The following is a 55,147-nucleotide window of genomic DNA, read 5'->3' as shown; positions in this document are numbered from 1 at the left end:
CTGGTTCTCACCGCTATTGCATTGCAGCAAAACCGTGGATAACTATCGCATTTGCCGCTTTTTTCGTCAACTTCTTTGTTGCGCTGCACAAAAGAACAATAAAATCAACCGGCTGCGTGTTTCGATCCGATAGAAGAACGAAACGCGAGGGGCAAGCTGTTCCACAGCTCACGCGCGCGTTTCAAGTTGCGATCAAGGGCGGCCATGGTGGCGGACTTGTCCGGGCTTTCATCATCGAGCCAGACCCGCAGAGTCGCCAGCCAGACTGTGGCCAGTCCACGCCGCTGCAACGCGCCGGCCACACCGCCCCTGCCCAGACCCGCCGCTTCCAGCATCCAACCCATGGAGCGATAAAGGCCCGGGGCCAAGGCCGGGGCGGCCAGGATGGCAACACCATTACGGGCAAGCACACGCAAGCCCGGTCGGAACGGTTCCAGCACATCAATCCGGCGCATCAGCACATCGAACAGCCGATCATGCGGCGGATCGGTCGGATCGGGAACCGGTTGCGCCAGCACCAGCTCATCGGCATGGCGGTCCAGGGCGGCCAGCAGATGCAGCCGGCTGGGGAACAGGCGATAGAACCGATCGAGCGGCAGTCCCGCCTGATCCGCCACCGCCTTCAAACTGGTCTCCCGCCAGCCCTCGCGGGCGATCAGCACCATCGCCGCCGCCAGGGCTGCCTGACGATCATCCCTGATTGACGCCGTCTGCGTGCTGCTCGCGGTCTCGTCCGACATGTCCCGTTCCCTTTTCCACCGCGTCATTACTCAGGGCCTAACGGCACAGGCCGCTCACCCCCAAAAATATGGAAATGGTCCTGATGCCGAGAATTGAAAGACAGCCCCAGACTGGCGGGAAAAATTTCACGCTGCACCATGCCTGGACACAGCAGTCAGCCCGTCAGACAATGCAGAAAACCCGTCGGCCTGCCCCACGCCGCACCCCGAAATGCGCCCTTGTTGCGCCGCACCCCAGCCATCGGAAACGAAAGCGGTCCTTGGCAAGGGGCAGACTGTCCTAAACTTTTGCACATGGTCATCAGGGCCCCCGCTACAGACCCTCAGCCGCAAATGTCAAGCCATTCAATTGCAGATGTGACAGCCACGTGATAGCTTGACTTCCGGATATCTATTTAAAATCAATAAGATGGTCTTATTGCCTAATTTTTGAGCAAATAGGGGAAAGCCGCAGCATCGCTAGGGTCGCACAGGTAAGCCCAGCACTTCCCCCCAGACTTATCCACAGATTCCGTGGAAGAATTCTCTGACCTGGGAAAAGCCGCAGGAAGCCGCCGCTCTCCCCTCCGTCAAGTGTGAAACGGCGCTGCCACATATCTCTTTCGGACAGTGCCGAACGGGGAGAAGCTGGCATCCATAGCAGCAAGATTGACCCGAGCAGGCTTATGCGCCACATGCTGGGCCATGAGCGAGCCATCCGACCAAAATCCGTCCGGCCCTTCCGCCGACCCCCAGCCAGCGACCAGCCGGCCGAAACGTGCTGTGGCCGATCTCAACCGGGGGGTTGAGACGATCAAGGGCTATCTGCGCACCCTGCCTGACCGGCCCGGCGTCTATCGGATGCTGAATGATCATGGCGATGCGCTTTATGTCGGCAAGGCGCGCAGCCTGAAACGGCGCGTCATCAATTATACGATGCCGGTCAAGCTGCCGATCCGGCTGCAGCGGATGATTGCCGAGACGACCCAGATGGAATTCGTCACCACCCATACGGAGGTGGAGGCGCTGCTGCTGGAATCGAATCTCATCAAGAAACTGATGCCGCGCTACAATGTGTTGCTGCGCGATGACAAGACCTTCCCGCATATCCTGATCAGGGGCGGCCACGACTTCCCGCAATTGACCAAGCATCGCGGCACGCGCAGCGATCCGGGCCAGTATTATGGCCCCTTTGCCTCCGCCGGGGCGGTGAACAGGGTGCTGACGGCCTTGCAGCGCGCCTTCCAGCTGCGCACCTGTGCCGATACGGTTTTCGCCACCCGCACCCGGCCGTGCCTGCAATATCAGATCAAGCGCTGCACCGCGCCCTGCGTGGAAAAGGTCAGCCCGCCCGAATATGCCGATCAGGTGAATGAGGCGCGCGCTTTCCTGGAGGGCAAGAGCCGGGATATTCAGGCCGAGCTGGCCCAGGCTATGCAGGCAGCGGCCGAAAATCTGGAGTTTGAGCGGGCGGCCAAGCTGCGCGACCGTATCCGGGCGCTGACCGCCATCCAGGCCCACCAGGATATCAATGTCGAGGGTGTCGATGATGCCGATATCATCGCCGCGCATCAGGATGGCGGGCTGACCTGCATCCAGGTCTTCTTCTTCCGCGGCGGGCGCAACTATGGCAACCGCGCCTATTTCCCCAGCCATGACAAGGCACAGGAAATTGACGAGGTTCTGGCCTCCTTCATCGCCCAGTTCTATGACAATAAGGCCGCCCCCGGCCTGGTGCTGGTCAGCCACGAGTTGACGGAACATGAGCTGTTGCAGGAGGCCCTGTCGGTGCGGGCGGGGCATAAGGTGGAGCTGCACCTGCCCAAGCGCGGCGACAAGAAGCGGCTGATCGACCATGCCGTCACCAATGCGCGGGAAGCGCATGGCCGCCGACTGGCCGAAAGCGGCAGCCAGACCAAGCTGCTGGCCGGGGTGGCGGAAGTGTTCGGCCTGAGCGAGCCGCCCAAGCGGATCGAGATTTACGATAACAGCCATATCCAGGGCACCAATGCCATCGGCGCCATGGTGGTGGCGGGGCCGGATGGCTTCATCAAGAACGCCTATCGCAAATTCAACATCAAGGTGCCCGGTGCCGCCGGCGACGATTACGCCATGATGCGGGAGGTGCTGACCCGCCGCTTCGAGCGCGTCATCAAGGAAGATCCCGAACGCGCCGGTGAGAACTGGCCCGATCTGGTGCTGATTGATGGTGGTGAGGGGCAATTGGCGGTGGTGGCCGAAGTGTTCGCCGAACTGGGAATCGAAGATGTCTGTCTGGCCGCCATCGCCAAGGGGCCGGACCGCGATGCCGGGCGGGAACGGTTTTTCATGCCAGGCCGCCCCCCGTTCGGCCTGGATCACAAGAGCCCCGTTCTTTATTACCTGCAGCGGCTGCGCGATGAGGCGCACCGCTTCGCCATCGGCACCCACCGGGCCCGGCGGGAGAAGGCGATCAGCGCCTCACCGCTGGATGAGGTGCCGGGAATCGGGCCCCGGCGCAAGAAGGCCCTGCTGCTGCATTTCGGTTCCGCCCGCGCCGTCTCCCGCGCCGGGCTGACAGATTTGGAGGCGGTGGAGGGCATCAACCGAACTGTCGCTAAAATCATCTATGATCATTTCCATCCCGAGGGCTAGGATGCGGCCCGCCTCCCCTGCCCGACCCGATGGCGAAGAACACCCATTGCAATGCTGACCAGCCTGCCGAATATCCTCACCCTGTCGCGCATCGCCATCATCCCCCTTGTGGTGGCCTTGTTCTTCTTCCCCGGCCCCTGGCCGGCCTGGGTGGCGGCCGGGCTGTTCGCGGCCGCCTGCATCACCGACTGGTTCGATGGCTATCTGGCCCGTGCCTGGCAGGAAGAAAGCCTGATCGGCAAGTTCCTGGACCCGATCGCTGACAAGCTGCTGGTGGCGGCCGTGCTGATCATGCTGGTGGCCAACCAACATATTGCCGGGCTGGCCGTGCTGCCGGCCGTGGTGATCCTGCTGCGCGAGGTCATGGTCTCGGGCTTGCGCGAATTCCTGGCGGGCTTGCGCGTTGGCGTGCCGGTCAGCCGGCTTGCCAAATGGAAGACCGGTATCCAGATGCTGGCCATCGGCTGGCTGATCGTCGGTGACCATGGGCCGGCGGCCTGGCCGGTGACCTTCATCGGGGAGGTCGGGCTGTGGATCGCCGCCGCCCTGACCCTAGTGACGGGGTGGGATTATCTGCGTGCGGGCCTGCGCCACATGCTGGCCCCGCAAGGGGGGAAGAGCGAATGATCAAGCTGCTGTATTTCGCCTGGCTGCGCAGCAAGATCGGGCTGGCCGAAGAGGAACTCGCCCTGCCCCCCGGCATCAGCGATGTTGCCGGCCTGATTGCCCATCTGCAGACGCGCGGTGCCGGCTATGCCGATGCCCTGTCCAATCTGGCCGTGGTCAAGGTGGCGGTGAACCAGGAATATGTGCCCTTCAGCCATCCGGTAGCGCCGGGTGACGAGGTGGCGCTGTTCCCGCCGGTGACGGGGGGCTGATGACTATCCGAGTCCAGCAGGCGGATTTCGATATCGGGGTGGAGCTGGCCGCTCTGACCCAGGGCAATCCCGGGATTGGCGGTGTCTGCTGCTTCACCGGGCTGGTGCGTGACCTGCACCCGCAAGCGGACGAACAGGCCGGCACGGTGTGCGCCCTGACCCTGGAACATTATCCCGGCATGACCGAGCGCCAGTTGGCCGCCATCGAGGCGGAGGCGCGGGCGCGTTGGCCGCTGGAAGCCTGCCTGATCATCCACCGCTATGGCCGGATGGAACCGGGGGAAAACATCGTGCTGGTCGCCTGCGCCAGCGCCCACCGGGAAGCCGCCTTCGATGCCTGCCGTTTCCTGATGGATTGGCTGAAAAGCAAGGCCCCCTTCTGGAAGCTGGAAGAGACATGCCGCGGCACCCGCTGGGTCGCCAGCCGCCACAGCGATGAGGAAGCGGCCCGCCGCTGGGACCAGCCGGCAGGTTAAACAGTCAATAAACAGTGTCGGTAATGGATAATTGTCCACCACGCGCCACCTTCACTATTTCGACCCAATATAACGCCTATTCTTACAATCAGATGAAGGGCTGAAGACGGCAACCGACGGTGTCGCCGACGCACATCCTCACGCCATAAAATCTCAAGATATTGATACTTAATGATATTTTTGAACTGACCCTTTTCCGGTCCGGCATCGTGGAAACCCACCGCCATACAACTGCCTAAAAAATGGTCAAATTGCCAAGACCCGCAGGGAACCGCCAACCAGCGGAGTTACCAGGGGTTTAATCACATACTTATCCACAGAATCTGGGGATTGGTCCCAGAACCGGCTGCATCCTGCCTGTGCGGTAACGCACTTCCACCGGACCGGTCTGTTGACTAGGTTTCTCCCCATCCGGTCGGTTCAGAGAACCGGGCTGGCATCTTCCATTCCCAGAGGGATCCGGTAATGAGCATCGAACTCCATGTCTGGCCGACGCCCAACGGCTACAAGGTTTCCATCGCCCTGGAGGAAATGGGCCTGCCCTACATTGTGCATCCGGTGAATATCGGGGCTGGCGACCAGTTCAAGCCTGACTTCCTGAAGATCGCCCCCAATAACCGGATGCCCGCCATCGTCGATCCCGACGGGCCGGGCGGCAAGCCGTTCAGCCTGTTTGAATCGGGCGCCATCCTGATCTATCTGGCGGAAAAAACCGGCCAGTTCCGCCCCAGCGACAGCGCCGAATGGTTCAGCCATCTGCAATGGCTGATGTGGCAGATGGGCGGTGTGGGGCCCATGTTCGGTCAGGCCGGACACTTCATTCTTTATGCGACAGAAAAGGTGCCCTATGGCATCGAACGGTACCGCAACGAGGCCAAGCGCCTGTTGAAAGTGGCCAATACGCGCCTGACGGAAACGCAATATCTGGGCAGCGATGCCTATGGCATTGCCGACATGGCGACCCTCCCCTGGATTCGCAATGCCCCGAAATATGATATCGATCTGGCTGAATTCCCCCAGGTGAAGCGCTGGTTTGACAGCATCGCCGCCCGCCCCGCCGTGCAGCGCGGTCTGGCCCTGCTGGCCGACAAGGTCCGCCCGGCCGGCCAGCCGATGAGCGACGAGGAGCGGGCCAATCTCTATGGCCGCAAGCCCTGAGCCGGTTTGTCTGGTTTCGTTGTAAGGAAGGCGGATTAATCCCCGGCCCCACGCGTTATCCCACCATGTCCACCGCTACGGCATCCGCCTGCCCCCGGAATGCGGCAGTGGTGGGCGGAGGAGACAGGCTCGCCGGCACGTGTCGGCAGAGGGCCTGTGACAATCCCGCCCGGATGCCCCTCCGGGCGGGAATATCCGGGGCAGCGTGAATGAAGGCGGTGGGATGAGCGGGGATGGTTTCGCCAAGGGGCTGGAAGGCCACCTGGGGTCGTTGCAGCGCTATGCGCTGCTGCTGACCCGCAACCGGGTGGAGGCCGAAGATCTGGTGCAGGATTGCCTGACCAAGGCCATCGCCTCGTCCGGACAATGGCAGCCGGGCACCGATCTGCGGGCCTGGCTGTTCCGCATCCTTTATACCTGCCATGTCAGTGACCGGCGGAAATGGCAGGTGCGCGCCCGCTATGCCGAACAGGCCACCGCAGCGGAAAGTGTCGATGCCCACCAGATGATCCAGGTGGAAACCCGGCAGGTGCTGACGGCCCTGGATGGGTTACCGGAACCACAGCGGGAAGCGATCCTGGTGATCGCCCTGGATGATGTGAAATACGAGGAAGCGGCCCGGCGGCTGGGTGTGCCGCTGGGCACCTTCATGTCGCGCCTGGCCCGTGGGCGTGAGGCGCTGCGGCGCCGGATGGAAGCGGGCGGGGAAGTTACCAAACTGCGTCTGGTGAAGGGGGGGCGCGATGCGTGACGATGGGGATGAACTGGACCTGCACGCCTTTCTGGATGGGCAGCTGGACCCGTGCCAGGAAGCCCTGGTGCTAGCCCGGCTGGACGCTGATCCCGATCTGCGGGCACGAATGCGGGCCATGGCCGAACAGGATCTGCTGGTGAAAATCGCCGCCGCAGAGGGGGCCTTGCCCATGGCCGCCATGCGGCCGATGCACCAGCGCCTATTACAGGGCGTGCGCCGCCATGCCATCTGGCGGCGCACCGGGCGGATTGCGGCAGCCATCGGCCTGTTCATCCTGGGCTGGGGTGCCCGGGATGCCAGCGACCATTGGCTGCAAACCCCCTTGCCGGGCTATGCGCGGGAAGCGCTGGCCAACCATGAGGTCTTTGCCGAGAACCGGCCGACCAGCGTTGAAGCGGCAGGTAACAGCCCGGACGATCTGCGCCGCCTGCTGGCCAGCCAGCTGGGCATGGCCATGGAACCGCCTCAGCTGCAATCCATCGGCCTACGGCTGATCGGCGCCCGGCGAGCCGTCACCGATGATGGCCCCGGCAGCCAGTTGATCTATGAAGATCGACAGGGACATAGAATCACCCTGCTGGTTGCCCCCAGTGAGGACGAGCCTGATGCCGAAACCCTCGCCTTGACGGAGGCGCAGGGCTATGTGATCGGCTTCTGGCGGGGCCAGCATTTCGGCTATGCCTTGATCGGGCGGGAACCGGAAGGCCAATTATTGCAGGTGGCCGACGCCTTGGGGGTACCACGGGAATAGAGAAGTCCCTATCCGGGGGCCGCGGCCCCCGGATAAAGCACCGATTAATAACCCATCTTCAGGGCCATCCGGAAATCGCGGCCCGGCTGGGGCAGACGATCCTTCAGGAAGGAAGTGGAAAGCCGCACTTCCTCATTGGTGATATTGCGCACTTCGAACAGCATGGTCACGTCGCGGTCAGCGATCGGGTGCCAGTCGAGCGAGGCGTTGAACAGGGTATAGCCATCGGTCGGCAGTTCAAAGGCGCTGGTCTTGTTCTGGCTGTCAGCCCAGACCATCTCCACCCGGGTGGAGAAGCTGGACTGGGCATATTCCAGCCCGGTCTTGAAGGTCAGCGGCGGAATGCGCGGCAGGTCGGTCTTGGTGGTCGTATCTTCCGCCCGCACGTAATCCAGGCCGGCATCCAGGGTCACGCGCTGATCCTGCCGGCGGAACAGGTCCGCCGCCGCTTCCAGCTCAAAGCCCCAGAAGCGGGCATCGGTGGCGCTGAAGGCCGCCACGGGCACGCCATCCCGCTGCTCACCGGTGTAGCGCTCATAGATATATTTGTCGTAATCGGTCAGGAACAGGTTGGCCGACCCGGTGACGGGGCCGCCGGTCTTTTTCAGGGTCAGCTCTCCACCCAGGCCGGTTTCCTTGCCCAGCTTGCGGTCACCCAGCTCATAGGTACCGGTGGCCAGATGTGCGCCGTCGGAAAGCAGTTCTTCGGCATTCGGCGCCCGCTCGCTGCGGGACAGGCTGACGCCCGCCAGCCAGCCATCCCCCAGCTTGTAGGAGGCACCGGCCGACAGGCTGACCATGGTGAAATCACGGTCATAATTGATGCTGTCCGCCTTGATATTCTGCTGTTCCAGCCGCAGGCCACCTTCCAGCGCCCAGGGACCGAAATCCAGCCGCTGCACGGTGAAGCCGCCCACCTGCACGGTCTTGCTGGGCGGCAGGAAGGCTTCCTCCCCGATGGCCTGGAAATCACGCTGGCTGGCCTGCACACCCACCGCCCCAGACAGGGCGCCATATTGGTGCTGCACCAGTTCCAGCCGCCCTTCCCAGCCCTTGTTCAGGAACTGCGTACCGGGGGCACCATCCTCCAGCTCCGTATGTTTGTAATCGGCCCAGCCAAAGCGGACGCGGGTAGTGTCGAACACCAGGAAAGGCTGGTTCACCTCCCCCATCAGGTCCACACGGGTCTGGCCCAGATCGATCCGGACCGGGCCTTCATCCTCGCCGCCATCGTTCGAGCCGGCATCGGGGGGAACGCCATAGTTGGATTCCAGCCGGCTGACACTGGCCCCCAGAAAGCCCCAGTCGCCCACATAGGAGAGGCCACCCGTGGCCCCCTTCTGCGTCAGGCTGCTGTTGGGAACCTTGTGGCCGTCCTGCCCCTCCGCATCGGTTTGCCCCTGGGCCAGCTCTTTTGCCTGCAGGCGGTCTGATTCCAGGGCGCCGGGGAATTTATAATTGTCGGTCTGACGCCAGAACCCGTCGACATGCACCACCAGCGGGCTATCCAGCTTGGCATCCATGCCGGCCGCCAGGGAGCGTTCATGGGCATTGCTGCCGACGCCGATGCGGGCAAACCCATCCACGCCGTCCTTGGGGGCGGCGATGGGGATACGGCCATCCAGCACATTGATGACGCCGCCCACGGCGTTGCTGCCATACATCAGCGTGGCGGGGCCGCGCACCACCTCCACCCGCTTGGCCGTGGCCAGATCCAGGGCCGGCGCATGGTCTGGGCTGGTGGTGCTGGCATCGATGCTGCCGATACCGCCGGACAGGATGCGGATACGGTCGCCACCCTGGCCACGGATGATGGGGCGCGACGCGCCCTGGCCGAAGCCGGTCTGGCTCATGCCCGGCAGCTTGGCCAGCGCGGCCCCCAGCGTGGTGGAAAGCGAGCGTTCCAGCGCCTCCCCCGACAGGACGGAGGTGCCTTGGAGCACGTCAAACTGGCGGGCACCCAGGGGAGAGGCGGTGACGACGATCTCTTCCACATCATCATGGGAATGCGGGTTGGCCGCCGCGACCTGCACATCCTGCGCCATCGCCGGCAGGGCGGACGCCATCAGCCCACCCATCAGGGCCGCCGCCAGCCAAACCTTCGCCTTTTCCTCGCGCATCACGATTCTCTCAAATTACGTTATAACGTAACTTCTGATAGGCGCGGGACGATGAACGGGTCAAGTGTTGCAAATGGGTACTCTTGTCGCAGGGTCGGCAAATGGTTGGGCAAACGCCATGATACCAAGGGTCATGGGACATGCCCTTTGGAGGCCAGCGGTCGCTGGCCTGGCACTCCCATGTGCGCGCAAGCGAAGCTGCCGGGGGTAACGCCTGCGACTGAGTGTCAGCCTGGACGGTATTCATTCATTATCAAAATCTTACTGCACCCTCACCGTCACCCCGGCCTTCGCCGGGGTGACGGTGCTAAAAAACTTAAATCGCGTAATACGTTGAAAAAAGAAAACTCTCCGGACGGACTCTGAGAAAAACGAAATGCTGGAGCGTATTTACGGTCTGCGGAAATACGCTCTAATCGTGCCGGGCCTGGGTGAAGATCGCACCTTCCAGGTCGGCCCCATCCAGCTTGGCCCCGCGCAGATCAGCGCCGGTGAAATCGGTCCCGCGCGCTACAGCACCGCGTAGATCGGCATTGCGCAGGTCGGCCTGTTGCAGGTGCGCCCCGGAAAGCCGGGCCGGCCAGCGCCGGTCAGACATTTCAGCGCTCACCAACGGGGACAGGTTGGCCCCTTGCATCTGCGCACGGTTGAGATGCGCCCGTTCCAGATTGGCGCCGCGCAGGTCGGCCTGGCTTAATTCCGCCTCCCGCAGGTCGGCGCATTCCAGATCGGCCATCACCAGAACGGCATTGGACAGCAGCGCCCGCCGCGCCAGCACGAAGCCCAACCGGGCTGCCGTCAGATTGCTGCCACGCAGGTCGTGCCCGGCCAGATCGCGCCCATTGAAATCCGCCCGCAGGCCGCTGCGGCCGGCATTGGCGATCCATTCGGCATGGCGGGCCAGCAATTGCCCCACCTGTTCCCCTTCTTCGGCGGCACCGGGCAGCAGCGCACCACCCCGTCGCAAATCCGCCAACGCGCCGCTGTCCAGAATGGCGCCGCGGAAATTGGTCCCCTCAGCCAGGGCGCCGCGCAGCAGCGCGTCCGTCAGCACGGCCCCGGCGAAATCAGCTTCCTGAAGCTTGGCGTCCTGCAGGTTGGCACCTTCCAGCAACGCGCCCTTGAAGTTCGCCCCGCGCAAATCAGCACCCCGCAGATCGACATGGCGCAGATTGGCGTCGGTAAAATCCGCCTTCAGGGTGATGGCACCATTCATCTTGGCGCCGGAAAAATCGGCGGAATTGGCAATGACAGCCGCGAGATTGGCGATGCGCCCGTCAAAGGCCTGTGGCAATGGCTTACCACCGCGATAGACCGCCAGCACCGCTTCCCGCACATCGGCGTCGCGCAGCCTGGCGCGGCTGAGATCGGCACCCCGCATAGTGACGCCGCGCAGGTCCGCCTTGCTGAGGTCAGCCTGTTGCAGGTTGCACAGACGCAGATCGGCAGCGAACAGGTTGGCCCCGGTCAGCCGCGTCTTCACCAACTGTGCCTGATCGAAGCGGGAACCGGTCAGTTCGGCCGCCCGCAGATCAGCATTGGAAAGATTGACACCACGCAGATCGCAGAGCACGAAAATGGCCCGCTGTCCGCCCAGCCTGCCTTCCATCAGCTTGGTATGGCGCCGCAGCGCCTCCATCAGCTCCTCCGGAGAGGGCCGGCGCCAAGTCACCGCCTCTGCTTTTGGCTGAGCCTCTTCTGCCATGCCGCTGCATTCTCCGGGATAGGGCCCGCCGATGCGCCGATGGCGCGGAACCAGGATGCTGAAACATCCGAAGTGAATATCATGAAAGTACGGGCTTGCCGGCCTATGGTCAACGTGACGTCTGCGTCAACTGACGAACTTCCGGGCGTTGGCCACCATCGTGGAATACATGGTGCGGATGAAGTCGGTGGGGCGCAAGCGGCCGAAAGGGATATTCTCCGATGCGTATGTTACCAGCGCATCGGGCGGGGTGATCGGCACCACCTCCAGCCCGGCCTTGCGCAGCCCGTCCACCACCGCCTTGGCCTGCTTGATATAATCTTCGTTGAAGAAGCTTTTATCCGCATTCTTGATGGATTTGGCGATGATCTCCACGATCGGTTCCGACACGCGAACGCCCCCTTTTTGGTTAACAGCCACACCCCGGCATTCAGCCGGAAATACCGGCGCGGCGCAACTCCGGCCCCAGCCTTCCGGCCAGAAACAAGAAGAACATGCGGAAATCGGCGACCAGCGACCAGAGCGGATAGGTGAAGGTGGCCGGCCGGTTGTGCTCAACAGCGGCATGGGCCGCCCAGGCAAAGGCATAGCCGGCCAGCAGCGCCGCCAGCAGCAGCCTTGGGTCGAGAAACAAGATCGCTGCCGCCAGACAGGCCAGGGCCAGGGCACTGCCGATATAATGCAGGGCCCGCGTCCGCGGCCGGCTATGCTCCCGCAGATAGAACGGCCAGAACTCGGCAAAGGTGCGATATTGGCGCTGTGCCATGGTTGCATTCCTCCCGCAACATGGGCGCACGTGTCATTTTCTTGCCATGCGGGCGCCCTTTCAATAAGTCAGAATAGCGTTTGAAGCTGTCGCAATGGCAGCTTCTTTCGTCATATCCTTTCAACACCAATCATCTGAGGACCGGGAAAATGGGTTACAAGGTCGCCGTCGTTGGCGCTACGGGCAATGTCGGCCGTGAGATGCTGCAGACGCTTGCCGACCGGAACTTCCCGGTCTCTGAAGTGGTGGCCTTGGCGTCGGAACGCTCCACCGGGCAGCAGGTCTCCTTCGGCGAGGATCATGTGCTGAAGGTGCAGGATCTGGCCAAGTTCGATTTCAGCGGCACGGATTTCGTGCTGTCCTCCCCTGGTGCCAAGGTCTCGGCCCAGTTTGCGCCCAAGGCCGCCGCCGCCGGTGCCTGCGTCATCGACAATACCAGCCATTTCCGCATGGACCCGGACGTGCCGCTGGTGGTGCCGGAGGTGAACCCGCACCATCTGGCCGGCTGGCGCAAGAAGGGCATCATCGCCAACCCCAACTGCTCCACCATCCAGATGGTGGTGGCGCTGAAGCCGCTGCATGATTTGGCCAAGATCAAGCGCGTCGTCGTGTCGACATACCAGTCGGTTTCCGGCGGCGGCAAGGAAGCGATGGACGAGCTGTTCACCCAGACCCGCGCCATCTATGTCAACGATCCGGTGGAAAAGAAGAAGTTCACCAAGCAGATCGCCTTCAACGTCATCCCGCATATCGATACGTTCATGGATGACGGCATGACGAAGGAAGAATGGAAGATGGTGGTGGAGACGAAGAAGATTCTCGACCCCTCCATCAAGGTCACCGCCACCGCCGTGCGCGTGCCGGTGTTCATCGGCCATTCGGAAGCGATCAATATCGAATTCGAAAATCCGATCACCGCTGATGAGGCCCGCCGCGCCCTGCGCGCCGCCCCCGGCATTTCCATTGTCGATCACCGCCTGGATGAAGGCTATGTCACCCCGGTGGAAGTGGCCGGTGAAGACAATGTCTTCATCAGCCGCATCCGGGAGGATTCCACAGTGGAAAATGGCCTGAACATCTGGGTTGTGGCCGACAATCTGCGGAAGGGTGCCGCCCTGAACGCCGTGCAGATTGCCGAGGTGATGATCCGCGACGGCCATATCGGCCCGGCCGACTGATCGGGCTTTTAAAGCCCACCAAAAAAGCCCCGGAGGGTTCGCTCTCCGGGGCTTTTTTGTGCCGATTGAGGGATGTTCACGCCCCGCGCTTGGGCGCCCATTCTGTCAGGAACGCCTTGATCTTGGCGCTGTCATGGCCCTTGCCCTGCTCCTTGGGCAGTTCCAGCAGGGACGTATCCTGGCTCTGCAGCAACTTGCCATTGCTGTCCAGCACATAGAGGTGCGGATATCCCGCCGCCTTGGGATAGTGCGACAGGAAGGCTTCGTTCTGGTTCACCTTCTTGTCGTAATGCACCTTCAGCACCACGAAATTGGTGTCGCGCAACTGGCGCAGCTCGGCCTCCTGCTCGAACTTGGCGTCCAGCAGCTTGCACCAGATGCACCAGTCGCCGCCGACATCGATCAGCACCCGCTTATTTTCCGCTTTGGCCGCCGCCAGCGCCTGCTTCAGGTCGGCCGCCGGGTCGCGCGCGGGATCGAAGCTGTGCGACCAGACGGGGGCCGCGCCATGGGCACCGTCCTGCGCCAGGGCGGGCGTGGTGGACAGCAGGGCGAAAGCCAGCGGGGCAGCCAGAAGAAGACGGGACAGGCGCATCATCACATCCTGGTTGAGAGCAAGATAAGGCGGAGAGAATGATCAACCCTTCAGGCTGACCGTCAGATCGCAGGTGCTGGAGCCCAGGCCCCGGTTGAAGAAACGGATCACCATGCCGCCGGCATCCCGCACCGTCAGCGTCTCCGTCTGTCCTGCCCCCAGCGACAATTGGCGGCCGGTGGCCGCCAGCGTACTTTCGGAGATGGAATATTCCAGGGTACAGCGCTTGTTGCCATCATTCTGGAAGACGACGTCGCCCGGCCCCGGAATCTTGAATTCGAAGCTTTTGCCCTTGGCGAAATCCACCTTGCCCTGGCAGGGCGTATCGCGCTGCACCTCGCACCCAAACTCCCCCTGCGGCTGGCTGTTGCGCACCGCCGCCGGCTGGGCCTGAGCGGCAAGGGGAAGCGACAGCAGCACCACGACAAGGCCGGACAGCGGCAAAGGACGGATGAAGGGCATGGAAAAACTCCTGGTCCCGCGAATGATCCCTGGAATAGACCGGCCGGCGCGGGCACGGCAAGGCCCCGTGGTGATTAACACGCAGGCCCCGAACCTTTTCAGTCTATCCGCACCGGGGTAAAATAGTCCGACGGCCGGACCAGTTCATCCTGAGCGGCGACGATCTGCAGCTCCCGCTGTCCGCTCTGCATCGTGCGCCGGAACACGGCATAGATGGCGGAGGCCGCATGGCCCAGCGCGGCGGCGCCATCGCCGCCGCTTTCCAGGAACTTGGCCAGGAACAAGGCCGCCACACAATCCCCCGCCCCGTTGGGCAGCGGGTCCAGCGCCAGCCTTGGGGTGGAGACCAGATAGGCGCCGTCCGGCCCGTCCAGCAGCATTTCAATCCGGTCGTCCGGTGCATCCAGCCGGGTCAGGCTGGTCACCATCACCCAGCGCGGCCCCAAGGCCCGCGCGGCACGGGTGGCAGCCAGCGCGGAGGCCAGATCGCCCACCTTCAGCCCCGTCAGATATTCCAGCTCAAACTGGTTGGGGGTGATGATGTCGGCCAGGGCCAGTGCCTGATCGCGGAAGAATTCCGGAATGCCGGGACGGACGAAGAAGCCCCGCCCCACATCGCCCATCACCGGATCACAGCAATAAACGGCCGCCGGGTTGCCCTGCTTCACCCGCTTGACCCCCGCCAGCACCACCTCCCCCAGCGCCGCATCGCCCAGATAACCGGTCAGGGCCGCCGCTGCCCCATCCAAGGCGCCGCGGGTTTCAATCCCCCGTAACACATCGGCGATATGCTCAGGCGGGAAGACCATGCCGGTCCAGGCACCATAGCCGGTATGATTGGAAAACTGCACCGTATTGACGGCAATGGCATCAAAGCCCAGCCGTTCCAGGGGGAAAACCGCCGCCCGGTTGCCAACATGGCCAAAGGCGACATGGGACTGGATGGTCAGAATGGTCTTCATCGGGGCATCCGGGGCCGTGGCAGCACCTATCAGCTACGCCCAACCGGCGGCCCACGGCAATCGGAAATCGCGGGACGGGGATGATGGATTGGCTGTGCTCCCAATCACTTCAAAATTTCCCGAAAAACGCAAGCAATAAGGTCTTATCTTCGTGTTATGCCGTCACATAGTCTTTCGGCTACCAACCCTTCCCCTGAGTGCCACCCCATGCGCAGCATCAAAGACGCAAAAATTAGAACGCGAGTATTGATCGGTTTCGCCACCGTCCTGGCCTTGATGACCCTGCTGACGGGCATCGGTATGAAGAAAGTGGCACTGATTGATGAGGGGCTGACCCAGATCAACGAGGTGAACGGCGTCAAGCAGCGCTATGCCATCAATTTTCGCGGCAGCGTGCATGACCGCGCCATCGCGCTGCGGGACGTGGTGCTGGTGAAGCCTGACCTGCTGGAAATCGTGGTGGCGGAAATCCGCCGTCTGGAAGGCTTCTATACGGAAGCCGCCCGCAACATGGACACGCTGTTCACCAATAACCCGGATGATATCCGGCCGGAAGAGCGCACCATCCTGGCCCGGATCAAGCAGATCGAAGCCGAGACCCTGCCCCTGATCAACAAGGTAATTGACCTGCGTAAGGCGGGAGATATCGCCGCCGCCCAGGAATTGATCCTGTCCGATATCCGGCCGCGGATGAATGATTGGTTGAAGACCATCAACCAGTTCATCGATTTCCAGGAAAAAGAAAGCAGCCTGATCGGTGCGGATACCCGCGCCCAAGCCAGCGGCTTCTCCACCCTGATGCTGATCGTTGCCGGTATCTGTCTGCTGATCGGCGGGGCCTTCGCCTGGTGGACCGTGCAGTCCATTCTGCCCTTGCGCGCCTTGACCGACTCCATGCTGCGGCTGGCCAATGGCGATCTGAAGACACAGATCCCGGTCGCCACGGCACAGAACGAGGTGGGGGAAATCACCGGCGCCGTGGAAGTGTTCAAGCGCAATGCCATTGAGGCCGACCGGCTGCGCCGCGAACGGGCGGAAAATGAGGAACAGGCCCGCAAGGCCCGCAAGGCGGAGATGGAAGCCCTGGCCCAGCGTTTTGAAAACGACGTTCAGGCCGTGGTGACCGCCGTGGGCAGTTCCGCCACCCAGATCGGGCAGGCCGCCGATGCTCTGCGCTCCAACGCCGTCGCCAATCAGAAGCGCATTGACGTCACCCAGCAATCCACCAGCCTTGCCAATGAGGAAGTGGAATCGGTGGCCACCGCCGCCGAGCAGCTGGCCGCCTCCATCCGTGAAATCAGCCGCCAGATCAGCGACAGCGGCACCCGCACCCGCCGTGCCGCTGAACAGGCCATCCTGACCAATGGTATTGTTGATGGCTTGGCGGAAAAGGCCCAGCGCATCGGGGAGGTGCTGGACCTGATCGCCGAAATTGCCAGCCAGACCAATCTGCTGGCGCTCAACGCCACCATTGAGGCGGCACGCGCCGGGGAAGCTGGCAAGGGCTTTGCCGTCGTGGCGTCAGAGGTGAAGAATCTGGCCGGTCAGACAGAGCGCGCCACCGGCGACATTGCCCAGCGCATCACCGAAATCCGCACCGCCACTGAACAGGCCGTTACCGCCATCAAGGAGATCAGCCGCACGGTGGCGGAGGTGGACGAAATCGGCGGCTCCATCGCCGTTGCCGTAGAACAGCAGAATGCCGCCACGGCGGAAATCGCCCGCAGTGCCCAGAACGCGGCAGAGGGCATGACCACCGTGTCTGAAACCGTGGCCGATGTCCGCCAGGGGGCCGTACAGGCGGGTGAAGCCGCCGCCCAGCTGACCGGTGCCTCTGGCCAATTGTCCGAACGGGCCGGCGCGCTGGCCACCCAGGTGGACCGCTTCCTGGCGTCGGTACGCAGCGCCTGATAACAAGGGGCATGTTCCATGCCCCTTGAAGGCCGGCAACTGCCGGCTTGGCACGCCCATGTGCGCGTAAGCCAAGCTGCCGGAGGCAGCGCCCGGCGCGTGAGGGAGCATACGAATCCCAGCGCTGCGCGGTTTTGCCTGAAGGGGCGGGATGGACGTTGGCGGCCAGCTTGGCTAGGCTGGCGTCCATCCCGCCCCTTCTGCTTTTCAGGACATGCGACCATGACCAGCCGTCCCCGCCGCTCCGCCCTTTATATGCCCGGCGCCAATCCCCGCGCGCTGGAAAAGGCCCGGACCTTGGGGGCGGACGTGCTGCTGCTGGATCTGGAAGACTCGGTGGCCCCCGACGCCAAGGAACAGGCCCGCGCCCAGGTGGGGACCGCCATTGCCGCCGGTGGTTACGGGCACCGGGAACTGGTGATCCGCAGCAACGGGCTGGATACGCCCTGGGGCCATACCGATCTTGTGGCCGCCGCCACCAGCGGGGCCGATGCGGTGCTGATCCCCAAGGTAGACAGTGCGGAGGGGGTGCGCATGGCCGATCGCGTGCTGCGTGCTTCCGGCGCGCCAGACAGTCTGCGCCTGTGGGTGATGATGGAAACCCCGCGCGCCATGCTGGCTGCCGCCGATATTGCTGGCGCCTGCCCCCGCCTGGAATGTCTGGTAATGGGCACCTCTGACCTGACCAAGGATCTGGGCGCGCTGAACACGCAAGACCGGCTGCCGATGATCACCAGCCTGGGCCTGACCCTGCTGGCCGCCCGCGCCTTTGGACTGGCCGTGCTGGATGGGGTGCATGTCGATCTGGAGGATGAAGCCGGCTTTGCCGCCGCCTGCCGCCAGGGCCGCGAACTGGGCTTTGACGGCAAAACCCTGATCCATCCCAAGCAGTTGGCCGCCGCCAACAGCGCCTTTGCCCCCACGGCCGACGAAATGGCCCGCGCCCGCCGTATCATCGCCGCCCATGCCGAGGCGGTGGCGGCGGGCAAGGGTGTCACCCTGGTGGATGGCAAGCTGGTGGAAGCCCTGCATGTGGAAACCGCCCGTCGCACCGTCGCCATGGGCGAGGCGGTAGCGGCGCGCGGCTAAATACCAACGGTCATAATTCATGACCGTTGGTACGGCGGCGACCGCCGCCGCGCCGCTCGGTAGCGGCGTAGCCAAGCCAGCGGATGCTGGCGCCGGCGATTCAGGATTTCATGCCGCTGGTACACCCCCTCAGCCCTTGCGGTAATAGCGATAATTATACAGCGGGGTGAAGCCCAGCCGGCGATACAGCGACAATGCCGGCTGGTTGCCGACCCCCACCTGTAGATAGGCTTCGGCGGCCCCCTGCCCCGCCGCCTCGGCATAAAGCGCGCGAATCAAGCGGCCGGCATGGCCCTGGCCGCGCGCCTGCGGCTGGGTGGCGATCTTGTAGAGCCCCACCCAGCCCCGGTCGATCACTCCAAGACCGGCGGCCACCGGCCGCCCGTCGCTCCACAGCGTCAGATAGCGGGTGGATGCGGCAATGCCGGCCAGAATAGCCCGCAGCGCCGGCATCTCCGCTTCCGCCACCGGGACCATGCTGCGATAGGCTGACAGCCATGCGTCATCAGCATTGTTCTGTATGCGAACAGAGGGGTCAGGAGCGCAGCCGGCGGGTATTTCCGCTACCATCACATGGCTTTCATCATCGGCCAAATAGCCTTTATCCACCATTGCGGCAGTAAAACCGGGTGGGCAAAGCGGGGTTTCACGGAAGGTCGGCCGCAACCCACGGCGGCGATACTCCCGTTCCACCAGGGGGATAAGATCGTTCTGAATCTCCTGCTGCGGCGCCACGGCATTGGTAGAATTGGCCCTTCCCGTATGGCCTGCGGCGAACCGCAGCACCCAGCCGGCATGGTGCAACTGTTGCGGCGCCGGCCAGGCGGAAAGGCAAAGATCTTCCAGCGATTGTATCCGGCCGATATCCATTTCCATAATAGGCGGCTTCCTTGACAGACTATTTGCGAACTATTCGCAACTTAAGCAATCATCTTACAATAAAGCTGATCAAACCTGCACCGCATCGCACCAAAATAGGGGGTGGGGAGCGTTGACGCAGGCAAGGCTTCGGCGTAATTGAACCCCCAGCATTTCTTGTGACAATTCCCGCTGCCGGTTTTCGATCCGGCGGGTGTCGTCGCCGGCAGGCGCGACACGGATGCATCCCGGTTCAGCACCTAAGGACGCCTGAGAGATGACCGATACGCCTGCGGCCAAGCGGCAACGCCCGCTGTCCCCCCACCTTCAGGTCTACCGGCTACCCCTGCCGGCGTTGACCTCCATTACCCACCGCATCACCGGCATCGGCCTGTGCGTCGGCACCTTGCTGCTGGTCTGGTGGCTGGTTGCTGCTGCCGCTGGGCCGGAAGCCTACGCCACGGCAGCAGGCTTCATTGCCTCGCCCATCGGGTTGATCCTGATGTTCGGCTGGTCGGCCGCCCTCTGGTACCATTTCTTCAATGGGCTGCGCCATCTGGCCTGGGATTTCAGCGCCAAGATGCTGTCCCTGCAACAATCCTACAGCAGCGCGAACCTGGTGATCGGCGCCTCCATCGGTGCGACGATCGTGACCTGGGTTCTGGTCTTCGCGCTCTGATCCGGGGGAAGAGAGATATGGCCAATCCCACCAATAGCTTCCGCACCCCCCTCGGCCGCGCGCGCGGTCTGGGTTCCGCCAAGCTCGGCGCCCAGCACTGGCTGGCCTACCGCGTGGCTTCCGCCGGTCTGGCTGTGCTGACCGTGCTGTTCGTCATCCTGGTCCTGAGCCTGATCGGTGCCTCTTACGAAGAAGTGGTCGCCACTTTCAAGAAGCCCTGCCCGGTCATCCTGACCATCCTGTTCCTGGGTGCGACATTCCATCATGCCGCCTACGGTTTGCAGGAAGTCTTCGAGGACTATCTCCATGGCAAGCTGAGCAAGCTGGTCGCCATCGGCCTGACCAAGGCGGCGGCGCTGGTTTTGTTCCTGCTCGCCTCTTTCGCCGTCCTCAAGATCGCTTTCGGAGCCTGATAACATGGCGACCGCCTACAAGATCATCGATCACGAATATGACGTCGTCGTCGTCGGCGCCGGTGGCGCCGGCCTGCGCGCCACTTTCGGCATGGCCGAAAAGGGCCTGAAGACGGCCTGTATCACCAAGGTGTTCCCCACCCGCTCCCACACCGTGGCAGCGCAGGGCGGCATCTCGGCAGCGCTGGGCAATATGGGCCCGGACGACTGGCGCTACCACATGTACGACACCGTGAAGGGGTCGGACTGGCTGGGCGACCAGGACGCCATCGAGTACATGGTGCGCGAGGCCATCCCCGCCATCATTGAGCTGGAGCACCAGGGCGTGCCGTTCAGCCGCACGGCGGAAGGCAAGATCTACCAGCGCGCCTTCGGCGGCATGACCACCGAATATGGCAAGGGTCAGGCTTACCGTACCTGCGCCGCCGCTGACCGTACAGGCCACGCCATGCTGCATACGCTGTATCAGCAGAGCCTGCGCCACCATGCGGAATTCTTCGTAGAATATTTCGCCCTCGACCTGATCATGGACGAGGAAGGTGCCTGCCGCGGCGTGCTGGCCTGGAACCTGGATGACGGTACGATCCACCGCTTCCGTGGTCACCAGACCGTGCTGGCCACCGGTGGCTATGGCCGCGCCTATTTCTCCGCCACCTCGGCCCATACCTGCACCGGTGACGGCGGCGGCATGGTGCTGCGTGCCGGCTTGCCCTTGCAGGATATGGAATTCGTGCAGTTCCACCCCACCGGTATCTACGGCTCCGGCTGTCTGATCACCGAGGGTGTGCGCGGTGAAGGCGGTTACCTGACCAACGCCGAAGGTGAGCGCTTCATGGAGCGCTATGCCCCCTCGGCCAAGGATCTCGCCAGCCGTGACGTGGTCAGCCGCTCCATGACCATCGAAATCCGCGAAGGCCGTGGCGTCGGTGAGCATAAGGACCACATCCACCTGCATCTGGAACATCTGGCACCGGAAGTCATCCATTCCCGCCTGCCGGGCATCGCCGAAAGTGCGCGTATCTTCGCTGGCGTGGACGTGACCAAGGAACCGATCCCGGTGCTGCCGACCGTGCATTACAATATGGGCGGCATTCCCACCAATTATCATGGTCAGGTGATCCGCCCGACCGCCGACAACCCGGACCAGACCGTGCCGGGCCTGATGGCGATCGGTGAGGCCGCCTGTGTTTCCGTGCATGGAGCCAATCGTCTCGGCTCCAACTCCTTGCTCGATCTGGTGGTGTTCGGTCGCGCTGCCGCCATCAAGGCCAGCCAGATCGTGGAAAAGGGTGCTCCGCACAAGACCCTGGCCAAGGACAATGCCGATAAGGCGCTGGACCGGCTGGACAAGGCGCGCAACGCCAAGGGTGGCACCCGCGTTGCCCATCTGCGCCTGGAAATGCAGCGGATCATGCAAAATAACTGCGCCGTCTTCCGCACCGGTGAGGTGCTGGACGAAGGCGTGGAGAAAATGAAGGCCGTGTGGGCCAAACGCCCGGACGTGGCTGTCAGCGATCGTTCGCTGGTGTGGAACAGCGATCTGGTGGAAGCGCTGGAACTGGACAATCTGATGTACCAGGCCGTCGCCACCATCAATTCCGCCGCCAACCGCACCGAATCCCGTGGCGCCCACGCCCGTGAGGATTACAGCGAACGCGATGACGTCAACTGGATGAAGCACACGACCGTGTGGGTGAACGAAACGGGCAAGCCGACCATCAGCGACCGCCCCGTCCACCTCTACACCTTGACCAATGAGGTTGAGGTGTTCCCGCCGAAGAAGCGCGTGTACTGATCCCGCGACGTTTGAGAAGGCCTTCGACCCATGGCTGAATTTTCCCTCCCCGCCAATTCCAAGGTCAAGCCCGGCAAGACGGTTCGCTCTGCCGGTCCTGACGCCAAGCGCACGCGCAAGTTCCGCATCTATCGCTACGATCCGGACTCGGGCGAGAACCCGCGTGAGGATACGTATGAGATCGATCTGGATAAGTGCGGGCCGATGATCCTGGACGCGCTGATCCACATCAAGAACGATGTGGACAGCACGTTGACCTTCCGCCGCTCCTGCCGTGAAGGCATCTGCGGTTCCTGCGCCATGAATATTGACGGGCGCAACACGCTGGCCTGCCTGAAGGCGATCGACGATGTGAAGGGCGACGTCAAGATCTACCCGCTGCCGCACCAGCCGGTGGTGAAGGATCTGGTGCCGGACCTGAACCAGAACTATGCCCAGCTCGCCTCGATCAAGCCCTGGCTGCAGACGCAGACGACGGCCCCCTCACGCGAACGGCTGCAAAGCCCGGAAGAGCGTGAGAAGCTGGATGGTCTGTATGAGTGCATCCTCTGCTTCTGCTGCACCACCTCCTGCCCCAGCTATTGGTGGAATGGCGACCGTTACCTGGGCCCGGCGGTTCTGCTGCAGGCCTATCGCTTCATCGCCGACAGCCGCGATGAAATGACCGGTGAACGTCTGGATGCGCTGGAAGACCCGTTCCGTCTCTATCGCTGCCATACGATCATGAACTGCACCCAGACCTGCCCCAAGGGCCTGAACCCCGCCAAGGCCATCGCCGAAATCAAGAAGATGATGGCCGAACGCGCCGCGTAAGGCCCAATAGCAGGTATAAATACCCAGAAGCCGCCGGGGGAATGCTCCTCCGGCGGCTTTTTTCTGTCCGGCTGATCTCAGCCCGGCCCCGCCTGGGTCAGGATGCCATCGACGATGGTACAGCGCAGCGCCCGACGCTGTGGCGCTTCGAAACTGTCCTTGCGACTGGCCATTGTGAACGGCTGATGCACTGTCTGGGTGCCGCCATTGCTGGTCAGTTCCGGCAAATCAAAGGCGATGCGATAGCGATCACCATAGGATCGGTCAACCTCCCGCCGGCAGATATCGGTCGCGGTACGGGGGTTCCGAAAATTCCCATGCTCGTTTTCCCCGTCATTTACATTAATCGAACAGCCCGCCAAAAAGCTGGTCGATGCGGCTGCCAACAAGATAACCGTAGATATCTGAACAATGCGCGCCATCTACATCCCCATCACTATATGATGGATGATTATCACCCACGATCACTGAGATAAGCAATCGCTGTTACAGACTGTGGATAAAACGAATCCACATAGAAAATATCCGTTTATTTTGTAAACCCTTCATTACTGACCCGTTTCTGTGAAGCGTAGAATGCACGCTCAGGTGCCATGCTGGATGTCGACAGCCATCGCTTACATTATCAGCAGGGGGCCATACCATATGACCTATACCCCCCATCAAAAGGCATAAGCGAAATGATCGCTATCCCTAACAATGGTTGATAAGACAACAGTTATTCGACTAAAGTGATCAAAATTTGCTGTTTGTGCAGAATCTTCATCGTTCCTCTGGCTGGGAGGGCCGGTTCATGCCAAAGCCAGGCACACCCAAGGGTGCCTCTATTTCCGCCGACGAGCGCTTTCGTCTGGTGGTGGAAGCAGCGCCGAACGCCATGGTGTTAATTGATCAAGGTGGTTTGATCTCCATGGTCAATGCCGCCACGGAACGCCTGTTCGGCTATCAACGGGCAGAGCTGTTGGGTCAACCCGTGGAGATGCTGGTCCCGGAAAGTCACCGCGGCCATCATGCCGGCCTGCGCGAAGGTTTTTTCCGAAATGCCCAGAGTTCCCGCCCCATGGGGGCGGGACGCGACCTGTTTGCACGGCATAAGGATGGCAGTCAGATTCCGGTGGAAATCGGGCTGAACCCCATCCAGACCGACAAGGGCCTGATGGTTCTTTCAGCCATTGTCGATATCTCCGACCGGGCACAGAAGCTGCAACGCCTGAACGAGACGTTACAGGCGCGCACCCAGGAACTCGAAGCTGTGAACCACGAATTGGAGGCCTTTGCCTATTCCGTATCCCACGACCTGCGGGCCCCACTCCGCAGCATGGACGGGTTCAGCCTGGCGTTGCTGGAGGATTATTCGGATCGGCTGGATGACACCGGCAAAGACTACCTGACCCGTATCCGCCGTGGGGCGGTTCGCATGGCGCAATTGATCGACGATCTGCTGAAGCTTTCACGGGTGACACGTGCGGGCATCGCGCCACAGCCGACAGACCTCTCCGCTCTGGCACAGGAAGTTGTGACCGAATTGCGACAGCTTGATCCCCGGCGTCAGGTGGCCGTGAGTATTGCCCCCCATCTGCAGGCTATTGCCGATCCGCACCTGATCCGAGTCGTTCTGGACAATCTGCTGGGCAATGCCTGGAAGTTCACGAACCGGCGCGCCGATGCCGCAATCGGCTTTCGTGCCGGCAGCATTGACAATCGCCCAGGGTTCCAGGTTTTCGACAATGGTGTTGGGTTTGACATGGCTTACGCCCATAAGTTGTTCGCACCGTTTCAGCGTCTGCACACCGCCAGCGAATTTGAAGGTACCGGCATCGGCTTAGCCACAGTCGCCCGCATCATCCGCCGCCATGGCGGCGAAATCCGTATCGATTCAATGCCCAATGGCGGCACCACCATTTCATTTACGCTGCAAGCCAGGGAGAGCACCGATGTCTGAAGGCCGGGTGTTGATCGTCGAAGACGACCCCGATGATGAGGCGCTGATCCTGCGTGCGTTGCGTTCAGCCCACCTCGCCAATCCCATCGACATTGCCCATGACGGGGTCGAAGCATTAGCCTATTGTTTAGGAGAAAATGGCAATCCCCCATCCAGGCCGTCCCCGATTGTCGTCTTGCTGGATCTGAAACTGCCGAAGATTGATGGTCTGGAGGTATTGCGACAGCTACGAGCGGCGGATCTGACGCGTTACACACCCGTGGTGATCCTCACCTCTTCCGATGAACAGGAGGACATCATCCGATCTTATGAATTGGGCGTTAGTTCCTATGTTCGCAAACCCGTGGAATTTCAGCAATTCACGGCGGCCGTGACCCAGCTCGGTCTTTATTGGACCTTGATCAACCAACCACCGCAGAGGTCAGTTCGATGACTGGACACAGTCCCGTTCGGCTCTTGCTCGTTGAAGATAACGAACTTGATGCGGCGTGGCTGATTGACAATTTGCGCCGTGGTGGCCTGGATATTGCCGTCACGCATGTTGATAACCGCATGGATATTGCCGTTGCGTTGTCCCGACAGGCTTGGGATATCGTGCTGTGCGATTACTCGATGCCATCACTGTCACCCGTTGATGTCATCGCCATGATTCACGGGCACGACCCCGACCTGCCGCTGATTGTGGTGACGGGCACCATCGGCGAAGAATCTGCTGTGGCCCTGATGCAGGCCGGTGCCGCCGATCTGGTGCTGAAAGAGCGCATTGCCCGGCTGCGCCCCGCCATCGAACGCGAACTGGCCGCATCCGCCACCCGTCGGAGGACGTATATTATTGAGGCGGCGCGCCGCCAGGCGGATAATTTACTGCGGGCCATCGCCGCCAACATCCCCGGCATGATCTTCCGGCGCTATATGTCGGTGGAAGGTACAGTGACGTACACCTTCATGCAGAAGGACATACTGGCCGATTTCATTGATACGGGCGGATTGGTGGATCCCACCAATCAGATGCTGGTCACTGCCTCCGGTGCGGCGATGCTTCGCTCGATCCATCCGCACGACCGGCAGCGCTACCGCGACGCAATGCACCGTTCAGCAACCTGCCTGGAACCCATGACCGTGGAGTTCCAGTTGATCACACCTTCCAGTCCCACAAAATGGCTGCGCTCCCAGTCGCAGCCGGAGAGGCTGGCCGATGGATCGATACAATGGGACGGGATAGCGCTCGACGTGACCGAGTTGAAGGCAGCGGAAAGCGTGCGGGACCATCTGGCCTATTTTGACCCGGTCACCGGACTGCCCAACCGCACCCAACTGACACGGCTGTTAACCGATGCCTTGGCGTCAACGCCAGAGGGACAGCGTGTGGCGCTGTTCTGCCTCAGCTTGGAATCCTTCACCGATCTTCAGGATGGCTGGGGCTTGGCCGCCACGGACACATTGTTGCGGCAGGTGGCGGAACGATTGGGTCGTCTATCGCTGCCGCAAGAGGTGCTGGCGCGGCTGGAAAGCGGTTATTTTTGTTTCCTGCTACCCAACGCCCCCGCGGACCTTACCCCCAGATTGCGTGAACTACAGGGTGCATTCGACACGCCATACACGGTGGATGGTGTGCAGTTGCGCCGCCGCGCCCTCGTTGGTGTCAGCCTCTATCCAACCGACGCCAGTGATCCGCTGGAAATGCTGCAACATGCCAGTACGGCGTTGCATCAGGTCAAGACCGGTGGGGTGCCCTTCCGGCTCTATGTCCCGGAAATGACACAGCGTGTGTTGGAACGCCAGTGGCTGCAATCTGAATTGAGCGTGGCACTGGGGCAAGGGGACATAACGCTATTCTTTCAGCCGATGGTGCATCCGGTGGACTACCGTATCATTGGTGCAGAGGCGCTGGTCCGCTGGCACCATCGTTCCCGTGGGTTAATTTCGCCGGTCGATTTTGTTCCTGCGGCAGAACAGGGGGGCCAGATCGTTGAATTGGGCTATGAGGTGCTGCGCATTGCCTTGAAACAGGCTGCCGCTTGGCGCGCTGCGGGGCTGTGCGACTTCCCCTTGTCGGTGAATGTATCAGGCATCCAACTGATGCGGCCGGACTTCAGCACCCTGGTGCTGGACCTTCTAAACCAACATTCCCTGCCGGCGGCGGCGTTGAAGCTGGAACTGACGGAAAGTACCATCATTCGTGACGAGGAGGTCGTGTTACGCAACATCACCGATCTCGCCGAACGGGGAGTATCATTCTCGCTTGATGATTTTGGCATGGAACATTCAGTGTTCAGCCGGCTATCGGAACTACCCATCGACACAGTGAAGGTCGACAAGTTCTTCATCAGCCAGATGACCCAGAACGATGCCCAGGCTGCCCTGGTTCAGGCGATCGTCGTCATGGCCCATGCCATGCGAAAGCAGGTGGTGGCGGAAGGCGTGGAGACGCAGGAGGAATTGATCTATTTGCGCGCCTATCAATGCGACGCCCTGCAAGGATACTTGTTCAGTCGTCCAGTCCCGGCGGCGGAGATGGAGGCTCTGTTACAGCAAAGGCACTTAGGGCGAGCCTCCCCATAAAGTCAAATGCCGTCCCCGACATGGCGAACAGCGCACCGTGTGTGGGGGCTTTCCCATATCCTCAAAGCCCCGCCATTTCACCCCAGCTAATGGCACCAGATTCATACAGGGATCAGGGGGCCGGCGTCTTCACATCAGAATCCTGTTTCTGGTGCTTCATGATCACCGGAACCTGCAACATGCTGAACAGGATCGAAATCGGCATGATGCCGAACACCTTGAAGTTGACCCACGTATCGGTATCGAAGCTGCGCCAGACAATCTCGTTCGCCACGGCCAGAAACAGAAAGAACCAGGCCCAGCGGACGGTCAGGATGCGCCAGCCTTCCTCTTTCAACTCCAGGGCCGCCCCAAGCACCACCTTCAACAGGTTCCGCTTCAGGAACAGACCGACGAACAGGGTAACTGATAGCAACAGATTGACCACAGTGGGTTTGATCTTGATGAACAGATCATTATCCAGCCACAGGGTCAGGCCGCCGAAAACCAGCACGAAGACGCAGCCGACCAGCGGCATCACTGGCAGCCTTCGTTCCAGCAGCCAGTTGACGATCAGCGCCACCGTGATGGCAGCCATGAAAACGCCAGTGCCGACCATCAGGCCGGCCTTGGCATTGAACAGGAAGAACAGGCCCAGCGGCCCGGCTTCCAGCAAAAGGCGAAGCAGGGGATTCATGAGGCCATGCATTTACAGGCTGCTGCGACAGCTTGCCAGCCTGCTCTTGTGCCGATGTGGAGAAAGTTCGCTTTCCCCCGGCGCGCGGGCAGGGTAAATGCGGGGTATCCCAATGACCCCAGCGGGGGAGACAGCGCATGATCCGCGCCTACCGCACGATCGACGGCCGCAATGAAGCAATGGATGGAATGCCATCCACCGAGATATTGCGTCATGCCTGCTGGGTTGACCTGAACGCGCCTGGCCCGGCCGAACGCCAGTTGGTGGAACAGACCTTCGGCATGGAGCTGCCGACGCGCGAAGAAATGCGTGAGATCGAACTGTCCAGCCGGGTTTATCGGGACGAGGGCGGCGCCTTCATGACAGCCACCGTGCTCTGCCGCGCCGACGCACCGGTGCCGGAGACGATGGATATTACCTTCGTCCTGACCGGCAATACACTGATCACCCTGCGCTTTGACGATCCCAAGCCCTTCTACGGTTTTCACCACCAGATCAGCCGGCAGGGGCTGAAGTTGGAAAACGGCCCCTCCACCCTGCTGTATCTGCTGGATGCCATTCTGGACCGCATCGCCGACGTGCTGGAAGGGGCCGGCCGTGATGTCAACGCCGTGGCACGTGAACTGCTGATTGAAGGACACCAGGGTGCCTTGGGTTCCGACATGCAGCATCAGTTGCTGAAACGGATCGCCCGCGCCCATGACCTGACGGCCAAGGCGCGGGAGAGTCTGGTGACGCTGACCCGTATCATTGCCTTTGGCGGCACGGTAAAGGAAATCGCCGCCGACAAGGGATTGCGGGCCCGGCTGAAAACACTGGGCCAGGACGCCCAGTCGCTGGCCGATTATACCGCCTTCCTGTCCAGCAATATCGCCTTTCAGCTGGATGCGTTGCTGGGCGTGGTGGGGATCGAACAGAATAACATCGTCAAGATTTTCTCAGTAGCCGCTGTGGTCTTCCTGCCGCCCACGCTGGTGGCCAGCATCTATGGCATGAACTTTCACCATATGCCGGAGCTGGATTGGCCCTATGGCTATCCGCTGGCCCTGATCTTGATGGTGGTCTCCGTCATCGTCCCCTATCTTTTCTTCAAAAGTCGCGGCTGGCTGTAGCCCCTGCCCCCCCTGACACGGTTTCTTCCAGCGCGCCGGACAGCTGTCCAGAGGGCGTATAAGAGCCTCCATTCGTCCGATCTGCAACGCAACGGCTAGACCGATCGGGCGATGGCACAAGTGGAATGGAAATCCCCGCGCAAAGCCGCAAAATGTCCTGGCTTTTTAAATGGCCTGAGCCGTTGGCTTGCCGGCCCCCTTCTGGGACGTCATCATGGACGCGCATTCCCGTCAGCTCCTCTATCACCTGCCCTATCTGCGCCGATACGCCCGGGCATTGACCGCCGACGCGGTGCGGGGGGACGATCTGGTGGCCGAAGCGCTGCCCATCGCGCTCGCCGATCCGGCGACATTCGGCCTGGAGACGCCCAGCCGGCTGAAACTCTATGGGCTGTTGAACGGGCTCTGCGACGCCGATGCGCCTCAGCCGGCCGCGCTTGACGGGCGCCACCCGATGGAAATGGCCCTGTCCGGCCTGCCGGAACTGGAACGCCGCCTGTTCCTGCTGGTCAGCCTGGAGGAGTTGACCGTGACCGAGGCGGGTGCCGTCCTGGGGCTGGATGCGGAAGCCGCGCAGGCCGCCATGACCCGCGCCCAGAGCGGGCTGGGCAGCGCGCTGACCGCCCGCATCATGATCGTGGAAGATGATGCCATCATCGCCTTTGACCTGGAGGAGACGGTGCAGCGCATGGGCCATATCGTCTGCGGCACCGCCGCCAACACCCAGATGGCCCTGACCACGGCGGCAGAACAGCAGCCGACGCTCGCCTTGATGGATCTGCGGCTGGCCGGCGGCGACAGTGGCATCACCACCGCCCAGATTCTGCGACGCCAGAGTGCCCTGCCCATCATCTTCGTCACCGCCTTTGGGGATGAGCTGAGTCGGCGGGGGCTGGACCATCTGGGTCCGGTGATCCGTAAGCCGTTCAGCCGAAATGACATTGAACGCGCCATCACCCAGGCGGTTTTCACCCCCAGCGGGGAGTTCCGCAGCAACGCCCTGGCCAGGGCAGCGGCAAAATCCGCCTGATCGCCTGGCCGCCTGTTGAGGCAGTGCAACAGAAAGGACCGACAAAGGGATGATGAACAGGTTTCTGTTGCGCAACGATTCCGAGGGGTCCAAAGATAGGCCCAGCTGGAAGGCTCGCGCAGGCGCGGGCCGGATGATGGTCTGATCGATGAATCGTCGGGATTTGCTTCGTTTTGCCCTGGCTGTGCCGGCCCTTGCCCCGTTCATCTCCGTGACCGTGCGGGCGGGTGCGGCGTCGCCGCAGGACGGCACGCGTGCACCGGGCAAGCGGCCGCGGGGGCCGCGCCTATTGATGATCGATCCCGGTCATGGCGGTCACGATCCCGGCGCCGTCGGGGTGCATGGCACCTATGAAAAGGACGTGGTGCTTGACATCGCCAAGGAGGTCACCCGGCTGGTTGGCCGCAATGGCGGCATCAATGTCAAGCTGACGCGGGAAGACGATAGTTTCATCGACCTGCGGGAGCGGATGGAACTGGGCCGTCGCGCCGGTGCCGACCTGTTCCTTTCCATCCATGCTGACAGCGCCCCTAACCGTAAGGCACGTGGCCTTTCCGCCTATACCCTGTCGGAGAAGGCCAGCGATGATTTCGCCGCCGCCATCGCCAAGCAGGAGAATTTTGCCGGCGGGCTGGGGGTGGATGTCAGCGATCTGGATAAGAACGTCGCCGCCATCCTGGTCGATCTCGCCGCCCGCCATACGCGCACGGCCGCACTGCACGCCAAGCAAACCATCGTGACCGGTGCCGGCAAGGATATCCAGCTGCTGGAAAATCCCATGCGGGCGGCGAATTTCGCCGTGCTGAAGGCGCCGGATGTGCCCTCCCTGCTGATTGAGACGGGTTTTCTGTCCAATGCCCAGGATGAAAAATTGCTGCGTGACCCGGCGGCGCGCAAACGCATTGCCGGCATCCTGGCGCGGGAACTGACCAGGGTGATGACAGCCTCACCCTTTGCATAAACCGGGTGCGACAGGACCGGTTAACCCGGCCTGCAGCCCGCGAATGACCATATTTCACCCGTAAGATGCCGACCGTGATTGACAGAAACACAAGCAACGGCCGGCAGGAGGCAGAAACAATGTTGATCGGGCGCCTGTTGGCGCAGATGGGTGGAAAGGTGGCAGACACCACCGCCCCTTCCCTTTCCCGGCGGTTCTCCCGCACCGTGGCGCTGGCAGGTCTGGCGGCAACACTGGTGCTGGCCGGCTGCGCCTCCGGCGGCGGTTCCGGCAAGACCGGCCCTGCCGACCCGGTGCTGGCCCATGCGGTGGAGGCCCAATGGGCCACCGTCAACGGCCTGAATGACCGGCTGGATGTGACGGTGCGCGATGGCCGCGCCCTGTTGACCGGCCGTGCCGCCACCGCCGATGAACGGGTGGAGGCGGTGCGTCTGGCCTGGCAGGTCAATGGCGTGAAGGAAGTGATCAACGAGATCGGCATCGGTGACGAGTCGAGCCTGTCCGACAAGGCGACCGACGCCTGGATCACCGCACAGCTGCGCACCAAGCTGCTGACCGACAGCGACATCACATCGGGTAATTACACGATCGAAACGATCAATCAGACCATTCATCTGATGGGCCGCGCCCGCTCGCAGGTGGAACTGGACCGTGTGCGTGAATATGCCCGCAATATCGCTCGGGTCCGCCAGGTGGTGAGCCATGTCGTTGTGCCTTACTGAAAGCTGGGCATTGCCGGCCCTGCGGCCGGTGACGGGCCGGGGCGGTATGCTTGCCGTCTGGTCGGCCGTGCGCGCGCCCTTCTGGCTGGTGGCACTGGCCCTGCTGTCGCTGCTGCTGTTGCTGGCCCCGGCGGCGCGGGCGCAGGCCGACCAGAATGCGGCGGCCAACCGCCAGTTCGTGCTGGCGATGCAGGCCATCCAGCACGCCGACCAGACCTATAATGCCGAGGAGCAAACCACACTGCTGCTGGAGGCGGATCGGCTGCTGACCGATATCATCACCCGCCTGCCCGAAAGTGCGCTGGCGGTGCAGCTGGTGACCAACCAGTTCATCGGTGATTTCGATTATGCCCAGTTCAAGACCAAGCTGCGCAGCCTGGTCTGCAGCGACCCGAAATCCAGCCGCTGCCTGCTGCACCGGATTGAGGGGCTGATTCCGCCGGTGGAATATCCCATCGCCACCCCGCGCTGGGACTGGCTGTCCTTCGCGGTGGCGAGTTACCACATCGGCGACAAAGAACGGGTGCGCCCCATCGTGGCACCCTTTCTCCAGGCCATGCGCAATGGCAGTGCCTCCAGCGATATCAGCCAGGATCTGTTTGTCGGCCGCACCCTGGCTTTGACGGGGGAGATCGATCTGGCCCTGCTGATCACACGGGGTTTCGCCGATTGCTCCACCCGCATCTATAACCTGTCCGACATTGTGGAATCGCTGGTCTGGGAGGGCAATATGAGCACCGCCACCCAGGTGGCGGAAGAGGCGGTGGAGTTCGCCCGTACCCAAGGTTGCGCCTGGGAACTGGGGCTGGTCGCCCAGTCCCTGTTGCGGGTGGGGCTGGAGGCGCGGGCGCGCACCCTGTTCCTGAACACAGTGGAAGAACAGTTCAGCCGTTTCAAGGACAAGCGGGGCAATTGCTGTCCGCCGGAGCTGGCGGTGGCCGCCGGCGATCTGGGCGATGCCAATCTGGCCCTGGGCCTGTTGCGCACCGTGCAGGAAGAAAGCCCCTGGGTGATCCCGCAGGTGTTGGGCAAGCTGGAGGCGCGGGGCGAAAAGGCCCTGACCCTGACCTATGCTGACCAGTTGCAGGATATGGACCTGAAGGCAGAAACCTATGTCGAACTGATCAGCGGTGCGCTGCGCGCTAAGGATCGCAGCCAGGCCGATCTGTTGTCCGCCCGGCTGGACAAGGTGGTCAATGATATGCGCAGCCCCGTGGTGCTGGTGCAGCGGGCGCGGGCCGACAAGCTGATGTATAGCGATCAGCGCTGGCGCGGCAGTTTCCAGACTGCACTCAGCGAGGCAGAGCGTGGAGCCGGGCAACGGCGCGATCTGGCCGTGCCTTTCCTGGCCGCCCTGGTGCAGATCGAAACCGGCCGACCGATGCTGGAATAATGCCAATCTGCATTGGTCGTGACCGATCCAGGCAGATTTTGCGTTCCCTCAGGCGTAAGCCAAGGGTTAAACCCCCAGCAAATTGGTATATCAGCGCCCTGCCCCCATACGGGCTTCCAACGAGGTGGGCAGCGCTCCTAATCATAAGGCGCGGGCTGGATCTTCCACCCGGTGCAGGCGCCCCATGGCCGCCAGCGCCACCCGCAGGGTCAGCACTTTGCGCCGGGCCGCCGGCAGGGGGCTGGCCACAGCTGCCCGCACAATCTCCGCCCCGAACGCATCAGCAACGATCAACCCGCATTCAGCCGGTATCAGTTCCTGCGGAAAATCCGGGGCGACGGCAAAGTAGAAATAGTCGCAGAATTCCAGATAATCCTGCCATTTATGGTCGGTCTTGAAGTCCGTCGGGCTGCTTTTCACCTCGACGATACTGACCTCCCCCTTCTCCGACAGGCACAGCACATCGGCCCGGCGACCATTGGCCAGGCAGAATTCCACCATGCCCTGAATCCCGTGATCAGCCAGGAAACGACGCACGCCCCGGGTAATCGCCGCCGCCGGGTCAGAGGCGGGGCGGGGCAGCGTCGGCGTCACCAGGGCCGCAGCCCCTGTCGGTGCAATCATGGGCGTATCATTCATGGGTACATACCATGAACAAATTCCACCCATGATGCAAGTCCCCCGCTTTCCCCGGCAGCGGATGTGCCGGGGAAAGCCAAGGAAAACCCGATCAGGCGCGAACGGTAAGGATCGACTGGCCGATGATGCTGGAGGGGCGGACGCTGGGCCGCAGCCCCGCCAGTTCCAGCAGGGAACGGACCCCTTCCACCACATCCGTCGGACGGGTCAGGGTGACACGCGGCTCCCGATGACCCAGGGCCCGGCACCGGGCCACAGCAGTCAGGATTTGTTCCGCCAACGCATCGGCCCCGTAATGCAGGGATTGTTGCGGCGGCGGTAGAGCCGTGGAAAAGTTATTTTCGAGAATATCGGTGGAGATAACGGCCGCCACCATGCCTGTTGCCGGATTGGGGGCTCCGGTAGCCACTGCGGGATACATGCAAGGTCCCTGGGTTCGAAACAGCCAACGACTTCGCCGTTAGCAGACCGAATATAAGGGCAGACCTTGTTAAAATATCGTCAATTAACCATTGCATATTTGCGCACCAAAAATGCGCTTATCGCATAGGCAAAATGCTTGGAGCGAAGGCAGAAACAGGCCGAATTTTCCGCCCGATTCCCGTCGTCCAGACCAACCGCCATGCCGGCAAAGGCTGTGACATTACGACTGCGATATAAAGTTGGCTGGGAATAGCCCCGCAACGTTATTGAACGGTTAAACCATTCCCGGCTAGGCTCCCTGTCATGAAGGGGCAGCGGCGTGCTTCTTCGGCGAACCGGTATTGTATAAGGTGGCGCGCGTGGAACTAGTGCGGTGGTGGCGGCAGCCAAAGTCGATCCCGATGGCCCTTTTGTCTGTTCTGCTGGCAGGATCGGCCCTGGCGCAAACGGCCCCCTCCCCCGCTGACAATAGTATGGCCCGCTATCTGACCGGCCGCGTGGCCCAGAATGCCGGCGATTGGGCGGCAGCGGCGCGCAATCTGGGGGCCGTCCTGCGCGATGATCCCGAAAATGCCGGCCTGTTGCGCCGGACCTTTCTGCTTAATCTGGGCGAAGGCAATTATACGGAGGCTGTCGCGCTGGCACGCCGCGCCCGTGAGCAGGAAAGCCAAAGCTACATTGCCAGCCTGATGGTCATCGCCGATGATCTGAAACAGGGCAAGGCGGCCGACGCCGCCGCCCGGCTGGAGGTGTTGCCCTCTGACGGGTTGTCGCAATTCGTCACCCCCCTGTTGGGCGCCTGGGTCGATGTGGCAAGGGGCGACAAGGAGGCGGGGCTGAAACGGCTGCGCGCCTTGAATGCCAATGATGGTTTTGCCATCATGCAGCAGCTGCAGATCGCCCTGATTGAGGATTTGCGTGACAATCGGGAAGCGGCATCCCTGCATTACACCGCCGCGACCGAGCGAGGGGCGCCGCTGCGCCTGACCCTGCTGATCGGCAATTTCCATGAACGGGCCGGAAACAAGGATGCGGCGCGCCGTATCTATCAGCGCTATCAGCGGGAAAATCCCGGCACCCTGGCGGTGGATGAAGCACTGGCCCGGCTAGACAAGGGTGGGCCGGCGCCGGCCCGGCTGGTCGCCAACGCCAGCGACGGGCTGGGCGAAGCGCTATTTGAAATGTCGGCCGCCCTCTACCAGGAAAATGCCCAGGAAATGGCCCTGCTCTATGGCCGCCTGTCACTGTTTCTGGACCCCGGCCAGCCTTTGATGCGGTTGACTCTGGGCGATACGCTGGCCGCGCGTCAGCGCTATGCCGATGCGCTGACGGAATTTGCCGCTGTGAAGGGCTCCAGCGGGCTGACCTGGGCCGCCCGCCTGCGGCAGGCCGAAATGCTGCGGCTGCTGGGTCGCCGCGATGAAACCACCAAACTGCTGAGCGCCATGGCGGCGGAGAAGCCGACCCGGGTGGATGCGCTGCTGCAATTGGGTGACATGCACCGCATGGCGCGAGAACCGAAGCCGGCGCTGGCCGCCTATGAACAGGCGGTTTCCCGCATCGCCAAACCCACTGCTGCCGACTGGGCAGTCTTCTATGCCAGGGGCATGGTGCTGGACACGCTGGGGGACTGGAAGCGGGCGGAAGCGGACCTGAAAACTGCCCTCAATCTCAGCCCGGAGCAGGCCAGCGTACTGAATTACCTGGGCTATTCCTATGTTGACCGGGGCATCAGCCTGGATGAGGGCCGGGGGCTGATCGAAAAGGCGCTGGCGCTGCGTCCGCATGATGGTTTCATCATGGACAGTCTGGGCTGGGCCAAGTTCAAACAGGGTGATTTCCACGGCGCCGTGGAACTGCTGGAACAGGCCATTGAGCTGGAACCGATGGACCCGTCGATCAGCGATCATCTGGGCGATGTCTATTGGGCGCTGGGTCGCAAGCAGGAAGCCCGCTTCCAATGGACCCGCGCCGCGCATCAGGCCGATAATGAGGGTCTGCGCAAGTCAGCCCAGATCAAGCTGAAAGATGGGCTCGCCACGCCGATTACGGCCGCAGCTCCGAACTGATCTCAGTCAGGACAGGGCCGGAAGGAATTGAGCCGGGAGGGATTGGGGTGGACACCGCATTGCCCCCTCCCGGCCCTGTCTCCCCAGCCCGGATGGGCCGGACCGAGGATGGTGATCAGCGACGATAGGGCTCGTCATAGCCGAAGGCGCGGGCGTAGCGGTCATAGCGGGCCACCGGACGGTTGCTCAACACCAGGGCCGCCACGAAATAGGCGATCAGGGTCGGGCCGGTCAGGAAGATCAGGCCCAGGATGGCGACCAGCCGCACCGCCCAGCTTTTCAGTCCCAGCCAGTCGGACAGGCCGGCGCAGACGCCGCAGACCATGCCATTCACGCTGTTCTTATAGAGCTTGCTGCTGCGGATATTCTGCGCATAGCGGTCAAAGCGGTTCACGTTTCTCTCCTTATTTCAATAAGTTCCCTCAAGCACCGGGCGGCATCCGCCGCCTTGGCTTACGCGCCACGTGGCGCGGGCCAGCGGTCGCTGGCCTCCAAGAGCCATGGATCATGGCTCTTGGGCATGTTCAGTTCCCTCAAGCGCCGGGCGGCGGCATCCCCCGCATTCGCTCAAGCGCGGTCGGCGCGTTCCGCCAGACGTTTCTTCAGGGCGGCCAGTTCCTCATCCACCTTGCCCTGGCTTTCCAGGGCAGCGATTTCGGCGGAGAGGTCGCGGGGGCGCCGCTGGCTCAGCGTTTCGCCCTTGGCTTCCACCCAGTCGATCTCCCGATCAATCTCGGCGCACCGGGCCATGGCGTCATCCAGCCGACCGTCATACAAGGTGGTGCGGGCCCGCAGCCGGTCGACAGCGCCGCGATAGCGGGCGGCCAGGGCGCGGCGACGGGCATGGGCTTCGGCCAGCTTCGCCTCCAACTGGCGCGCATCCTCAGTCATGCGGGCGATGGCATCAGTCAATGCCTGCAATTCGGCCTCGGCCGGGGCGGCGGCGCGGCGGATTTCCTCCCGCGCGGCCAGGGCCGCCCTGGCCAGATCTTCCCGCCCGTGGGTCAGGGCGGTTTCGGCTTTGCGCTCCCATTCCAGCATCTCGAACTCAGCCGCCCGCCAGTTTTCCGACAGGCCCTTGCGTTCGGCGATCATGCGGACAGTGCCGCAGCGCAGTTCGGACAGCGTGTCCTCCATCTCCCGGATCGCCTGGTTCAACGCGATCTCCGGGTCTTCCGCCCGATCCAGCAGGCTGGACAGGTTGGCATTGATCACATCGCCGATACGGTCGATCAGGCCCATGATGGGGGCTCCTTCAGGCGGGAAAACGGAGTGCTTGGTGCTGTCGTCGATCAGAGCAGGCTGTTGATGATCAACATCACCACCAGGGCGATGGTCATGACAGGCACCATTTCAATCAGCGCCTGACGGTCAGCCTTGTCATTAGCCTGGGTGAAGCGGCGGGAAGCGGTCATCGTGGTCATGGTCGGTGTCCTTCATCTGGATTTCGCTGGCCGTCTTGGCCATGCCAGCTTAAAAGCAACCACCGTGCCAAGTTTGAGAATGGCTGAAATCCGCCATTTCTCTGACAGCCCCTTGGTGCCACGTAGCTAAAAACACCACCTGATAGCAAAATCACTCATTCACATTGGTGAAATTCACCACCGCACCAGAATGCGCTGAAATTTTCCCGCCACTGCCAGGCGTTGGCCGATTGACCGGGGCCCCGGAACCGGTTAGGCAAAGCCCTACGATGGCTGTCTATACAGAAATATCCGACGAGGATGTGCGCACGTTCGTCGCCCAGTATGATCTGGGCGATGTGATTTCGTGCAAGGGCATCGCCGAAGGGGTGGAGAATTCCAACTTCCTTCTGGTGACGGATCGCGGCCCCTTCATCCTGACCCTGTATGAAAAGCGGGTGAACCCGGCTGATCTGCCCTTTTTCCTCGGTTTGATGGACCATCTGGCTGCGCGCGGCCTGTCCTGTCCGCAGCCTGTAGCTGGACGCGACGGTGTGGCCCTGCGGGAATTGTGTGATCGGCCGGCGGTGATCGTCACCTTTCTGGCCGGTATGTGGCCCCGCCGTATCCAGCCTGAACATTGCGCCCAGCTGGGCGAAGGCATGGCCCGCCTGCATCTGGCCGGTGACGGCTTTGGCCTGTCGCGCCGCAACGCCCTGTCGGTGGATGGCTGGCGCCCGTTGTTCGAGGCCAGCCGCGCCCGTGCGGATGAGGTGAAGCCCGGTCTGGCCGATATTCTGGCAACCGAACTGGACCTGTTGGAGGCCAGCTGGCCGCGTGACGGGCTGCCCGCCGGCATCATCCATGCCGATCTGTTCCCCGATAATGTGTTCTTCAAGGATAGGGCGCTGTCGGGCCTGATCGATTTCTATTTTGCCTGCAATGACCTGTTGGCCTATGACGTGGCCATCTGCCTGAATGCCTGGTGCTTTGAGGCGGACGGCGCTTTCAATGTCACCAAGGCCCGGCTGCTGCTGGATGGCTATACCAGGGTGCGCCCGCTGAGCGCGGCGGAGCGTGACGCCCTGCCGCTGCTGGCGCGCGGCAGCGCCATGCGCTTCCTGCTGACCCGGCTCTATGACTGGCTGAACACACCAGCTGGCGCGCTGGTGAAGCGCAAAGACCCGCTGGAATATCTGCACAAGCTGCGCTTCCACCAGCAAATCCGGACGCTGAACGATTATGGCCTCTGAGCCGGTGATGGACAGCGACCAGGAAGAAGATGTCGTGGACATCTTCACCGACGGTGCATGTAGCGGCAACCCTGGGCCCGGTGGCTGGGGGGCTATTCTGCGCTGGCGCGGTGTAGAAAAAGAGCTGAAGGGTGGGGAGCCCGACACCACCAACAACCGCATGGAGTTGATGGCTGCGATCAGCGGCCTGGAGGCTCTGAAGCGCCCTCTCCCCATTCGGCTGCATACGGACAGCCAATATGTGAAAAACGGCATCACCACCTGGATTCATGGCTGGAAGCGCAATGGCTGGCGCACGGCGGCCAAAGATCCGGTGAAAAATGCTGACCTATGGCAGCGGCTGGATGCAGCCGTCGCCAGACACAAGGTGGAATTCCACTGGGTCAAAGGTCATGCCGGTCATCCGGAAAATGAACGGGCCGATCAACTGGCACGCGATGGCCTGCGTGACGCGCGGGAAAAGCCTTGATCTACTAGCAGAAGTGGAATTGCGCACGCCTCATCAAATGGTGTAAAGTGTGGCAACTCCATCATTCAGTGCGGCGGCAAAGAGTGAACCGTTTCCTGAACGGGCTTAACAATCTTTCTTATCGTCTGCGCCGGCGCTGCTTCATGGTAGATGGCCGCGCCCACTATGCCCGGGTGTCGGAAGAGTGCTGGCGCGCGCTGGAAGATATCTGTATCTACGAACGTATTTCGCTCCAACAACTTGTCGAGCAGGTACTGCGCAATAATGCTCAACGCGGTCTTTCGGTTGAGCTGGATTTATTTGCCCTTGCATATTTTCAAGCAGCCTGCGAACCGAACAGCCTGCATAAGCTGAAGCCGGCAAATTTATTGCCCTGTTAAGGGGACAGGCTGCTAAAACAGCGCCAACCAATCCCTCAGCATCCGACGCGCCATGACAGCCCAACAAGCGACCGCCCTGCGCCTGATCGCCATTGATGACCTGACCCTGGATCAGGCCCGGCAGGAGCATGAAGCCCTGGTCAGGGAAATCCGCCATCACCGGGAACTTTACTATACCAAGGACGCCCCTGCCCTTTCGGATGCCGATTATGACCGGCTGGAACAGCGGTTGGGCCTGTTGGAAGTGCGCTTCCCCGAACTGATGACGGCCGACAGCCCGACCCAGACCGTGGGTGCCACACCAGGCAGCGGCTTTGGCAAGGTAAAGCACAAGGTGGCGATGCTCAGCCTCGCCAACGCGTTTGAGGATGAAGATGTGACCGATTTTGTCGGCCGCATCCGCCGATTCCTCAATCTGGCTGATGATGCACCGGTCCGTTTCGTGGCCGAGCCCAAGATTGACGGGCTGTCGCTGTCGCTGCGCTATGAACAGGGCCGGCTGATACAGGCCGCCACCCGTGGCGACGGGGCGGAGGGGGAGGATGTCACCGCCAATGTCCGCACCATCCAGGATATCCCCCAGCAACTGACGGGTGATGCGCCGGCGGTGGTGGAGGTGCGGGGCGAGGTCTATATGACCCGCGCCGAGTTCCTGGAACTGAACAGCACCCAGGCGGAAAAGGGGGAGAAGATTTTCGCCAACCCGCGCAATGCCGCCGCCGGCAGCCTGCGCCAGTTGGATGCGAAGATCACCGCCACCCGGCCCCTGCGCTTCTTTGCCTATGCCTGGGGGGAATTGTCGCAACCGCTGGGCAAGACCCAGTGGGAAAGCCGGCAGCGGCTGGCGGCATTCGGCTTTACCCTGTCCACCCCATCGCGCTGCTGCACCGATGCGGGGGAATTGCTGGATTATTACCGGGAGATCGGCACCCAGCGCCCCACCCTGCCCTTTGATATCGATGGGGTCGTCTACAAGGTGGATGATCTGGCCCTGCAGGAACGGCTGGGTTTCATCTCCCGTTCGCCCCGCTGGGCGACGGCGCATAAATATCCGGCCGAACAGGCCATGACCCGGCTGAAGGATATTTCCATCCAGGTCGGCCGCACCGGGGCGCTGACCCCGGTGGCGGAGCTGGAACCGGTGAATGTCGGCGGCGTCGTGGTCAGCCGCGCCACCCTGCATAACAAGGATGAGATCGAGCGCAAGGATGTCCGCGTTGGCGATATGGTGATCGTCCAGCGCGCCGGCGATGTGATCCCGCAGATTGTCGGCTTCGTGCCCGATAAACGCCCGGAAGACGCCCTGCCCTTCGCCTTCCCCGATCATTGCCCGCAATGCGGTTCCCTTGCCGTGCGGGAGGAAGGGGAGGTTGTCACCCGCTGTACCGGCGGACTGGTCTGCCCGGCGCAGGCGGTGGAACGGCTGCGCCATTTCGTGTCCCGCAACGCCTTTGATATTGAAGGCTTGGGCATTGAGCGGATCCAGCTGTTCTTTGAACAGGGGCGCATCCGCCAGCCGGCTGATATTTTCACCCTGGAAGCCAAGGAGGCCACCCGGCTGGACAAGCTGGTCAGCATGACCGGCTTTGGCAAGAAATCGGTGGAAAAGCTTTTCCAGGCTATCGAGGCGCGGCGCAGCATCGCCCTGGACCGTTTCATCTTCGCACTGGGCATCCGCCAGATCGGGGAGGCAACAGCCAAGCTGCTGGCGCGTTCCTACCGCACGGTGGAGAACTGGCAGGCCCGCATGGTGCAGGCAGCATCCGAACGGGCGGAGAAGCGGGAAGAGAAGAAGGCCGAACTGGTAGGGGAGGCCTATGCGGAGCTGTGCGCGATTGAACAGATCGGCATGAGCGTGGCCGACGACCTGACCGATTTCTTCCGCGAACAGCATAATCTGGACGCGCTGGCCGCCCTGCTGGAACAGGTGAAGCCGGCGGAATATGTGCCGCCCGTGGTGGCCAGCACCTCCCCCGTGGCCGGCAAGACGGTGGTTTTCACCGGCACGCTGACCACCATGGGCCGGTCGGAGGCCAAGGCCAAGGCGGAATCCTTAGGCGCCAAGGTGGCCGGTTCCGTCAGCGCCAAAACCGATTACCTGGTGGCCGGTGCCGACGCTGGTTCCAAGGCGGCCAAGGCGCAGGAACTGGGGGTCACCATTCTGTCGGAAGAGGAATGGAAAGCGCTGATCGGCGGGTAACTGCTCATCAACGTGTAGTGAAAATGGCGAAGGTGTGGCGTCCCACCCCACACCTTCGCCAACCCGGCGACAGGTTTTTTCTGAGATTCCAGCGTTTCCGCCATTGGCATGGCCATTGCTATTCCCCGCTGGAAACAAGCCAGCCGGGGGATGCTGAAAAATGTCGCCAAGGAACTTACTGCTCGCCACCGCCCTTTGCCTGCTGCCACTGCCGGCCTTCGCCTTCGGTCCGCAGAGCTATGATGCCAGTGCCGTCAAGATCGATGGGGTCTATGGCAAGCTGGATGTCACGGTCGCCAACACGGATAAGGTGACGGTGGAGGTGACGGGCCCGGAAAAGCGGTTGGCGGAAGTGAGCGTCAATGCCAGCCGGGGCACGCTGGTGATCGAGCAAAAAAATAGGCGGGACGGTTCCTCCTGGCGGGGCGAGGATGACCAGATCCAGGTGACCGTCCGGCTGCCCGCCGGGACGGGGCTGGAGATTGAGGATTTCATCGGCGACGGCAAGGTTGGCGATTTGCGCGGCCCGCTGGAGGTGGATGATATTGTCAGCGGCAGCCTGACAATCGGCCATGTCAGCACCGCGAAACTTTCGGTTTCAGGTTCCGGCAAGATCAAGGTTGGCGATATCGACCGCACGTTGGAGGTGGAAATCAACGGCAGCGGATCCGTGGCAACCGGCAGCACCCAGGGGGAGGTGAAGCTGGAAATCAATGGCAGCGGCGATATCGATATCGCCCGCGTCAATGGCCCCGTCGCCGCCAGCGTGAATGGCAGCGGCGATATTAATCTGCGCGGCGGAACCGCCGACCCGCTGGCCGCTTCCATTGCCGGCTCCGGTCAAGTGACCCTGGATGGGGTGGCCCGCAGTCAGGCCATCAATAATAACGGTTCCGGTTCGGTGAAGGTGACGGGCCGCGCCAGCTGAGCACCGCCTGAAACTGTCACTTCTTCAAGATAGTCTTGATGGGAAATATGATGCGTCGTCTTCGTGCCACGCTGCAGGCCGTCCTTTTTGCCGGTATGGCCAGTCTACCCGCCGCCGCTACAACCCTTGACCCGCAAACCCTGCCCGGTGATCAGCTGGTGTTGCGCAATGTCATGGGCACCGTGACTGTCGAAACCAACGGTGCGCCAGGCCAGATCGAAATCCGCATCTCCGGCAAGGATGAGCGGGAAATCCGCAAGATCGAACTGTTACGGGAAAAAGGGGATGTGGTTATTTCCCGCCCAGCCTATGTGAAAAAGGAAGGTTTTTCCTGGAAGCTGGAGTCAGAAGATATCCAGATCCACGTCACCATGCCGCGCCAGGGTACTGTAACAGTGGAAGATATGGTCGGTGCGCTGAACCTGGGCGATCTGGACGGGCCGCTGAACGCCACCATCAAAACCGCAGCCGATATAAAGACCGGCAATCTGAAACAGGCTGACCTGACGGTGGCCGGCGCTGCCAGCATCAAGACTGGCAGCATCGCCGGCCCTTTGACCAGCGTGGTCAGCGGGGCAGCGGATATGGACTTCAAATCCGTCGGTCAGGGGGCACACTTCACCATCACCGGCTTTGGCAATGTCAATGCCGGGCGAGTGGAAGGGCCTGTGGATATCAAGGTCAGCGGCGTGGGCGATATCGATATCCATGACGGGGATACCGAGATGCTGCGCGTCACTATTTCCGGCCTGGGTGGCGTGGAATTCAAAGGCAAGGTGCACGACCAGCAGATCAACCGTTCCGGCCTTGCCTCCGTCACCATTAATGGCAAGTCGGTGGATTGATGTCCCCTGCCTTATGCAGGCCGACGGAACACCACAAACTTCGACATGGCAAAGTTGAATACCAGTCCCGAGACACTGCCGGCGGCAACGCCGGCATAGGGCAGCAACGGCCCCAGCATCTGATCCAGCCCCAACGCCGCCAGAATGCCGGGGCCAACCTGCAACACCAACACATAAGTCCCGTAATTCACCAGCGCGCCAATACTGTTGGCCGCCGTGAATTTCGCCCATTGCTTCAAGGCAGCCCGGCGGCTGATACCGACAAAGGTGAAGCGCCGGTTCATGTACCAGGTGAACGTGACCGCAATCAGATAGGAAAAAAGGCGGCCACCGTAAAAATCCAGCCCCAGCCCATGCAATGCAAAAGCCAGTGCCGCCATGTCAACGAACAGCCCACCGATACCGATCAGGCCAAAGGTGAGCAATTCGCGCGAAACAGGGCGGGGCATGGTGGCATCCGTCATGGCGGGTTCCGGCATCAGCCCTTTACGGCTTCAGGAAGCCGCTGTCGAAATCCGGTGCCGGGATTTCCAGATAGCGCAGACGCTTCATTTCCCGCCGGCCCCGCGTCACCGTATCCAGGATCAGCCCGCAGGTGAGCGACAGGAAGGAGAGCAGACCCAGCCCTGTGGCCAGCACGGCCGTGGGGAAACGCGGCACCAGCCCGGTTTCATAATAGGTGATGAACAGCGGCACCGCCGTAATGATGGAAATCAGCGCCAGCAGCAGGGCGATGATACCGAAGGACTGCATCGGCCGTTCTTCCTTAATCAGCTTACCGATCATCCAGAGGATGCGGAAACCGTCGCGGAAGGTGGAAAGCTTAGAAACGGAGCCGGGTGCGCGGTCCTTATAGGGGGTTTCCACCTCGCCCAGCGGCATAGACATTTCCAGCGCGTGCACCACCAGTTCCGTCTCAATCTCAAACCCGCCGGCCAGCACCGGGAAGCTTTTCACGAAACGGCGGGAGAAGACGCGGTAGCCCGACAGCAGGTCGTCCGTGCGCTTGCCGAACACCATGGTCACCAGGGTGGTCAGCATGATGTTGCCAAAGCGATGGCCTGCCCGGTACGTCTCCCAATCGGTGACGCGGGCGCCATTCACCATATCCAGCTTGTCATCCAGCAGCTTGGAGACCAGGGCCGGGGCGGAGGGGGCATGATAGGTATCGTCGCCATCCACCATCACATACACATCCGCCTCGATATCGGCGAACATGCGGCGCACCACATTGCCCTTGCCCTGCAAAGGCTCCCGCCGGACCACGGCGCCGGCGGCGCGGGCAACCTCCGACGTGCGGTCCTTGGAATTGTTGTCATAGACGTAAATGGTCGCCGTGGGCAGGGCCGCCTTGAAGTCACGGATCACTGCCGCGATGGAGGCTTCCTCATTATAGCAGGGCACCAGCACGGCAATGTGCGGCGCAGTCTGGACATTTTCAAGGATCGACATGGAAGCGGCAGCCCGAAGCGAGGTTGGAACGCATTGATAACACGGCCAATGGGGAAAAGATGCAGCGGAAACTGGCCCCTTTTATGACGGTTGCGCAGAGGTATCCTGGCGCACCACCCGGCACAGCATCATCGGTTCATCCAGGTTGGAGGTGACCAGCTGGCAATGATCCATATCCGCAGCCAAGCCATAGCGGGGCAGAATATCTTTGGCCGTCCACACTTCCCAATGCGCGACCAGCCAATAGAAATCGCCCTGATGCTGGGCGATGCGTTCCCGCATCACCTGGTTCAGCTTGATATCGCCATGGTCGGGATGGATGAAATAGCTGTGCAGGCGCAGGAACGGGATCTGCTTGGGGAAACCGGTGATCAGGAAGCTGGTGGGGGCGTAGCCGGTTTGCAGGATGATGGTGTGATCCGGGTCCGGCAGTGTCGGCGCCTTCACCTCCACAAACCGGTCCGCAAAGGGCACCCGCGCCCAGGTGCCAGGCTTGCCGGTCACCGAAACCAGCACCAGCAGCGCCAGCATGATGCCGCCGCGTGCCTTCACCGGCAGCGGCCAGAGCGCCACGGCAGCCAGCATCACGATGGGGGCCAGCATTTCCAGCGGAATCAGATAACGGTAAATGGCGAACAGTTTCAGCCAGACGAGATAGGTGATGGCCGAGCCGACAATCACATAAAGGGCGGCACGCCGGTCCACCAATGCCGGCACCTTGCGCCCGCGCAGGGCCAACATGATGATGGGCGTGGCCAGCAGCACGACATAGGCCAGCGGCACGCGCAGATCGCGGAAAATGATCTCCCCCACCTTCTTCGGGTCCATCACCCAGGTGAAGGGGAACAGCAGGCTGGCGACCAGACCATGGGGGATGAACTTGTCATCCCGATACGCCTCCGGCACGCCCCAGGGGGAACGGAAGACATCGTTGAAATAGGGAAAAAGCGGGTTCTGGTAATAGGTCCAGAGATGCCACATCCAATGGCCGGAGAACAGGGCCATGCCGGCAATCACCCCGATGCCGAAGAAGAAGGAGAGGAACAACCGCCGCCACAGCCCCCCGGCAATGAACAGGAAGGCAAAGCAGGCCCCCACGGCAAAGGGCAGCGTCGGCTGTTTCAGCCCCACGGCACTGCCCACCAGCAGCCCGGCCAGCCCCACCACGCTGTAAGCAGCAACCAGTCGGCCCTGCCACACCGTATCGGCCCTGGCCACCACCAGCCAGGCGGCCCCCAGCACGAACAGGCTGATCACATTGTCATAGAAAGTGGCACCCAGCAGACCCAACTGCCCCGCCCCGCAGAAGCCGACCACGGCCAGCAGCAGGGCCGCCAGGGTGCGCAGCCGTGCGCCGGCCGCCAGCGGGGCCAACAGAGCAAAGGCCAGCCCGAACAGCGGCAGAATATTCAGCCCCTGCACGAAGGACAGCACGAAGGAGACACCGCGCGCCGGCAGCACCTGTGCCAGCAGATATACGGGCAAATCCAGCGTGGGATTATAGAAGCTGGCCACCTGCCCTGGTGCCACATCCATGGTCAGTTCGCGACCATTCAGGAAGGCATAGGCATTATACCAATGGTAATTACGCAAATCCCAATTCCCGTCCTGCCCCAGGGACAGCGACCAGAAACCAACCAGCACCGGAAACAGCGCCAGAACCAGGGTGGAGATCAGACGCCAGCGGCGGGCATCGGCATCAAGGGTGTGGGGCGACATGGGGGCAGATCACCAGGGATGCAGGGCCGGCAAGGGCCAGGGTTATTGCCTTCTGATAGGCGGGGTGTGGGGCAAGATCAAGGCGGGCCTGTACAGCCATAACACAATCGGGTACAGCCCGATCCCATGACGACGATCAAAGCCCTGCTCTACCCCTTCGCCACCGGTATGCTTGCCCTGCCGGCCCAGGCCCTGATGCTGCGTGCCCGCGCTGATGCGGCGCTGGAGGCGGGGTGGCAAACCCGGCTGGCCTGCGTTACCGGTTTCAAGCCGGACCATGACGCGCTGGCCAATGCCGGGTTCCGGGTAACGCAAACCGTGTCCGACGGCCCCTATGATGCCGCCCTCTGCCCGCTGAGCAAGCACAAGGCCGACAGCCTGGCCGCCATTGCAGAGGCCTGGGCGGCGCTGCCCGTGGGCGGGCTGCTGCTGGCGGCGGGTGATAATGATACGGGTGCGGCCAGCCTGCAGAAAGATGTGGCCAAGGCGCTGGGGCCAGTGGAATCGGCTTCCAAATTCCATGCCCGCATCTTCTGGACCCGCAAGCAGGCAGGGGCGATGCCGGACATGCTGCAATCCTGGCTGGCCGGCGGGCGCACAAGGCTGGTGAATGAGACCGGCTTTCATGCCGGGCCGGGGATGCATGGCTGGAACAAGATCGACCGGGGTTCCAAGCTTCTGGCCGACCATCTGCCGGGGGAGGTGCGTGGTCGCATCGCCGACCTGGGGGCCGGTTGGGGCTATCTGTCTTCCAAGCTGCTGAAGACCGGTCGCCACCTGAAGGGGCTGGACCTGTTCGAGGCGGATGCCGCGGCATTGGAAGCGGCGAAGCTGAATGTGGAACCGCTGGCCGGCGAAACGCCGCTGCGTTTCCATTGGGCCGACGTGACCCAGGGCCTGCCCCGCCAGCGCTATCACAGCGTCATCATGAATCCGCCCTTCCACAGCGGCAAGGCCACCGACGTGGAACTGGGGGCGGCTTTCATCGAGAAGGCAGCCTATTGCCTGGAAAAAGGCGGATTGCTGCTGATGGTGGCCAACCGCCAGCTTCCCTATGAAGCGGTGATCGACGCCCATTTCAAGGACCGCCGGCTGGTGGCAGAGGCCGATGGCTTCAAGCTGATTGAGGCGCGGGCGTAAGGTTCCAATGCACCCCGCATTGCCATCAGCTTCATGATCAACTAAATTATCTTTGCATAAGATGTGTTTCCGGGGAGCAGCCCGACATGCCAATGCCTGATTTAAGCCGCCTGACCGCGAGCGAGAAACTGGACCTGATCGGCGCGCTCTGGGACAGCATCGAGGCAGCGCATATCCCGCTCACCGATGAACAAAGTGCTGAGCTTGACCGCCGTTATGCGACCTTGGACGAGGACATTAAACAGGGTCGTGATGCCCTTGCCACCTATCATGATCTGACAGCCCATTACCGTTGATGCGGGTCGTTCTGACCCCGCAGGCGGAGGCTGACCTTGCCGCCGCACGGGACTGGTACGATGCTGAACTGCCCGGCCTTGGCCGGCACTTCATGGACGAATTCCTGGCTGTTGCCCGGCAACTGGCCAACAACCCAACCCTCTATCAAACCGTGCGGCGGGACATTCGCCGGGCCGTGTTTCGCCGCTTCCCCTATAGTCTGTTTTTCCGCATCCGGGGGGAGGTGGTAGAGGTTTTCGCTTGCCTGCACGCAAAGCGTAACCCAGCCCATTGGAAGCGGCAGGCGCAGTAATTGTGTGCTTGTAACATTATACCCCTCTCCCGAAGACATCCCCCTGCCCCACGCATTCCCGCCCCTGGCGGGACGGCCATTTACCTTTGCCCCCGGATCGCCATATAACGCCGCATCATGATGATCGACTTTCTCAAGATGCACGGGCTGGGCAATGACTTTGTCATTGTGGACGGTCGCACCCAACCGATCCGTTTTTCGGCTGCGCAGGCGCGCGCCATTAGCGACCGGCGAAAAGGGATCGGTTACGACCAGTTGATCGTCATTGAACCGCCTGTCGATCCGGCCGCCGATATCTTCATGCGCATCCTGAACCCCGATGGCAGCGAGGCTGGGGCCTGTGGCAATGCCACGCGCTGCGTCGCCTCCCTGGTGGCGGGCGATCTGGGGCGCGATCACCTAACCATCCAGACCATTTCCGGCCTGCTGGCCTGCAGCATCCGTGCCGATGGGTTGGTGACGGTGGATATGGGGCCAGCCCGGCTGGACTGGCAGGCCATCCCGCTGGCCCATGCCAGCGATACCGCCCATGTCGATCTGGCCGAAGGGCCGCTGGCCGATCCGGTCTGCGTCAATATGGGCAACCCCCATGCCGTGTTCTTCGTGGATGATGCCGAAGCGGTGGACCTGCCGCGCTTCGGCCCCCTGCTGGAAACCCATCCCATCTTCCCCAACCGCGCCAATATTGAGGTGGCACATGTCACCGGCCCGGCAGCGGTGCGGATGCGGGTATGGGAACGCGGGGCCGGCATCACCCAGGCTTGCGGGTCGGGTGCCTGCGCCGTTGGCGTCGCCGCTATTCGGCGCGGGCTGGTGCAGGGTCGCCGTGTGACGGTGACGCTGGATGGTGGTGACCTGATCATTGAATGGCTGGAAAACGGCCATGTGCTGATGACCGGCCCGGTGGCGAGATCTTTCCGGGGTACCTTGGGGCCGGAATTGCTGGGCGTGCCGGCATGAGCGTGGAAACCAACCTGCCCGACGCCGCCGACCTGCATGACCATGCGCATGAGGGTGCCGAAGGCGGCCCGGCGGAAGTGACCGGCGGGGCCGGGGAACCCACGCTGGTCACCTTCGGCTGCCGGCTGAACGCCTATGAATCAGAGGTGATGCGCACCCATGCGCGTCAAGCCGGGCTGGCGGATGTGGTAATCATCAATACCTGTGCTGTCACGGCAGAGGCGGAGCGTCAGGCCCGCCAGACCATCCGCCGGATGCGCCGCGAGCGGCCCGAGGCGAAGATCATTGTCACCGGCTGTGCCGCCCAGGTGAACCCGGAAAAATTCGCCGCCATGGGCGAGGTGGACCATGTGCTGGGCAATGATGCCAAGCTGACCGCCACCCCCTGGGCCGATTTCGGCACCGGCACGGCGGAACGGGTCGCCGTCAACGACATCATGAGCGTGACGGAGACGGCAGGCCATCTGATCCAGGGGATGGAAGGCCGCGCCCGCGCCTTCGTTCAGGTGCAGAATGGCTGCGACCATCGCTGCACCTTCTGCATCATCCCCTTTGGCCGGGGCAATTCCCGCTCCGTGCCGATGGGGGAGATTGTCGCCCAAGTCCGCGCCCTGGTGGCGTCCGGTTATAATGAGGTGGTGCTGACCGGGGTGGATATCACCTCCTTCGGGGCTGACCTGCCGGGCAAGCCGACCCTGGGCCAGATGACCCGCCGCCTTCTGGCCGCCGTGCCGGAACTGCCGCGCCTGCGCCTGTCCTCCCTGGATGCGGTGGAGATGGATGAGGATCTGTGGCGGCTGATCGCTGAAGAACCCCGCCTGATGCCGCATCTGCATTTGTCCCTGCAGGCCGGCGATGACATGATCTTGAAGCGGATGAAGCGTCGGCATCTGCGCGATGATGCCATCGCCTTTGCCGAAAAGGCGCGCTCCCTGCGCCCGGATATTGTTTTCGGTGCCGATATCATCGCCGGTTTCCCGACAGAAACGGAAGAGATGTTCCAGAACAGCCTGCGCATTGTTGAGGAATGCGGGCTGACTTGGCTGCACGTGTTCCCCTACAGCCCCCGCCCCGGCACACCCGCCGCCAAGATGCCCCAAGTGCCCGGCCCCATTCGCAAGGAACGCGCGGCCCGGCTGCGCGCGGTGGGTGAGGCGCAGGTTGCCCGCTATCTGGCGTCCCAACTGGGTCGTTCCGTCAGCGTATTGGTTGAAAAGCCGGGTTTGGGCCGGAATGAGGGCTTTGCCGAAGTGCAAGTCCCCGATCATTATGAAGCCGGAACGATCCTGCGCGCCCATATTACCGGCATTGCCGGCCATCAACTTACCGCCACGGTCCTTGACTGATGCTGAACTGGTTCAAGAAGAAAACCCCGCAGCCCGCACCTGAAAATGATCTGCGGCGGCGCAGCCCTGTCACCGAAACGGAAACGGTGGTGGCACCGGTGCCGGCGGCGACGGTGCCCGATGAACCGGTGAAGGAAGCGGCAGCGGAAACCCCGGCCCCCGTTCCGGTACCCCCGCCGCCAGTCGAACAGACGGCGGTTGAGCCGGCGCCTGTTCCCCCCCCTGCCCCACCGGTGCCGACACCTGAACCGGCCCCGGTGGAAGTGGCGCAGGAAGAACCGGTGGCGAGCCTGCCCCCGGTTCCTGTTGCCCCGCCACCGCCGGCTGTATCGCTGGCGGATGAGCCGCTGCCGGAGTTGGAGGACAAGCCGGAACGGAAAAGCTGGTTCTCCCGGCTGAAGGACGGCCTGTCCAAATCCACCGCCCGCCTGACCGACGGCATTACCGGCATCTTCACCAAGAAGAAGCTGGATGATGAGGCGCTGGAGGAGCTGGAGGAGTTGCTGATCCGCGCCGATCTGGGGCCGGTGACGGCGGCACGCCTGGCCAATGGCCTTGCCAAGACCCGTTTCGGCAAGGAAGTGTCAGCGGAAGAGGTGAAGGATTATCTGGCCGGTGAAGTGCAGAAAATCGTGGAGCCGGTGGCGCAGCCGCTGGTGATCGATGCCAGCAAAAAGCCGCATGTCATCCTGCTGGTCGGTGTCAATGGCACCGGCAAGACGACGACCATCGGCAAGCTGGCCCGCCAGTTCCGGGCGGAGGGCAAGAATGTCTGGATGGCTGCGGGTGACACGTTCCGCGCCGCCGCCGTCTCCCAATTGCAAATCTGGGGTGATCGCACCGGCTGCCCCGTCATCTCCAAGCCGACCGGCGCCGATGCTGCCGGTCTGGCCTATGAGGCGCTGGAGCGAGCCACCGCCGCTGGGGCCGATGTGCTGCTGATCGACACGGCTGGCCGCCTGCAGAACAAGGCCGGCCTGATGGAAGAACTGCGCAAGATCGTCCGCGTCATCAAGAAGCTGCAGCCCGACGCGCCCCATACCACCCTGCTGACGCTGGATGCCACCACCGGCCAGAATGCGCACAGCCAAGTGGAGGTGTTCAAGGACATGGTCTCCATCAATGGCCTGATTCTGACCAAGCTGGACGGCTCCGCGCGCGGTGGCGTGCTGGTGGCGCTGGCGGAGAAGTTCAAGCTGCCGGTCCATGCCATCGGTGTGGGCGAAGGCGTCTACGATTTGCGCCCGTTTGAGGCCCGTGCCTTTGCCCGCGCGTTGGTGGGGCTGGAAGACTGAACCCAATCTGAACGGCCCATTCAGGGCCGGTTCAGCCAATGGGGGCTATGAAAGATGGTGTGAAGGCGAAACCCCGCCTTCCGCCTTTCAGGAATACCCCCATGAATTACGGCAAATTATCCGCCGTGTTCCTGCTGCTTGGCGCGGTCGCCGTTGGTGGCTACGCCCTGCTTGCACAGGCCGGTGCCATCCCCCGCCCCGCCACTGCTGGCGACGCCCCCTCCACCCTGGATCATGATTCTGATCATGATGAGAAAGGGGAGGATTGACGCCATGAGCACGCTTGATATCCCCCACAGCGCGCGCCCCATACCGGTCTGGGACCGGCTGATCCGGGCACTGCACTGGACCCTGGCGGGCGCTTTTCTTATCAGCTGGCTGACAGCGGAAGAGATAATGTTGCCCCATATGGCGGCCGGATTCACCATCCTGGCCATCATTGCCATCCGTGCTTTCTGGGGGCTGACCGGCCCTGCCAATGCCCGGTTTGCCGGATTCGTTCCCTCACCAGGTGCGCTTTTCGCCTATCTGGGCGATCTGCTGCGGGGACGTGCTGCCCGCTATGTCGGCCATAATCCGGCCGGCGGCGCGATGATTGTCGCCTTGCTGGCCGGCCTTCTGTTCACGGTGGCCAGCGGTGTAGCCTTGAAATATGGCGTGCCGGGCCTGCCCCTGACCCATCATCAGGTTGAAGAACTGCATGAGGCGGCAGCGACCGGTACCCTGATCCTGGTCTGCCTGCATGTGGCTGGCGTCCTGCTGTCCAGCCTGTTGCACCGGGAAAATCTGGTGCGTTCCATGGTGACCGGGCTTAAGCGTCCGTGATGATACAGGCGGGGCCGCGTTGGCGGCCCCTTTCCTGCGCCGTGCAACACCTCTATGGGCGTGTGTCACCAGCGCCACCCGCTTCCGCTTTCGTTAAGTCTTCACAAAATGCCCTCTTCCCAAAGCCCCCCGAATGGGCGCATAAAAAAGTGCAAACTCATAGGAGCTTGCACAGTGAACTCACCCAAAAATTTTGTAACTGACCATTCGGTGGAGAGCTTCACCGACGCTGAGGCCGCTTACGCCCGTGTCCGGGCGCTTTATGATGAGGCCGTGGCGTATCTGCGCGGGCGTTTTTCCGCCTTCGCCCATGGGGAAGATCTGGGCGGCCGTGTCCGCGCCTGCTACCCCTTCATTCAAGTCCGCATGGATAGCGAACCCCGTATCGACAGCCGCCTGTCCTATGGTTTCGTCCATGGCATGGGCACCTTCCGCACCACCATCACGCGGCCTGATCTGTTTGACCATTACCTGCAGCACCAATTCTCCCTGCTGTTAAAGAACCACAGCGTGCCGTTGGAAGTGGGCATCAGCGATACACCGATCCCCATCCAGTTCGCCTATCCAGAGGGGATGCATGTCGAAGGTGATCTGACACCGGAACGGCTTTACCAGCTGCGCGATTATTTTGACCTGCCCGATCTGGTCTATATGGATGACAGCATCGTCAACGGCACCCATGTGGTGCCCCCTGGTGCTGCACGCCCGTTGGCCCTGTTCACCGCGCCGCGCGTGGATTACAGCCTGCACCGGCTGAAGCATTACACGGCCACCAAGCCGGACCATTTCCAGAATTACGTGCTGTTCACCAACTACCAGTTCTATATCGATGAATTTGTACGGCGCGGGCTGGAGATCATGGAACCGTCGGACGATCCGGCGACCCAGCATTACCGCAGCCAGTATGAAGCCTTTGTGGAACCGGGCGACCATGTCACCTGGAACCAGCACCTGTTCCCCGGCAAGGAATGCGATGGGACCAAGGTGGCCCGCCTGCCGCAGATGCCGGCCTACCATCTGAAGCGCAAGGATGGGAACGGCATCACCATCGTCAATATCGGCGTCGGCCCCTCCAACGCCAAGACGATCAGCGACCATATCGCCGTGCTGCGCCCACATGTCTGGCTGATGCTGGGCCATTGTGCCGGCCTGCGCGACACCCAGCGCCTGGGCGATTACGCGCTGGCCCATGGTTATGTGCGCGAAGACAAGGTGCTGGATGCCGATCTGCCCACTTGGGTGCCGATCCCGGCCCTGGCGGAAGTGCAGGTGGCCCTGGAAGGGGCGGTGGAGAAGGTGACGGGCCTGAAGGGCTGGGAGCTGAAATCCATCATGCGCACCGGCACCGTTGCCACCATCGATAACCGTAACTGGGAACTGCGCGACCATAGCGAGCCGGTGCAGCGGTTCAGCCAGTCCCGCGCCATCGCGCTGGATATGGAATCGGCCACCGTAGCTGCCAACGGCTTCCGCTTCCGCGTTCCCTACGGCACGCTGCTCTGTGTCTCCGACAAGCCGCTGCATGGGGAATTGAAGCTGCCCGGCATGGCCAACCATTTCTACCGCGCCCGCGTGGACCAGCATCTGGCCATCGGGATGCTGGCAATGGAAATCATGCGGGATTACGGACTGGCCCGCCTGCATAGCCGCAAGCTGCGCAGCTTCGCCGAGGCGGCGTTCCAGTAATACCAATCTCCCTTGATCGTGACCGATCCAGGGAGATTTTGCCTTCCCTCAGGCGCCGGGCGGGCGCATCCGCGCCCTTGGCTTGCGCGCCCACGGGGGCGCGGGCCGGCGGTCGCCGGCCTCCAAGTCGCCTAAAGGTCAACCTTTAGGCGAGGGCCTGTTGAAAAAGCCCTAACATTTTGATTCGATGGCGATGTCACGGGAGGCATCGCCATGTTGGGTCAGAAGGATCGTCGTCAGCCTGAGCTGTTTGTGGCGTGCTCGCTGCGGGAGCTGTTGCCAGCAGACCATGTGCTTGTTCGGGTTGATAAGGTTCTGGATCTGGGTTGGCTTGAGGCGGAGGTTGCCGATCTTTACAGCGCTCAGACGGGCCGCCCCGGCATTGCGCCGGAGGTAGCGGTTCGGTTGATGC

General features: G+C 62.2%; 57 protein-coding genes and 1 pseudogene. 39 read left to right on the top strand and 19 right to left on the bottom strand.

Annotated elements, in window-relative coordinates; genetic code table 11:
* Positions 1-104: 104 nt before the first annotated feature.
* Complete coding sequence (locus GE253_RS07300) at positions 105-740, bottom strand: TetR family transcriptional regulator (protein WP_173012542.1); 636 nt, start codon at positions 738-740, stop codon at positions 105-107.
* 684 nt (positions 741-1,424) lie between these two features.
* Between GE253_RS07300 and uvrC the strand changes: the two genes are divergently transcribed.
* From uvrC to GE253_RS07265, 7 genes are all read left to right on the top strand, one after another.
* The gene (gene uvrC, locus GE253_RS07295) at positions 1,425-3,353 is read left to right on the top strand and encodes an excinuclease ABC subunit UvrC (protein WP_153203489.1); all 1,929 of its coding nucleotides are present in this window, start codon (positions 1,425-1,427) and stop codon (positions 3,351-3,353) included.
* Between the two features lie 51 nt (positions 3,354-3,404).
* Positions 3,405-3,980, top strand: a complete 576-nt coding sequence (pgsA, locus tag GE253_RS07290) for a CDP-diacylglycerol--glycerol-3-phosphate 3-phosphatidyltransferase (RefSeq protein WP_153203488.1) — start codon at positions 3,405-3,407, stop codon at positions 3,978-3,980.
* The gene (moaD, locus tag GE253_RS07285; RefSeq protein ID WP_348770814.1) at positions 3,980-4,231 is read left to right on the top strand and encodes a molybdopterin converting factor subunit 1; all 252 of its coding nucleotides are present in this window, start codon (positions 3,980-3,982) and stop codon (positions 4,229-4,231) included. The genes pgsA and moaD overlap by 1 nt, the downstream gene beginning before the upstream one ends.
* Positions 4,231-4,707 carry a molybdenum cofactor biosynthesis protein MoaE gene (locus tag GE253_RS07280; RefSeq protein WP_153203486.1) on the top strand — a complete coding sequence of 159 codons (477 nt, stop codon included), beginning with the start codon at positions 4,231-4,233 and terminating at the stop codon, positions 4,705-4,707. The genes moaD and GE253_RS07280 overlap by 1 nt, the downstream gene beginning before the upstream one ends.
* 465 nt (positions 4,708-5,172) lie before the next feature.
* The gene (locus GE253_RS07275) at positions 5,173-5,865 is read left to right on the top strand and encodes a glutathione binding-like protein (protein WP_153203485.1); all 693 of its coding nucleotides are present in this window, start codon (positions 5,173-5,175) and stop codon (positions 5,863-5,865) included.
* Between the two features lie 223 nt (positions 5,866-6,088).
* Positions 6,089-6,616 (top strand): sigma-70 family RNA polymerase sigma factor, encoded by a 528-nt coding sequence (locus GE253_RS07270; protein WP_153203484.1) that lies wholly within the window; start codon positions 6,089-6,091, stop codon positions 6,614-6,616.
* The gene (locus GE253_RS07265; RefSeq protein ID WP_153203483.1) at positions 6,609-7,370 is read left to right on the top strand and encodes a hypothetical protein; all 762 of its coding nucleotides are present in this window, start codon (positions 6,609-6,611) and stop codon (positions 7,368-7,370) included. Before GE253_RS07270 ends, GE253_RS07265 begins: the two co-directional genes overlap by 8 nt.
* 44 nt (positions 7,371-7,414) lie before the next feature.
* On the opposite strand, the gene GE253_RS07260 is transcribed toward GE253_RS07265, so the two are convergent.
* The 4 genes from GE253_RS07260 to GE253_RS07245 form a co-directional block, all read right to left on the bottom strand.
* The gene (locus GE253_RS07260) at positions 7,415-9,490 is read right to left on the bottom strand and encodes a TonB-dependent receptor (RefSeq protein ID WP_153203482.1); all 2,076 of its coding nucleotides are present in this window, start codon (positions 9,488-9,490) and stop codon (positions 7,415-7,417) included.
* Between the two features lie 412 nt (positions 9,491-9,902).
* Positions 9,903-11,195: a pentapeptide repeat-containing protein gene (locus GE253_RS07255; protein WP_153203481.1), complete on the bottom strand. Its 1,293-nt coding sequence runs from the start codon at positions 11,193-11,195 to the stop codon at positions 9,903-9,905.
* A 126-nt stretch (positions 11,196-11,321) separates the two neighbouring features.
* On the bottom strand, positions 11,322-11,585 hold the full coding sequence (locus tag GE253_RS07250; protein ID WP_089286702.1) for a hypothetical protein: 264 nt from the start codon (positions 11,583-11,585) through the stop codon (positions 11,322-11,324).
* A gap of 40 nt (positions 11,586-11,625) precedes the next feature.
* Positions 11,626-11,961, bottom strand: a complete 336-nt coding sequence (locus GE253_RS07245) for a DUF962 domain-containing protein (protein WP_153203480.1) — start codon at positions 11,959-11,961, stop codon at positions 11,626-11,628.
* A 149-nt stretch (positions 11,962-12,110) separates the two neighbouring features.
* On the opposite strand from GE253_RS07245, the gene GE253_RS07240 reads away from it, so the two are divergent.
* Positions 12,111-13,139 (top strand): aspartate-semialdehyde dehydrogenase, encoded by a 1,029-nt coding sequence (locus GE253_RS07240; protein ID WP_153203479.1) that lies wholly within the window; start codon positions 12,111-12,113, stop codon positions 13,137-13,139.
* 76 nt (positions 13,140-13,215) lie between these two features.
* On the opposite strand, the gene GE253_RS07235 is transcribed toward GE253_RS07240, so the two are convergent.
* The 3 genes from GE253_RS07235 to pdxY form a co-directional block, all read right to left on the bottom strand.
* Positions 13,216-13,737 (bottom strand): thioredoxin family protein, encoded by a 522-nt coding sequence (locus tag GE253_RS07235; RefSeq protein ID WP_153203478.1) that lies wholly within the window; start codon positions 13,735-13,737, stop codon positions 13,216-13,218.
* Between the two features lie 39 nt (positions 13,738-13,776).
* Complete coding sequence (locus tag GE253_RS07230) at positions 13,777-14,196, bottom strand: hypothetical protein (protein ID WP_153203477.1); 420 nt, start codon at positions 14,194-14,196, stop codon at positions 13,777-13,779.
* A gap of 98 nt (positions 14,197-14,294) precedes the next feature.
* Positions 14,295-15,158 carry a pyridoxal kinase PdxY gene (pdxY, locus tag GE253_RS07225; RefSeq protein WP_153203476.1) on the bottom strand — a complete coding sequence of 288 codons (864 nt, stop codon included), beginning with the start codon at positions 15,156-15,158 and terminating at the stop codon, positions 14,295-14,297.
* A 156-nt stretch (positions 15,159-15,314) separates the two neighbouring features.
* Between pdxY and GE253_RS07220 the strand changes: the two genes are divergently transcribed.
* Together GE253_RS07220 and GE253_RS07215 are read left to right on the top strand one after the other, a co-directional pair.
* The gene (locus GE253_RS07220; protein ID WP_348770788.1) at positions 15,315-17,069 is read left to right on the top strand and encodes a methyl-accepting chemotaxis protein; all 1,755 of its coding nucleotides are present in this window, start codon (positions 15,315-15,317) and stop codon (positions 17,067-17,069) included.
* A 222-nt stretch (positions 17,070-17,291) separates the two neighbouring features.
* Positions 17,292-18,158, top strand: coding sequence for a CoA ester lyase (locus GE253_RS07215; protein WP_153203474.1), 867 nt, complete (start codon positions 17,292-17,294; stop codon positions 18,156-18,158).
* A gap of 129 nt (positions 18,159-18,287) precedes the next feature.
* Here the strand turns inward: GE253_RS07215 and GE253_RS07210 are convergent, their stop codons facing one another.
* Positions 18,288-19,034, bottom strand: coding sequence for a GNAT family N-acetyltransferase (locus GE253_RS07210; protein ID WP_153203473.1), 747 nt, complete (start codon positions 19,032-19,034; stop codon positions 18,288-18,290).
* 259 nt (positions 19,035-19,293) lie between these two features.
* On the opposite strand from GE253_RS07210, the gene sdhC reads away from it, so the two are divergent.
* From sdhC to GE253_RS07190, 4 genes are read left to right on the top strand one after another with little or no spacing between them, the layout of a single operon-like run.
* Complete coding sequence (sdhC, locus tag GE253_RS07205) at positions 19,294-19,695, top strand: succinate dehydrogenase, cytochrome b556 subunit (RefSeq protein WP_153203472.1); 402 nt, start codon at positions 19,294-19,296, stop codon at positions 19,693-19,695.
* Between the two features lie 17 nt (positions 19,696-19,712).
* A complete protein-coding gene (gene sdhD / locus GE253_RS07200) occupies positions 19,713-20,108 on the top strand; it encodes a succinate dehydrogenase, hydrophobic membrane anchor protein (protein WP_153203471.1) in 396 nt (131 codons plus the stop codon).
* A gap of 4 nt (positions 20,109-20,112) precedes the next feature.
* Positions 20,113-21,903, top strand: coding sequence for a succinate dehydrogenase flavoprotein subunit (sdhA, locus tag GE253_RS07195; RefSeq protein WP_153203470.1), 1,791 nt, complete (start codon positions 20,113-20,115; stop codon positions 21,901-21,903).
* A gap of 30 nt (positions 21,904-21,933) precedes the next feature.
* Positions 21,934-22,716: a succinate dehydrogenase iron-sulfur subunit gene (locus GE253_RS07190; RefSeq protein WP_153203469.1), complete on the top strand. Its 783-nt coding sequence runs from the start codon at positions 21,934-21,936 to the stop codon at positions 22,714-22,716.
* A 77-nt stretch (positions 22,717-22,793) separates the two neighbouring features.
* Here the strand turns inward: GE253_RS07190 and GE253_RS07185 are convergent, their stop codons facing one another.
* On the bottom strand, positions 22,794-23,138 hold the full coding sequence (locus GE253_RS07185) for a hypothetical protein (protein ID WP_153203468.1): 345 nt from the start codon (positions 23,136-23,138) through the stop codon (positions 22,794-22,796).
* Positions 23,139-23,509: 371 nt separating this feature from the next.
* On the opposite strand from GE253_RS07185, the gene GE253_RS07180 reads away from it, so the two are divergent.
* From GE253_RS07180 to GE253_RS07170, 3 genes are read left to right on the top strand one after another with little or no spacing between them, the layout of a single operon-like run.
* Entirely contained in the window at positions 23,510-24,658 is a 1,149-nt protein-coding gene (locus GE253_RS07180) for a PAS domain-containing sensor histidine kinase (protein WP_153203467.1), read from the top strand.
* Complete coding sequence (locus GE253_RS07175) at positions 24,651-25,091, top strand: response regulator (protein WP_153203466.1); 441 nt, start codon at positions 24,651-24,653, stop codon at positions 25,089-25,091. The genes GE253_RS07180 and GE253_RS07175 overlap by 8 nt, the downstream gene beginning before the upstream one ends.
* The gene (locus GE253_RS07170) at positions 25,088-27,220 is read left to right on the top strand and encodes a GGDEF domain-containing response regulator (protein WP_153203465.1); all 2,133 of its coding nucleotides are present in this window, start codon (positions 25,088-25,090) and stop codon (positions 27,218-27,220) included. The genes GE253_RS07175 and GE253_RS07170 overlap by 4 nt, the downstream gene beginning before the upstream one ends.
* 112 nt (positions 27,221-27,332) lie before the next feature.
* Here GE253_RS07170 and GE253_RS07165 read toward each other — a convergent pair whose 3' ends face one another.
* Positions 27,333-27,896 carry a septation protein A gene (locus GE253_RS07165; protein ID WP_153203464.1) on the bottom strand — a complete coding sequence of 188 codons (564 nt, stop codon included), beginning with the start codon at positions 27,894-27,896 and terminating at the stop codon, positions 27,333-27,335.
* 137 nt (positions 27,897-28,033) lie between these two features.
* Between GE253_RS07165 and GE253_RS07160 the strand changes: the two genes are divergently transcribed.
* The 5 genes from GE253_RS07160 to GE253_RS07140 all read left to right on the top strand — a co-directional run bounded on the left by GE253_RS07160 (position 28,034) and on the right by GE253_RS07140 (position 33,114).
* The gene (locus tag GE253_RS07160; protein ID WP_153203463.1) at positions 28,034-29,008 is read left to right on the top strand and encodes a magnesium transporter CorA family protein; all 975 of its coding nucleotides are present in this window, start codon (positions 28,034-28,036) and stop codon (positions 29,006-29,008) included.
* A gap of 214 nt (positions 29,009-29,222) precedes the next feature.
* Positions 29,223-30,038, top strand: a complete 816-nt coding sequence (locus tag GE253_RS07155; RefSeq protein WP_153203462.1) for a response regulator — start codon at positions 29,223-29,225, stop codon at positions 30,036-30,038.
* Positions 30,039-30,186: 148 nt separating this feature from the next.
* Positions 30,187-30,999 (top strand): N-acetylmuramoyl-L-alanine amidase, encoded by an 813-nt coding sequence (locus GE253_RS07150; protein WP_153203461.1) that lies wholly within the window; start codon positions 30,187-30,189, stop codon positions 30,997-30,999.
* 119 nt (positions 31,000-31,118) lie between these two features.
* Entirely contained in the window at positions 31,119-31,721 is a 603-nt protein-coding gene (locus GE253_RS07145) for a BON domain-containing protein (RefSeq protein WP_173012541.1), read from the top strand.
* Positions 31,702-33,114 carry a hypothetical protein gene (locus GE253_RS07140; RefSeq protein WP_247878537.1) on the top strand — a complete coding sequence of 471 codons (1,413 nt, stop codon included), beginning with the start codon at positions 31,702-31,704 and terminating at the stop codon, positions 33,112-33,114. The genes GE253_RS07145 and GE253_RS07140 overlap by 20 nt, the downstream gene beginning before the upstream one ends.
* A gap of 141 nt (positions 33,115-33,255) precedes the next feature.
* Here the strand turns inward: GE253_RS07140 and GE253_RS07135 are convergent, their stop codons facing one another.
* Both GE253_RS07135 and GE253_RS07130 read right to left on the bottom strand, forming a co-directional pair.
* Positions 33,256-33,753 carry an MmcB family DNA repair protein gene (locus tag GE253_RS07135; protein WP_247878536.1) on the bottom strand — a complete coding sequence of 166 codons (498 nt, stop codon included), beginning with the start codon at positions 33,751-33,753 and terminating at the stop codon, positions 33,256-33,258.
* Between the two features lie 91 nt (positions 33,754-33,844).
* Positions 33,845-34,129 carry a hypothetical protein gene (locus GE253_RS07130; protein WP_153203459.1) on the bottom strand — a complete coding sequence of 95 codons (285 nt, stop codon included), beginning with the start codon at positions 34,127-34,129 and terminating at the stop codon, positions 33,845-33,847.
* Positions 34,130-34,535: 406 nt separating this feature from the next.
* Between GE253_RS07130 and GE253_RS07125 the strand changes: the two genes are divergently transcribed.
* The gene (locus GE253_RS07125; protein ID WP_153203458.1) at positions 34,536-36,245 is read left to right on the top strand and encodes a tetratricopeptide repeat protein; all 1,710 of its coding nucleotides are present in this window, start codon (positions 34,536-34,538) and stop codon (positions 36,243-36,245) included.
* A gap of 115 nt (positions 36,246-36,360) precedes the next feature.
* Here GE253_RS07125 and GE253_RS07120 read toward each other — a convergent pair whose 3' ends face one another.
* The 3 genes from GE253_RS07120 to GE253_RS26485 all read right to left on the bottom strand — a co-directional run bounded on the left by GE253_RS07120 (position 36,361) and on the right by GE253_RS26485 (position 37,669).
* Complete coding sequence (locus tag GE253_RS07120; protein WP_153203457.1) at positions 36,361-36,639, bottom strand: PspC domain-containing protein; 279 nt, start codon at positions 36,637-36,639, stop codon at positions 36,361-36,363.
* Positions 36,640-36,812: 173 nt separating this feature from the next.
* Positions 36,813-37,487, bottom strand: coding sequence for a PspA/IM30 family protein (locus GE253_RS07115; protein ID WP_153203456.1), 675 nt, complete (start codon positions 37,485-37,487; stop codon positions 36,813-36,815).
* Positions 37,488-37,537: 50 nt separating this feature from the next.
* A complete protein-coding gene (locus GE253_RS26485; RefSeq protein WP_256387115.1) occupies positions 37,538-37,669 on the bottom strand; it encodes a hypothetical protein in 132 nt (43 codons plus the stop codon).
* A 269-nt stretch (positions 37,670-37,938) separates the two neighbouring features.
* Between GE253_RS26485 and GE253_RS07110 the strand changes: the two genes are divergently transcribed.
* From GE253_RS07110 to GE253_RS07085, 6 genes are all read left to right on the top strand, one after another.
* Positions 37,939-38,901 carry a homoserine kinase gene (locus GE253_RS07110; protein WP_153203455.1) on the top strand — a complete coding sequence of 321 codons (963 nt, stop codon included), beginning with the start codon at positions 37,939-37,941 and terminating at the stop codon, positions 38,899-38,901.
* Between the two features lie 7 nt (positions 38,902-38,908).
* Complete coding sequence (rnhA, locus tag GE253_RS07105; protein WP_153203454.1) at positions 38,909-39,370, top strand: ribonuclease HI; 462 nt, start codon at positions 38,909-38,911, stop codon at positions 39,368-39,370.
* A gap of 83 nt (positions 39,371-39,453) precedes the next feature.
* Positions 39,454-39,750, top strand: a complete 297-nt coding sequence (locus GE253_RS07100; protein WP_153203453.1) for a ribbon-helix-helix domain-containing protein — start codon at positions 39,454-39,456, stop codon at positions 39,748-39,750.
* Positions 39,751-39,802: 52 nt separating this feature from the next.
* Positions 39,803-41,950: an NAD-dependent DNA ligase LigA gene (ligA, locus tag GE253_RS07095; RefSeq protein ID WP_153203452.1), complete on the top strand. Its 2,148-nt coding sequence runs from the start codon at positions 39,803-39,805 to the stop codon at positions 41,948-41,950.
* Between the two features lie 160 nt (positions 41,951-42,110).
* Positions 42,111-42,878, top strand: a complete 768-nt coding sequence (locus tag GE253_RS07090) for a DUF2807 domain-containing protein (RefSeq protein WP_153203451.1) — start codon at positions 42,111-42,113, stop codon at positions 42,876-42,878.
* Positions 42,879-42,925: 47 nt separating this feature from the next.
* Positions 42,926-43,723 (top strand): hypothetical protein, encoded by a 798-nt coding sequence (locus GE253_RS07085; protein WP_153203450.1) that lies wholly within the window; start codon positions 42,926-42,928, stop codon positions 43,721-43,723.
* Between the two features lie 11 nt (positions 43,724-43,734).
* Here GE253_RS07085 and GE253_RS07080 read toward each other — a convergent pair whose 3' ends face one another.
* The 3 genes from GE253_RS07080 to GE253_RS07070 form a co-directional block, all read right to left on the bottom strand.
* Complete coding sequence (locus GE253_RS07080) at positions 43,735-44,172, bottom strand: GtrA family protein (RefSeq protein ID WP_247878535.1); 438 nt, start codon at positions 44,170-44,172, stop codon at positions 43,735-43,737.
* Between the two features lie 37 nt (positions 44,173-44,209).
* On the bottom strand, positions 44,210-45,175 hold the full coding sequence (locus GE253_RS07075) for a glycosyltransferase family 2 protein (protein ID WP_153203448.1): 966 nt from the start codon (positions 45,173-45,175) through the stop codon (positions 44,210-44,212).
* Between the two features lie 81 nt (positions 45,176-45,256).
* On the bottom strand, positions 45,257-46,894 hold the full coding sequence (locus GE253_RS07070) for a TMEM199/VMA12 family vacuolar ATPase assembly factor (RefSeq protein ID WP_247878534.1): 1,638 nt from the start codon (positions 46,892-46,894) through the stop codon (positions 45,257-45,259).
* A 126-nt stretch (positions 46,895-47,020) separates the two neighbouring features.
* Between GE253_RS07070 and GE253_RS07065 the strand changes: the two genes are divergently transcribed.
* The 10 genes and pseudogenes from GE253_RS07065 to GE253_RS07020 form a co-directional block, all read left to right on the top strand.
* On the top strand, positions 47,021-48,034 hold the full coding sequence (locus tag GE253_RS07065; protein WP_153203447.1) for a methyltransferase: 1,014 nt from the start codon (positions 47,021-47,023) through the stop codon (positions 48,032-48,034).
* Positions 48,035-48,120: 86 nt separating this feature from the next.
* Positions 48,121-48,330, top strand: a complete 210-nt coding sequence (locus GE253_RS07060; RefSeq protein ID WP_153203446.1) for an addiction module protein — start codon at positions 48,121-48,123, stop codon at positions 48,328-48,330.
* The gene (locus GE253_RS07055; RefSeq protein ID WP_153203445.1) at positions 48,330-48,623 is read left to right on the top strand and encodes a type II toxin-antitoxin system RelE/ParE family toxin; all 294 of its coding nucleotides are present in this window, start codon (positions 48,330-48,332) and stop codon (positions 48,621-48,623) included. The genes GE253_RS07060 and GE253_RS07055 overlap by 1 nt, the downstream gene beginning before the upstream one ends.
* Before the next feature lie 117 nt (positions 48,624-48,740).
* A complete protein-coding gene (gene dapF, locus GE253_RS07050) occupies positions 48,741-49,583 on the top strand; it encodes a diaminopimelate epimerase (RefSeq protein ID WP_153203444.1) in 843 nt (280 codons plus the stop codon).
* On the top strand, positions 49,580-50,929 hold the full coding sequence (mtaB, locus tag GE253_RS07045; protein WP_211101383.1) for a tRNA (N(6)-L-threonylcarbamoyladenosine(37)-C(2))-methylthiotransferase MtaB: 1,350 nt from the start codon (positions 49,580-49,582) through the stop codon (positions 50,927-50,929). The genes dapF and mtaB overlap by 4 nt, the downstream gene beginning before the upstream one ends.
* Positions 50,929-52,224: a signal recognition particle-docking protein FtsY gene (gene ftsY, locus GE253_RS07040; RefSeq protein WP_153203442.1), complete on the top strand. Its 1,296-nt coding sequence runs from the start codon at positions 50,929-50,931 to the stop codon at positions 52,222-52,224. Before mtaB ends, ftsY begins: the two co-directional genes overlap by 1 nt.
* 101 nt (positions 52,225-52,325) lie before the next feature.
* Complete coding sequence (locus GE253_RS07035; RefSeq protein WP_153203441.1) at positions 52,326-52,493, top strand: hypothetical protein; 168 nt, start codon at positions 52,326-52,328, stop codon at positions 52,491-52,493.
* 4 nt (positions 52,494-52,497) lie between these two features.
* Positions 52,498-53,049 (top strand): cytochrome b/b6 domain-containing protein, encoded by a 552-nt coding sequence (locus tag GE253_RS07030; RefSeq protein WP_153203440.1) that lies wholly within the window; start codon positions 52,498-52,500, stop codon positions 53,047-53,049.
* A 174-nt stretch (positions 53,050-53,223) separates the two neighbouring features.
* Positions 53,224-54,735: an AMP nucleosidase gene (locus GE253_RS07025; RefSeq protein ID WP_348770787.1), complete on the top strand. Its 1,512-nt coding sequence runs from the start codon at positions 53,224-53,226 to the stop codon at positions 54,733-54,735.
* Positions 54,736-54,948: 213 nt separating this feature from the next.
* Positions 54,949-55,147: pseudogene (locus GE253_RS07020) on the top strand (IS5/IS1182 family transposase); the annotation flags it as partial.

The sequence above is a fragment of the Niveispirillum sp. SYP-B3756 genome, assembly GCF_009495745.1.
In the GTDB taxonomy this organism is placed as follows: domain Bacteria; phylum Pseudomonadota; class Alphaproteobacteria; order Azospirillales; family Azospirillaceae; genus Niveispirillum.
This window is presented reverse-complemented; position numbering and strand designations above follow the sequence as displayed.

What these genes read in the sequence shown, in the direction of transcription:
- GE253_RS07300 (WP_173012542.1), bottom strand. Translation starts at nt 740, where the DNA reads ATGTCGGACGAGACCGCGAGCAGCACGCAGACGGCGTCAATCAGGGAT.
- uvrC (WP_153203489.1), top strand. Translation starts at nt 1,425, where the DNA reads ATGAGCGAGCCATCCGACCAAAATCCGTCCGGCCCTTCCGCCGACCCC.
- pgsA (WP_153203488.1), top strand. Translation starts at nt 3,405, where the DNA reads ATGCTGACCAGCCTGCCGAATATCCTCACCCTGTCGCGCATCGCCATC.
- GE253_RS07280 (WP_153203486.1), top strand. Translation starts at nt 4,231, where the DNA reads ATGACTATCCGAGTCCAGCAGGCGGATTTCGATATCGGGGTGGAGCTG.
- GE253_RS07275 (WP_153203485.1), top strand. Translation starts at nt 5,173, where the DNA reads ATGAGCATCGAACTCCATGTCTGGCCGACGCCCAACGGCTACAAGGTT.
- GE253_RS07270 (WP_153203484.1), top strand. Translation starts at nt 6,089, where the DNA reads ATGAGCGGGGATGGTTTCGCCAAGGGGCTGGAAGGCCACCTGGGGTCG.
- GE253_RS07265 (WP_153203483.1), top strand. Translation starts at nt 6,609, where the DNA reads ATGCGTGACGATGGGGATGAACTGGACCTGCACGCCTTTCTGGATGGG.
- GE253_RS07260 (WP_153203482.1), bottom strand. Translation starts at nt 9,490, where the DNA reads ATGCGCGAGGAAAAGGCGAAGGTTTGGCTGGCGGCGGCCCTGATGGGT.
- GE253_RS07255 (WP_153203481.1), bottom strand. Translation starts at nt 11,195, where the DNA reads ATGGCAGAAGAGGCTCAGCCAAAAGCAGAGGCGGTGACTTGGCGCCGG.
- GE253_RS07245 (WP_153203480.1), bottom strand. Translation starts at nt 11,961, where the DNA reads ATGGCACAGCGCCAATATCGCACCTTTGCCGAGTTCTGGCCGTTCTAT.
- GE253_RS07240 (WP_153203479.1), top strand. Translation starts at nt 12,111, where the DNA reads ATGGGTTACAAGGTCGCCGTCGTTGGCGCTACGGGCAATGTCGGCCGT.
- GE253_RS07235 (WP_153203478.1), bottom strand. Translation starts at nt 13,737, where the DNA reads ATGATGCGCCTGTCCCGTCTTCTTCTGGCTGCCCCGCTGGCTTTCGCC.
- GE253_RS07230 (WP_153203477.1), bottom strand. Translation starts at nt 14,196, where the DNA reads ATGCCCTTCATCCGTCCTTTGCCGCTGTCCGGCCTTGTCGTGGTGCTG.
- pdxY (WP_153203476.1), bottom strand. Translation starts at nt 15,158, where the DNA reads ATGAAGACCATTCTGACCATCCAGTCCCATGTCGCCTTTGGCCATGTT.
- GE253_RS07220 (WP_348770788.1), top strand. Translation starts at nt 15,315, where the DNA reads ATGCCGTCACATAGTCTTTCGGCTACCAACCCTTCCCCTGAGTGCCAC.
- GE253_RS07215 (WP_153203474.1), top strand. Translation starts at nt 17,292, where the DNA reads ATGACCAGCCGTCCCCGCCGCTCCGCCCTTTATATGCCCGGCGCCAAT.
- GE253_RS07210 (WP_153203473.1), bottom strand. Translation starts at nt 19,034, where the DNA reads ATGGAAATGGATATCGGCCGGATACAATCGCTGGAAGATCTTTGCCTT.
- sdhC (WP_153203472.1), top strand. Translation starts at nt 19,294, where the DNA reads ATGACCGATACGCCTGCGGCCAAGCGGCAACGCCCGCTGTCCCCCCAC.
- sdhD (WP_153203471.1), top strand. Translation starts at nt 19,713, where the DNA reads ATGGCCAATCCCACCAATAGCTTCCGCACCCCCCTCGGCCGCGCGCGC.
- sdhA (WP_153203470.1), top strand. Translation starts at nt 20,113, where the DNA reads ATGGCGACCGCCTACAAGATCATCGATCACGAATATGACGTCGTCGTC.
- GE253_RS07190 (WP_153203469.1), top strand. Translation starts at nt 21,934, where the DNA reads ATGGCTGAATTTTCCCTCCCCGCCAATTCCAAGGTCAAGCCCGGCAAG.
- GE253_RS07185 (WP_153203468.1), bottom strand. Translation starts at nt 23,138, where the DNA reads ATGGCGCGCATTGTTCAGATATCTACGGTTATCTTGTTGGCAGCCGCA.
- GE253_RS07180 (WP_153203467.1), top strand. Translation starts at nt 23,510, where the DNA reads ATGCCAAAGCCAGGCACACCCAAGGGTGCCTCTATTTCCGCCGACGAG.
- GE253_RS07175 (WP_153203466.1), top strand. Translation starts at nt 24,651, where the DNA reads ATGTCTGAAGGCCGGGTGTTGATCGTCGAAGACGACCCCGATGATGAG.
- GE253_RS07170 (WP_153203465.1), top strand. Translation starts at nt 25,088, where the DNA reads ATGACTGGACACAGTCCCGTTCGGCTCTTGCTCGTTGAAGATAACGAA.
- GE253_RS07165 (WP_153203464.1), bottom strand. Translation starts at nt 27,896, where the DNA reads ATGAATCCCCTGCTTCGCCTTTTGCTGGAAGCCGGGCCGCTGGGCCTG.
- GE253_RS07160 (WP_153203463.1), top strand. Translation starts at nt 28,034, where the DNA reads ATGATCCGCGCCTACCGCACGATCGACGGCCGCAATGAAGCAATGGAT.
- GE253_RS07155 (WP_153203462.1), top strand. Translation starts at nt 29,223, where the DNA reads ATGGACGCGCATTCCCGTCAGCTCCTCTATCACCTGCCCTATCTGCGC.
- GE253_RS07150 (WP_153203461.1), top strand. Translation starts at nt 30,187, where the DNA reads ATGAATCGTCGGGATTTGCTTCGTTTTGCCCTGGCTGTGCCGGCCCTT.
- GE253_RS07145 (WP_173012541.1), top strand. Translation starts at nt 31,119, where the DNA reads ATGTTGATCGGGCGCCTGTTGGCGCAGATGGGTGGAAAGGTGGCAGAC.
- GE253_RS07140 (WP_247878537.1), top strand. Translation starts at nt 31,702, where the DNA reads ATGTCGTTGTGCCTTACTGAAAGCTGGGCATTGCCGGCCCTGCGGCCG.
- GE253_RS07135 (WP_247878536.1), bottom strand. Translation starts at nt 33,753, where the DNA reads ATGAATGATACGCCCATGATTGCACCGACAGGGGCTGCGGCCCTGGTG.
- GE253_RS07130 (WP_153203459.1), bottom strand. Translation starts at nt 34,129, where the DNA reads ATGGTGGCGGCCGTTATCTCCACCGATATTCTCGAAAATAACTTTTCC.
- GE253_RS07115 (WP_153203456.1), bottom strand. Translation starts at nt 37,487, where the DNA reads ATGGGCCTGATCGACCGTATCGGCGATGTGATCAATGCCAACCTGTCC.
- GE253_RS26485 (WP_256387115.1), bottom strand. Translation starts at nt 37,669, where the DNA reads ATGACCACGATGACCGCTTCCCGCCGCTTCACCCAGGCTAATGACAAG.
- GE253_RS07110 (WP_153203455.1), top strand. Translation starts at nt 37,939, where the DNA reads ATGGCTGTCTATACAGAAATATCCGACGAGGATGTGCGCACGTTCGTC.
- rnhA (WP_153203454.1), top strand. Translation starts at nt 38,909, where the DNA reads ATGGACAGCGACCAGGAAGAAGATGTCGTGGACATCTTCACCGACGGT.
- ligA (WP_153203452.1), top strand. Translation starts at nt 39,803, where the DNA reads ATGACAGCCCAACAAGCGACCGCCCTGCGCCTGATCGCCATTGATGAC.
- GE253_RS07090 (WP_153203451.1), top strand. Translation starts at nt 42,111, where the DNA reads ATGTCGCCAAGGAACTTACTGCTCGCCACCGCCCTTTGCCTGCTGCCA.
- GE253_RS07085 (WP_153203450.1), top strand. Translation starts at nt 42,926, where the DNA reads ATGATGCGTCGTCTTCGTGCCACGCTGCAGGCCGTCCTTTTTGCCGGT.
- GE253_RS07080 (WP_247878535.1), bottom strand. Translation starts at nt 44,172, where the DNA reads ATGCCCCGCCCTGTTTCGCGCGAATTGCTCACCTTTGGCCTGATCGGT.
- GE253_RS07075 (WP_153203448.1), bottom strand. Translation starts at nt 45,175, where the DNA reads ATGTCGATCCTTGAAAATGTCCAGACTGCGCCGCACATTGCCGTGCTG.
- GE253_RS07070 (WP_247878534.1), bottom strand. Translation starts at nt 46,894, where the DNA reads ATGTCGCCCCACACCCTTGATGCCGATGCCCGCCGCTGGCGTCTGATC.
- GE253_RS07065 (WP_153203447.1), top strand. Translation starts at nt 47,021, where the DNA reads ATGACGACGATCAAAGCCCTGCTCTACCCCTTCGCCACCGGTATGCTT.
- GE253_RS07060 (WP_153203446.1), top strand. Translation starts at nt 48,121, where the DNA reads ATGCCAATGCCTGATTTAAGCCGCCTGACCGCGAGCGAGAAACTGGAC.
- GE253_RS07055 (WP_153203445.1), top strand. Translation starts at nt 48,330, where the DNA reads ATGCGGGTCGTTCTGACCCCGCAGGCGGAGGCTGACCTTGCCGCCGCA.
- dapF (WP_153203444.1), top strand. Translation starts at nt 48,741, where the DNA reads ATGATGATCGACTTTCTCAAGATGCACGGGCTGGGCAATGACTTTGTC.
- mtaB (WP_211101383.1), top strand. Translation starts at nt 49,580, where the DNA reads ATGAGCGTGGAAACCAACCTGCCCGACGCCGCCGACCTGCATGACCAT.
- ftsY (WP_153203442.1), top strand. Translation starts at nt 50,929, where the DNA reads ATGCTGAACTGGTTCAAGAAGAAAACCCCGCAGCCCGCACCTGAAAAT.
- GE253_RS07035 (WP_153203441.1), top strand. Translation starts at nt 52,326, where the DNA reads ATGAATTACGGCAAATTATCCGCCGTGTTCCTGCTGCTTGGCGCGGTC.
- GE253_RS07030 (WP_153203440.1), top strand. Translation starts at nt 52,498, where the DNA reads ATGAGCACGCTTGATATCCCCCACAGCGCGCGCCCCATACCGGTCTGG.